62 protein-coding genes (1 of these 62 running past the window's edge) are annotated in these 53,897 nt (G+C 66.6%); 35 read left to right on the top strand and 27 right to left on the bottom strand.

Annotation, left to right across the window (positions count from 1 at the left end):
• Positions 1-230 carry the beginning of an ABC transporter ATP-binding protein gene (locus tag MJ601_RS14435; RefSeq protein ID WP_242127608.1) on the bottom strand. Its footprint begins 727 nt before the window's first position, so 230 of the gene's 957 nt are visible here — the first part of the coding sequence; its start codon is at positions 228-230; its stop codon lies off the left edge, out of view.
• A 22-nt stretch (positions 231-252) separates the two neighbouring features.
• Here MJ601_RS14435 and queG point away from each other — a divergent pair, with 22 nt between their 5' ends.
• Positions 253-1,302 carry a tRNA epoxyqueuosine(34) reductase QueG gene (gene queG / locus MJ601_RS14430; protein ID WP_242127606.1) on the top strand — a complete coding sequence of 350 codons (1,050 nt, stop codon included), beginning with the start codon at positions 253-255 and terminating at the stop codon, positions 1,300-1,302.
• Positions 1,303-1,421: 119 nt separating this feature from the next.
• Here queG and MJ601_RS14425 read toward each other — a convergent pair whose 3' ends face one another.
• The gene (locus MJ601_RS14425; RefSeq protein ID WP_242127605.1) at positions 1,422-1,787 is read right to left on the bottom strand and encodes a hypothetical protein; all 366 of its coding nucleotides are present in this window, start codon (positions 1,785-1,787) and stop codon (positions 1,422-1,424) included.
• Positions 1,784-2,461: an EI24 domain-containing protein gene (locus MJ601_RS14420; protein ID WP_242127602.1), complete on the bottom strand. Its 678-nt coding sequence runs from the start codon at positions 2,459-2,461 to the stop codon at positions 1,784-1,786. Before MJ601_RS14420 ends, MJ601_RS14425 begins: the two co-directional genes overlap by 4 nt.
• A 116-nt stretch (positions 2,462-2,577) precedes the next feature.
• Here MJ601_RS14420 and MJ601_RS14415 point away from each other — a divergent pair, with 116 nt between their 5' ends.
• Positions 2,578-3,579 (top strand): adenosine kinase, encoded by a 1,002-nt coding sequence (locus tag MJ601_RS14415; protein ID WP_242127601.1) that lies wholly within the window; start codon positions 2,578-2,580, stop codon positions 3,577-3,579.
• A 417-nt stretch (positions 3,580-3,996) separates the two neighbouring features.
• Here MJ601_RS14415 and MJ601_RS14410 read toward each other — a convergent pair whose 3' ends face one another.
• The 3 genes from MJ601_RS14410 to tsaD all read right to left on the bottom strand — a co-directional run bounded on the left by MJ601_RS14410 (position 3,997) and on the right by tsaD (position 7,585).
• A complete protein-coding gene (locus MJ601_RS14410; protein ID WP_242127599.1) occupies positions 3,997-5,493 on the bottom strand; it encodes a lipopolysaccharide biosynthesis protein in 1,497 nt (498 codons plus the stop codon).
• A gap of 75 nt (positions 5,494-5,568) precedes the next feature.
• On the bottom strand, positions 5,569-6,540 hold the full coding sequence (locus tag MJ601_RS14405) for an NAD(P)H-dependent glycerol-3-phosphate dehydrogenase (RefSeq protein WP_242127597.1): 972 nt from the start codon (positions 6,538-6,540) through the stop codon (positions 5,569-5,571).
• Between the two features lie 10 nt (positions 6,541-6,550).
• Complete coding sequence (gene tsaD / locus MJ601_RS14400) at positions 6,551-7,585, bottom strand: tRNA (adenosine(37)-N6)-threonylcarbamoyltransferase complex transferase subunit TsaD (RefSeq protein ID WP_242127595.1); 1,035 nt, start codon at positions 7,583-7,585, stop codon at positions 6,551-6,553.
• A gap of 44 nt (positions 7,586-7,629) precedes the next feature.
• On the opposite strand from tsaD, the gene hemC reads away from it, so the two are divergent.
• The 5 genes from hemC (at position 7,630) to MJ601_RS14375 (ending at position 11,496) form a co-directional block, all read left to right on the top strand.
• Positions 7,630-8,556 carry a hydroxymethylbilane synthase gene (gene hemC, locus MJ601_RS14395; protein WP_242127593.1) on the top strand — a complete coding sequence of 309 codons (927 nt, stop codon included), beginning with the start codon at positions 7,630-7,632 and terminating at the stop codon, positions 8,554-8,556.
• On the top strand, positions 8,553-9,221 hold the full coding sequence (locus MJ601_RS14390; RefSeq protein ID WP_242127591.1) for a uroporphyrinogen-III synthase: 669 nt from the start codon (positions 8,553-8,555) through the stop codon (positions 9,219-9,221). Before hemC ends, MJ601_RS14390 begins: the two co-directional genes overlap by 4 nt.
• Positions 9,222-9,249: 28 nt before the next feature.
• Positions 9,250-10,137 (top strand): hypothetical protein, encoded by an 888-nt coding sequence (locus tag MJ601_RS14385; RefSeq protein ID WP_242127589.1) that lies wholly within the window; start codon positions 9,250-9,252, stop codon positions 10,135-10,137.
• Positions 10,138-10,261: 124 nt separating this feature from the next.
• Positions 10,262-11,011, top strand: a complete 750-nt coding sequence (locus MJ601_RS14380) for an esterase/lipase family protein (protein ID WP_242127587.1) — start codon at positions 10,262-10,264, stop codon at positions 11,009-11,011.
• A 188-nt stretch (positions 11,012-11,199) separates the two neighbouring features.
• Positions 11,200-11,496, top strand: a complete 297-nt coding sequence (locus MJ601_RS14375; protein ID WP_242127585.1) for a hypothetical protein — start codon at positions 11,200-11,202, stop codon at positions 11,494-11,496.
• Positions 11,497-11,583: 87 nt separating this feature from the next.
• Here MJ601_RS14375 and MJ601_RS14370 read toward each other — a convergent pair whose 3' ends face one another.
• The 3 genes from MJ601_RS14370 to MJ601_RS14360 all read right to left on the bottom strand — a co-directional run bounded on the left by MJ601_RS14370 (position 11,584) and on the right by MJ601_RS14360 (position 15,021).
• A complete protein-coding gene (locus MJ601_RS14370; protein ID WP_242127583.1) occupies positions 11,584-11,829 on the bottom strand; it encodes a hypothetical protein in 246 nt (81 codons plus the stop codon).
• Between the two features lie 205 nt (positions 11,830-12,034).
• A complete protein-coding gene (gltX, locus tag MJ601_RS14365; RefSeq protein WP_242127581.1) occupies positions 12,035-13,363 on the bottom strand; it encodes a glutamate--tRNA ligase in 1,329 nt (442 codons plus the stop codon).
• Positions 13,360-15,021, bottom strand: coding sequence for an NAD+ synthase (locus MJ601_RS14360; protein ID WP_242127579.1), 1,662 nt, complete (start codon positions 15,019-15,021; stop codon positions 13,360-13,362). Before MJ601_RS14360 ends, gltX begins: the two co-directional genes overlap by 4 nt.
• Positions 15,022-15,140: 119 nt before the next feature.
• Between MJ601_RS14360 and MJ601_RS14355 the strand changes: the two genes are divergently transcribed.
• Positions 15,141-16,076, top strand: a complete 936-nt coding sequence (locus MJ601_RS14355; protein WP_242127577.1) for a ribose-phosphate pyrophosphokinase — start codon at positions 15,141-15,143, stop codon at positions 16,074-16,076.
• A gap of 83 nt (positions 16,077-16,159) precedes the next feature.
• Here MJ601_RS14355 and MJ601_RS14350 read toward each other — a convergent pair whose 3' ends face one another.
• Positions 16,160-16,396 (bottom strand): hypothetical protein, encoded by a 237-nt coding sequence (locus MJ601_RS14350; RefSeq protein ID WP_242127575.1) that lies wholly within the window; start codon positions 16,394-16,396, stop codon positions 16,160-16,162.
• Between the two features lie 51 nt (positions 16,397-16,447).
• Entirely contained in the window at positions 16,448-16,876 is a 429-nt protein-coding gene (locus MJ601_RS14345; RefSeq protein WP_242127573.1) for a VOC family protein, read from the bottom strand.
• Positions 16,877-16,954: 78 nt separating this feature from the next.
• Here MJ601_RS14345 and hisN point away from each other — a divergent pair, with 78 nt between their 5' ends.
• Entirely contained in the window at positions 16,955-17,761 is an 807-nt protein-coding gene (gene hisN, locus MJ601_RS14340; protein WP_242127571.1) for a histidinol-phosphatase, read from the top strand.
• A 12-nt stretch (positions 17,762-17,773) separates the two neighbouring features.
• Here the strand turns inward: hisN and MJ601_RS14335 are convergent, their stop codons facing one another.
• Genes MJ601_RS14335 through MJ601_RS14325 form a run of 3 tightly spaced genes read right to left on the bottom strand, consistent with a single transcriptional unit; the run spans position 17,774 to position 20,958 of the window.
• Positions 17,774-18,304 carry an O-acetyl-ADP-ribose deacetylase gene (locus MJ601_RS14335; protein WP_242127569.1) on the bottom strand — a complete coding sequence of 177 codons (531 nt, stop codon included), beginning with the start codon at positions 18,302-18,304 and terminating at the stop codon, positions 17,774-17,776.
• A gap of 4 nt (positions 18,305-18,308) precedes the next feature.
• Complete coding sequence (locus MJ601_RS14330; RefSeq protein ID WP_242127567.1) at positions 18,309-18,722, bottom strand: VOC family protein; 414 nt, start codon at positions 18,720-18,722, stop codon at positions 18,309-18,311.
• A 52-nt stretch (positions 18,723-18,774) separates the two neighbouring features.
• Complete coding sequence (locus MJ601_RS14325) at positions 18,775-20,958, bottom strand: AsmA family protein (protein WP_242127564.1); 2,184 nt, start codon at positions 20,956-20,958, stop codon at positions 18,775-18,777.
• 158 nt (positions 20,959-21,116) lie between these two features.
• On the opposite strand from MJ601_RS14325, the gene rpmI reads away from it, so the two are divergent.
• From rpmI to MJ601_RS14295, 6 genes are all read left to right on the top strand, one after another.
• Positions 21,117-21,320 (top strand): 50S ribosomal protein L35, encoded by a 204-nt coding sequence (gene rpmI, locus MJ601_RS14320; RefSeq protein WP_007689506.1) that lies wholly within the window; start codon positions 21,117-21,119, stop codon positions 21,318-21,320.
• Between the two features lie 13 nt (positions 21,321-21,333).
• A complete protein-coding gene (gene rplT / locus MJ601_RS14315; protein ID WP_007689504.1) occupies positions 21,334-21,696 on the top strand; it encodes a 50S ribosomal protein L20 in 363 nt (120 codons plus the stop codon).
• A gap of 90 nt (positions 21,697-21,786) precedes the next feature.
• Complete coding sequence (locus MJ601_RS14310) at positions 21,787-22,407, top strand: LysE family translocator (protein ID WP_242127562.1); 621 nt, start codon at positions 21,787-21,789, stop codon at positions 22,405-22,407.
• A 68-nt stretch (positions 22,408-22,475) separates the two neighbouring features.
• Positions 22,476-23,567, top strand: a complete 1,092-nt coding sequence (gene pheS / locus MJ601_RS14305; RefSeq protein WP_242127560.1) for a phenylalanine--tRNA ligase subunit alpha — start codon at positions 22,476-22,478, stop codon at positions 23,565-23,567.
• Complete coding sequence (gene pheT / locus MJ601_RS14300; RefSeq protein WP_242127558.1) at positions 23,564-25,978, top strand: phenylalanine--tRNA ligase subunit beta; 2,415 nt, start codon at positions 23,564-23,566, stop codon at positions 25,976-25,978. The genes pheS and pheT overlap by 4 nt, the downstream gene beginning before the upstream one ends.
• 10 nt (positions 25,979-25,988) lie before the next feature.
• Positions 25,989-26,705, top strand: a complete 717-nt coding sequence (locus MJ601_RS14295; protein WP_242127556.1) for a DUF4386 domain-containing protein — start codon at positions 25,989-25,991, stop codon at positions 26,703-26,705.
• On the opposite strand, the gene MJ601_RS14290 is transcribed toward MJ601_RS14295, so the two are convergent.
• Positions 26,650-27,177, bottom strand: a complete 528-nt coding sequence (locus MJ601_RS14290) for a hypothetical protein (protein WP_242127554.1) — start codon at positions 27,175-27,177, stop codon at positions 26,650-26,652. The two genes, MJ601_RS14295 and MJ601_RS14290, sit on opposite strands and share 56 nt — an antisense overlap.
• Positions 27,178-27,272: 95 nt before the next feature.
• Here MJ601_RS14290 and MJ601_RS14285 point away from each other — a divergent pair, with 95 nt between their 5' ends.
• Genes MJ601_RS14285 through MJ601_RS14270 form a run of 4 tightly spaced genes read left to right on the top strand, consistent with a single transcriptional unit; the run spans position 27,273 to position 31,829 of the window.
• Positions 27,273-28,157 (top strand): aldose 1-epimerase family protein, encoded by an 885-nt coding sequence (locus MJ601_RS14285; protein WP_242127552.1) that lies wholly within the window; start codon positions 27,273-27,275, stop codon positions 28,155-28,157.
• A 44-nt stretch (positions 28,158-28,201) separates the two neighbouring features.
• On the top strand, positions 28,202-29,779 hold the full coding sequence (locus MJ601_RS14280; protein ID WP_242127550.1) for a peptide chain release factor 3: 1,578 nt from the start codon (positions 28,202-28,204) through the stop codon (positions 29,777-29,779).
• 47 nt (positions 29,780-29,826) lie between these two features.
• Complete coding sequence (gene hisC / locus MJ601_RS14275) at positions 29,827-30,924, top strand: histidinol-phosphate transaminase (RefSeq protein WP_242127548.1); 1,098 nt, start codon at positions 29,827-29,829, stop codon at positions 30,922-30,924.
• Entirely contained in the window at positions 30,924-31,829 is a 906-nt protein-coding gene (locus tag MJ601_RS14270; RefSeq protein WP_242127545.1) for a prephenate/arogenate dehydrogenase family protein, read from the top strand. Before hisC ends, MJ601_RS14270 begins: the two co-directional genes overlap by 1 nt.
• Here the strand turns inward: MJ601_RS14270 and MJ601_RS14265 are convergent.
• From MJ601_RS14265 to ftsE, 4 genes are read right to left on the bottom strand one after another with little or no spacing between them, the layout of a single operon-like run.
• The gene (locus MJ601_RS14265; RefSeq protein ID WP_242127543.1) at positions 31,821-32,516 is read right to left on the bottom strand and encodes a lysophospholipid acyltransferase family protein; all 696 of its coding nucleotides are present in this window, start codon (positions 32,514-32,516) and stop codon (positions 31,821-31,823) included. The genes MJ601_RS14270 and MJ601_RS14265 overlap by 9 nt on opposite strands.
• 8 nt (positions 32,517-32,524) lie before the next feature.
• The gene (locus MJ601_RS14260) at positions 32,525-33,055 is read right to left on the bottom strand and encodes a YdcF family protein (RefSeq protein WP_242127541.1); all 531 of its coding nucleotides are present in this window, start codon (positions 33,053-33,055) and stop codon (positions 32,525-32,527) included.
• Entirely contained in the window at positions 33,052-33,966 is a 915-nt protein-coding gene (locus MJ601_RS14255) for a cell division protein FtsX (protein ID WP_242127540.1), read from the bottom strand. The genes MJ601_RS14260 and MJ601_RS14255 overlap by 4 nt, the downstream gene beginning before the upstream one ends.
• Positions 33,966-34,676, bottom strand: coding sequence for a cell division ATP-binding protein FtsE (gene ftsE / locus MJ601_RS14250; RefSeq protein WP_242127538.1), 711 nt, complete (start codon positions 34,674-34,676; stop codon positions 33,966-33,968). The genes MJ601_RS14255 and ftsE overlap by 1 nt, the downstream gene beginning before the upstream one ends.
• Positions 34,677-34,854: 178 nt before the next feature.
• Here ftsE and MJ601_RS14245 point away from each other — a divergent pair, with 178 nt between their 5' ends.
• Positions 34,855-35,691 (top strand): MJ0042-type zinc finger domain-containing protein, encoded by an 837-nt coding sequence (locus tag MJ601_RS14245; RefSeq protein WP_242127536.1) that lies wholly within the window; start codon positions 34,855-34,857, stop codon positions 35,689-35,691.
• Positions 35,692-35,747: 56 nt separating this feature from the next.
• On the opposite strand, the gene MJ601_RS14240 is transcribed toward MJ601_RS14245, so the two are convergent.
• Together MJ601_RS14240 and MJ601_RS14235 are read right to left on the bottom strand one after the other, a co-directional pair.
• Positions 35,748-36,650, bottom strand: a complete 903-nt coding sequence (locus MJ601_RS14240) for a pirin family protein (RefSeq protein ID WP_242127534.1) — start codon at positions 36,648-36,650, stop codon at positions 35,748-35,750.
• 12 nt (positions 36,651-36,662) lie between these two features.
• A complete protein-coding gene (locus tag MJ601_RS14235; protein WP_242127532.1) occupies positions 36,663-36,965 on the bottom strand; it encodes a BolA family protein in 303 nt (100 codons plus the stop codon).
• A 44-nt stretch (positions 36,966-37,009) separates the two neighbouring features.
• Here MJ601_RS14235 and MJ601_RS14230 point away from each other — a divergent pair, with 44 nt between their 5' ends.
• The 7 genes from MJ601_RS14230 to MJ601_RS14200 all read left to right on the top strand — a co-directional run bounded on the left by MJ601_RS14230 (position 37,010) and on the right by MJ601_RS14200 (position 43,843).
• Positions 37,010-37,627 (top strand): J domain-containing protein, encoded by a 618-nt coding sequence (locus MJ601_RS14230; protein WP_242127530.1) that lies wholly within the window; start codon positions 37,010-37,012, stop codon positions 37,625-37,627.
• A 67-nt stretch (positions 37,628-37,694) separates the two neighbouring features.
• Positions 37,695-38,987 carry an Hsp70 family protein gene (locus MJ601_RS14225; protein WP_242127528.1) on the top strand — a complete coding sequence of 431 codons (1,293 nt, stop codon included), beginning with the start codon at positions 37,695-37,697 and terminating at the stop codon, positions 38,985-38,987.
• An 88-nt stretch (positions 38,988-39,075) separates the two neighbouring features.
• Positions 39,076-40,083: a cobaltochelatase subunit CobS gene (gene cobS / locus MJ601_RS14220; RefSeq protein WP_242127526.1), complete on the top strand. Its 1,008-nt coding sequence runs from the start codon at positions 39,076-39,078 to the stop codon at positions 40,081-40,083.
• A 5-nt stretch (positions 40,084-40,088) separates the two neighbouring features.
• A complete protein-coding gene (locus tag MJ601_RS14215; protein ID WP_242127709.1) occupies positions 40,089-40,511 on the top strand; it encodes an OsmC family protein in 423 nt (140 codons plus the stop codon).
• The gene (locus MJ601_RS14210) at positions 40,508-41,287 is read left to right on the top strand and encodes a tyrosine-protein phosphatase (protein WP_242127523.1); all 780 of its coding nucleotides are present in this window, start codon (positions 40,508-40,510) and stop codon (positions 41,285-41,287) included. Before MJ601_RS14215 ends, MJ601_RS14210 begins: the two co-directional genes overlap by 4 nt.
• Positions 41,287-43,113, top strand: a complete 1,827-nt coding sequence (cobT, locus tag MJ601_RS14205) for a cobaltochelatase subunit CobT (RefSeq protein ID WP_242127521.1) — start codon at positions 41,287-41,289, stop codon at positions 43,111-43,113. The genes MJ601_RS14210 and cobT overlap by 1 nt, the downstream gene beginning before the upstream one ends.
• 259 nt (positions 43,114-43,372) lie before the next feature.
• Entirely contained in the window at positions 43,373-43,843 is a 471-nt protein-coding gene (locus tag MJ601_RS14200) for a GreA/GreB family elongation factor (RefSeq protein WP_242127519.1), read from the top strand.
• A 46-nt stretch (positions 43,844-43,889) separates the two neighbouring features.
• On the opposite strand, the gene MJ601_RS14195 is transcribed toward MJ601_RS14200, so the two are convergent.
• The 3 genes from MJ601_RS14195 to MJ601_RS14185 form a co-directional block, all read right to left on the bottom strand.
• Positions 43,890-44,381 carry a Dps family protein gene (locus MJ601_RS14195; RefSeq protein ID WP_242127517.1) on the bottom strand — a complete coding sequence of 164 codons (492 nt, stop codon included), beginning with the start codon at positions 44,379-44,381 and terminating at the stop codon, positions 43,890-43,892.
• A gap of 119 nt (positions 44,382-44,500) precedes the next feature.
• Positions 44,501-45,067, bottom strand: coding sequence for a TMEM165/GDT1 family protein (locus MJ601_RS14190; protein ID WP_242127515.1), 567 nt, complete (start codon positions 45,065-45,067; stop codon positions 44,501-44,503).
• A gap of 18 nt (positions 45,068-45,085) precedes the next feature.
• Entirely contained in the window at positions 45,086-45,415 is a 330-nt protein-coding gene (locus MJ601_RS14185; RefSeq protein WP_242127513.1) for a hypothetical protein, read from the bottom strand.
• 221 nt (positions 45,416-45,636) lie between these two features.
• Here MJ601_RS14185 and rpmG point away from each other — a divergent pair, with 221 nt between their 5' ends.
• Positions 45,637-45,804 carry a 50S ribosomal protein L33 gene (rpmG, locus tag MJ601_RS14180; RefSeq protein WP_007687342.1) on the top strand — a complete coding sequence of 56 codons (168 nt, stop codon included), beginning with the start codon at positions 45,637-45,639 and terminating at the stop codon, positions 45,802-45,804.
• A 171-nt stretch (positions 45,805-45,975) separates the two neighbouring features.
• On the opposite strand, the gene MJ601_RS14175 is transcribed toward rpmG, so the two are convergent.
• On the bottom strand, positions 45,976-46,338 hold the full coding sequence (locus tag MJ601_RS14175; protein WP_242127510.1) for a response regulator: 363 nt from the start codon (positions 46,336-46,338) through the stop codon (positions 45,976-45,978).
• Between the two features lie 76 nt (positions 46,339-46,414).
• Between MJ601_RS14175 and MJ601_RS14170 the strand changes: the two genes are divergently transcribed.
• The 5 genes from MJ601_RS14170 to MJ601_RS14150 are packed head-to-tail and all read left to right on the top strand — an operon-like array spanning position 46,415 to position 49,669.
• Positions 46,415-46,711 (top strand): DUF3572 domain-containing protein, encoded by a 297-nt coding sequence (locus tag MJ601_RS14170; protein ID WP_242127509.1) that lies wholly within the window; start codon positions 46,415-46,417, stop codon positions 46,709-46,711.
• Positions 46,708-47,364, top strand: coding sequence for an HAD family hydrolase (locus tag MJ601_RS14165; protein WP_242127505.1), 657 nt, complete (start codon positions 46,708-46,710; stop codon positions 47,362-47,364). The genes MJ601_RS14170 and MJ601_RS14165 overlap by 4 nt, the downstream gene beginning before the upstream one ends.
• Positions 47,361-47,822, top strand: a complete 462-nt coding sequence (locus MJ601_RS14160) for a RidA family protein (RefSeq protein ID WP_242127503.1) — start codon at positions 47,361-47,363, stop codon at positions 47,820-47,822. Before MJ601_RS14165 ends, MJ601_RS14160 begins: the two co-directional genes overlap by 4 nt.
• Positions 47,806-48,531, top strand: a complete 726-nt coding sequence (locus MJ601_RS14155; protein WP_242127501.1) for a glycerophosphodiester phosphodiesterase family protein — start codon at positions 47,806-47,808, stop codon at positions 48,529-48,531. Before MJ601_RS14160 ends, MJ601_RS14155 begins: the two co-directional genes overlap by 17 nt.
• Positions 48,524-49,669: a GNAT family N-acetyltransferase gene (locus MJ601_RS14150; RefSeq protein WP_242127499.1), complete on the top strand. Its 1,146-nt coding sequence runs from the start codon at positions 48,524-48,526 to the stop codon at positions 49,667-49,669. Before MJ601_RS14155 ends, MJ601_RS14150 begins: the two co-directional genes overlap by 8 nt.
• A gap of 112 nt (positions 49,670-49,781) precedes the next feature.
• On the opposite strand, the gene MJ601_RS14145 is transcribed toward MJ601_RS14150, so the two are convergent.
• A complete protein-coding gene (locus MJ601_RS14145) occupies positions 49,782-50,078 on the bottom strand; it encodes an SEL1-like repeat protein (protein ID WP_242127496.1) in 297 nt (98 codons plus the stop codon).
• A gap of 196 nt (positions 50,079-50,274) precedes the next feature.
• Between MJ601_RS14145 and MJ601_RS14140 the strand changes: the two genes are divergently transcribed.
• Entirely contained in the window at positions 50,275-51,549 is a 1,275-nt protein-coding gene (locus tag MJ601_RS14140; protein WP_242127707.1) for a multidrug effflux MFS transporter, read from the top strand.
• Positions 51,550-51,586: 37 nt separating this feature from the next.
• Here the strand turns inward: MJ601_RS14140 and MJ601_RS14135 are convergent, their stop codons facing one another.
• Positions 51,587-53,149, bottom strand: a complete 1,563-nt coding sequence (locus MJ601_RS14135) for an amino acid permease (protein WP_242127494.1) — start codon at positions 53,147-53,149, stop codon at positions 51,587-51,589.
• A gap of 155 nt (positions 53,150-53,304) precedes the next feature.
• Here MJ601_RS14135 and MJ601_RS14130 point away from each other — a divergent pair.
• The coding region (locus MJ601_RS14130; protein ID WP_242127493.1) for a purine nucleoside phosphorylase YfiH/LACC1 family protein at positions 53,305-53,897 on the top strand (593 nt) is incomplete at its 3' end.

Genomic DNA, 53,897 nt, shown 5'->3' with positions numbered 1-53,897 from the left:
CGCAGCGGGGCCGGATCGCCGAGCAGGGTGCGATGGCCCTCATCCGGATCGATGATGCCCAGCAGCGTGCGCAACAAGGTGGTCTTGCCCGCGCCATTGGGACCCAGAATGCCGTAGATCGACCCGGCCGGCACCGCGATGTCGACGCCGTCGACCGCGCGGAATTCGCCGAATGTCTTGACAACAGCATGGCCTTCGACGGCATAGGTCGGTTGAGGTGCCCCGTTCATCGGCCTCTGATAGTCGCATCACATGCCAACGCAAAACGAAACATTGGAACAGCGGCTGAAGGCCGAGGCGCGGCGGCTGGGCTTTGCCGCCTGCGCCATCGCACCCGCCGATGCCGCGCCGCGGGCGGGAGACCGGCTGCGGCAATGGCTGGACGCGGGCCATCATGGCGACATGCTGTGGATGGAGGAACGCGCCGGGCAGCGCGGGTCACCGCAGGCGCTGTGGCCGGAGGTGCGCAGCGTCATCATGCTGGGGATGAGCTATGCGCCGGGGCGCGATCCGCTGGCGCTGGCGGAGGCCGGGGACCGCGGGCGGATTTCGGTCTATGCGCAGGGCCGCGACTATCATGACGTGGTCAAGAAGGGGCTGAAGGCCCTCGCCCGCTGGCTGGTCGAGCAGCAGCCGGGCGCGCTCAAGGTCTTCGTCGATACAGCGCCGGTGATGGAGAAGCCGCTGGCCGAGGCGGCGGGGCTGGGCTGGCAGGGGAAGCACAGCAACCTGGTCAGCCGGGCGCATGGCAGCTGGCTGTTCCTGGGCGCCATCTACAGCGAGATCGCGCTCACCCCGGACGTGCCGGAGAAGGACCATTGCGGCAGCTGTTCCGCCTGTCAGACCGCCTGCCCGACCGATGCCTTTCCCGCGCCCTATGTGGTCGATGCGCGGCGGTGCATTTCCTACCTCACCATCGAGCATAAGGGGCCGATCCCGGAGGCGTTCCGGAAAGGGATCGGCAACCGCATCTATGGCTGCGACGATTGCCTGGCCGTGTGCCCCTGGAACAAATTTGCCGAGGCGGCGGCCGCCAATCGGGCCTTTGTTGGACGGGCCGAGTTGGCGGCGCCGGAACTGGGCGACCTGCTGGCGCTGGACGATGCCGGCTTTCGCGAGATTTTCTCAGGATCGCCGATCAAGCGGATCGGGCGGAACCGGATGGTCCGCAATGCCGCGATCGCCGCCGGAAACAGCGGCGACGCCCGGCTGGTCGAGCGGTTGCGGCCGCTGACTGGCGATGACGATCCAGTGGTGGCGGAAGCGGCGCGCTGGGCGCTGGATCAACTGGCCGCCCGATAGTATCCGGGTGACATAGGTGACACGATGGAGGCGCCGAAAAGGCGCCGTTTTCCGCCGTTTTTCCCGTTTGTCAAAGAGCCGCCCGGACCATGGCACGAACCGGGCGCTGTAGGACAGGCTTATTTGCCCTGGAGCATGGCGGCGCAACCCGCCGGGTCGACATCGGTGCCGGTGGGCGTGCGCGCGTCGACATGGGTGACGAGCGGCTCCTTCCCCTGCGGCGGGACGTAGAGATAGGCGTCGAGCACGCAGCGGCCATTGCCGAACTGCAGCTTGCGCACCGTGGTTTCGCGAATGTCGAGCCGGGGCTGGCCGAACATCTGCATGAGATGCTTCGCGTCCGATCCGATCAATGGGCCGGGGCGGGTGAAGGCGCTGGCGGGCGGACCGGCGGGCGGCGGGGCCATGTGGGTCGCGGGCGGCACGACGCCCCCGCAGGCCGCGAGCGGCAGGAACAGGAGAGCGGCCAGAGGCGCGCGGTTCATGGCTTTGTCCTTCGGGCACCGTGCAGCATGTGCACCGCCATAGCCGCGCTCCAGATCGGCGCAAGCAGGTTGACCGCCGGGATCAGGAACAGAAGCGCCGAGACGAGGCCCATGAGCCACCGGCTGCCGCGCGGGATCGGCGGCACGGCGGGATGGCGCGGCTCCACCATCTCGGCCAGATCCCGCCCGAGGAGAGTGGCGTTGACGATCAGGAACAGGCCGATGGTGCCGATGCCGGTCACCAGCAGCAGCATATAGGCGGGCAGTGCGAGCAGGTTCCAGCCGATCGCGCGCGCCAGCGAGCGCAGCGCCAGACGCAGGCTGCGGCCCCAGCCGACCGGGCGGGCGCTGGCGGCGGCCTGGGGATAATGGTCGCGTTCGATCGCGACAATAATGTCGTCGGCAAACAGGTTCATGATCGCCATGGCCGTCGCGCGAAACAGCAGCCAGGCGGCCGCGACGAGCGCGAGGATGGTGGCGGCCGCCTCCGCCCAACGCCCCCAGGCGGCCGCGCCCCAGCCGAAATGCAGCCGCACGCTGTGGAAACCGAACCAGAGCGCCCCGCCCAGGACGGCGAAGGCCAGCAGGCTCAACAGCAGCGTCTTGAACGCGAGGCGAAGGGCCGCGCCGTGGAAGATGGAGGGAAAGGCGCGAAAGGCGGCAGTCAGGACCATGGCGCCGTTCTTCCCCCAGCGGGCGCCGACCGTCAATCAGCGGCGTTGCGCGGGCCGCCGGGGATCGTTAGAGACGGCGGGATTTTTTTCCCGTTCCCTACCAAGAAGGAGTGTGCGTGACCGCTGCTGCCCCCACGCTGGACGTTGTTGCCATCGGCAACGCCATTGTCGATGTGCTTGCCCGGAGCGATGACGCCTTTCTGGCGGAACATGCGCTGACCAAGGGCGGGATGCAGCTGATCGACGCGGCCACGGCCGAGAGCCTCTATGCCGATATGGGCGCGGCCAAGGAGATCAGCGGCGGATCGGCCGCGAACACGCTGGCGGGGCTGGCGGCGCTGGGCAAGAGCTGCGGCTTCATCGGGCAGGTCAATGACGACCAGCTGGGCGCAGTGTTCGCTCATGACGTGCGGGCGCTGGGCATCCGTTACGAGACGCCGGTGATGCAGGGCGACGTGCCGACCGCGCGCTGCCTGATCCTGGTCACGCCCGATGCGCAGCGGACGATGAACACCTTCCTCGGCGCGTCGCAGTTCCTGCCCGAAGCCGCCCTGGACCTCGACCTGATCCGGTCGGCCAGCATCCTCTATCTGGAAGGCTATCTGTGGGATCCCGAACAGCCGCGCGCGGCGATGCGGGCAGCGATCGAGGCGGCGCGGGGCGCAGGGCGCAAGGTCGCCTTCACCCTGTCCGACAATTTCGTGATCGACCGGCATCGGGCCGACTTCGTGGAGCTGATCGATCGAGGGATGATCGACATTCTCTTTTCCAACGAGGGCGAGATCCGGTCGCTGGCGCAGATCGACGATTTCGACCGGGCGGTGGCGGCGATCGCCGCCAAGGTGCCGGTGCTGGTATCGACGCGCAGCGAAAAGGGCGCGATCGCGGTGGTGGGCGGCATCCACCATGAAGTGCATGCCGCGCCGGTTTCGGAGATCGTCGACACCACCGGCGCGGGCGACCTGTTCGCGGCCGGGTTCCTCGCGGGGCATCTGGAGGGGCTGGACATCGAACAATGCCTGAAGCTGGGCGCGGCAGCGGCGGCCGAGGTGATCTCGCACTGGGGCGCGCGGCCGGAAGAGGATCTGCAGGCGATCCGGGCGAAGACGCTGGGGTGAAACAAAAGGGCCGGGCGAAAGTCCGGCCTTTTCCTTTGGGACTAGAGCGATTTCCAGTCAGATGGCATCATCTGACGGTCAAGAAATCGCAACAAATCAAAAGAATGGAGCGGTCGATCTGATTCCATCAGATCGAAAACCGCTCCAGGTGTTTAGTCCCAGCATGTGTGGGGATTGAGGCGAGCCGAAGTCCAGCGCAGCTAAAATGGTGGATTTCGAGAACCGGCGCGGAGCGACCTGCAGGTCGTGAGCAGTGGAAGCGCAGAAAGCCGTCATTTGCAGCCCGCCTTGGGCTGAATCCGCACACATGCTGGAGCATTTTCGAAGCAGGTGGCCTCACCTGCTGGCTCGGATAATGCGGAAAACAGCGATAAATGGAGCATGATCCGATTCAACATGATCGGGTCATGCTCCAGCTCAGGCCGCCTTTGGCTTGCGGAACAGGGCGCGGTCCTCCGAGCCGAAGCCCCACCGCCAGATGACGAAGCCATAGACGCCCAGGATGGTGAAGACGCCGAAGACCAGCTCCACCCATTCGAGGCGGGGAGGAAGCGCGACGAAGGCGGCGCCGACGATGCAGGCGACGCCCGACGCACTGAGCAAGGGCCAGCGCCAGGCATTGACCTTCGCGCCCAGCAGGCGGGACAGCAGGCGGGCCTTGACCAGCGCGCTGACGCCCAGCGCGATGCTGAGGGCCAGGGCGGGCGCGGCGGCGATGGCTTCCGGCCGCAGGCCGAGATGGCGGGCGAGGAAGATCAGCGCGAAACTGAGCGCGGCCTGGAGCGCGATCATCAGCAGCGAGATCATCAGATTGCGGTGGCGGGCGATATAGACCAGCGCGGATTCGCTGACCACGGCGGTGGCGGCGACGACTTCGGCCAGCAACAGGAAGGCGAGCGCGCCGGTGCCGCCGACGAAATGCGGGCCGACCAGGCCCATGACCGCTTCGCCGGGGATGCCGAGGGCAAGGGCGATGCCGGCCTGCGCGGCGATGATCCAGAAGCCGACCTGGCTCACCTGCCTCGCGATGGCGGCGAGATTGCCCTCCGCAAGATTGCGGGTGATGACCGGGCCGAGGATCGGGTCGAAACTGGTCTTCAGCTTTTGCGGCAGGGACGCGACCTGCTGGGCGACATAATAGATGCCGACCACCGCCGGGCTGACGAACAGGCCGAGGATCGCCATGTCGAGACGGCGGGAGCCCCATTCGACGCCGTCGGCCGCCGCCAGCGGCAGGTTGCGGCGGGCGAGCCGCCAGAGCCTGCCGAAATCGGGGCGCCAGCCATAGGGTATGCCGTAATGGCGGGTCATCGGGATGATCGAGGCGACCAGCGCGGCGATCATCGAGACGACATAGGAGAGGATGAGACCGTCGCGCAGCGAATAATAAGCGAAGCCGAAGGCGCCGATGCTGATCGCCCAGGGTTCGATGATCGATCGGGCGCGGACGGTGGCGCCGATGTCGAAGCGATAGGCGCAGGCGGCCAGCGCCACGTCGGAGCCGGCGACGGCGATCACGATCAGCGCCAGCAGCCGGTCGAGGCCGTTGATGCCGCTGTTGGGGAACATGGCCTGCGGAAAGGCGACGAGGATCGCGCTGCCGATGAGGGAAGCGACCAGCGTCACCAGCATCGCGTCGGTCACGACATGGCTGTGCGGGCGTTCGGTCTGCGCAAGGGCGCCGGCGAGGCCGCGCTTCAGGCCCAATGTCGCGAGCTGGGCGACGAATTCCACCACCAGCACGGCATAGGCGAAGCGGCCGAGCGCGTCGGCGCCGTACCAGCGCCCGGCGATGAACAGGAACGGCAGGCGAGCGGCCAGACGAAGCAGGAAGCCGAACACATTGGTCCGGCCGCCCCTGGCTAGCGCTGCAATATCATCCTGCTGCGCGGGAGAGGCCCCTTCAACCGGCAACGAACTATGATCCCCCTGTGCTGTCAATTTCTGGCGTGCCGGATAGTAGCGATATCTTGTGAGCGCGCGATGAATTTATTCGGCGCGCAGCGGACGGGCGAGCAGCGCGTCCATCACCCGGCCCAGCGGGGCCGCATCTTCGAGCAGGGCGCAGACGGCCTCCACCACCGGCATTTCGACCTTCGCCGCGCGGGCGGCTTCGCGCAGGACGGGAGCGGTGAAGGCGCCTTCCGCCACGGTCCGTCGGTTGGAGAGGAGGTCCTTGGCCGACCGGCCTTCGCCCAGCCCCTTGCCGAGCGAGAAGTTGCGGCTGTTGGTGGAGGAGCAGGTGAGGACGAGGTCGCCAAGGCCCGAGAGGCCCGATAACGTTTCCGGGCGGGCGCCCCTGGCGAGGCCGAAGCGGGTCATTTCGGCAAAGCCCCGGCTGATGAGCGAGGCGCGGGCGTTGAGGCCGAGGCCCGCCCCCTCCGCTACCCCACAGGCGATGGCGAGGACATTCTTGACCGCGCCGCCGATCTCCGCGCCGACCACATCGTCGGAAAGATAGGGGCGGAAGGCGGGGCGGGCGATGCGGGCGGCGATCCTCGCGGCGAGGCCGGCGTCGGCGCAGGCGAGGGTGATCGCGGTGGGCAGGCCTTTGGCCACCTCATGCGCGAAGGTCGGTCCGGAAAGGACGGCGATGGGGGATGCGGGCTGCGCCTGCGCCGCGACTTCGGACATGAGCAGGCCGGTGCCCGCCTCTATCCCCTTCGAGCAGAGGATGAGGGGGGTGCCTGCCGGGACCTGCGCCACGACGCTGCGCAGATGCTGGGCGGGGCTGACGATCAGCAATATGTCGCGATCGGCCATGGCGGCCATGTCGCCGGTCGCCTCGATCGCGGCATGGAGCGGGATGCCGGGCAGATAGAGCGGGTTCTGGCGGACGCTGTTGACCGCCTCCACCACGTCCGGCTCCAGCGCCCAGAGGCGGACATGCCGGCCTTCGGCGGCGAGCGTCTGGGCAAGCGCGGTGCCCCAGGCACCCCCACCGATCACGCCGGCTTTCATATAGGGGCCTTCATGCTTTCACTCCTGCGCCGCGCGCCTTTTCCGCGCCGGGATCGAGCGGCCAGCGCGGGCGGGCCGGGACGGTGAGATCGTCGATCAGCCCGGCGGCGTAACGCTCGGCGCCCGCCCAGGCGATCATCGCGGCATTGTCCGTACAGAGCCAGAGCGGCGGGGCGACGAAGGGCAGGCCATGCTTCGCCGCGAGGGCTTCGAGCGCGGCCCGGATCGACTGGTTGGCCGCGACGCCGCCCGCGACGACGAGGGCGGTCATGCCCTGATGCTCGCCAAGCTGCCTTTCGGTGCGGTCGACCAGGCAGTCTATCACCGCCTGCTGGAAGCTGGCGGCGATGTCCTCCGTCGAATATCGGCCGGACTGGACGGCGCGCATCACCGCGCTTTTCAGGCCCGCGAAGGAGAAATGGGGTTCGGCCGTGCCGACGAGGGGGCGTGGCAGGGGGACGGCTTTGGGATTGCCCGTTGCGGCCGCCCTTTCGACCGCCGGGCCGCCGGGATAGCCCAGGCCCAGCAATTTGGCGGTCTTGTCGAAAGCCTCGCCGCTGGCATCGTCTATGGTGGTGGCGAGGCGCGCATAGTCGCCGGGACCGCGCACTTGCAATATCTGGCAATGGCCGCCCGACACCAGCAGCAGCAGATAGGGAAATTGCAGCGAAGGATCGGCGAGGCGCGGCGAGAGGGCGTGGCCTTCGAGATGATTGACCGCGATCAGCGGCTTGTTCGCCGCATGGGCGAGCGCCTTGCCGGTGACCAGGCCGACCATCACGCCGCCGATCAGGCCGGGACCGGCGGTGGCGGCGATCACGTCGACGTCGTTCAGGGTCAGGTCCGCATCCTTGAGCGCCGCCTCGATCAGGGGCGCGAGCGCCTCGACATGGGCGCGGGCGGCGATTTCGGGGACGACGCCGCCATAGGGACGATGCGCCTCCTCCTGCGCGGCGAGGCGGTGGGCGAGGATCCTGCCCTCCGCCGTCACCAGCGCCGCCGCGGTTTCGTCGCAGCTTGATTCCAGGCCGAGGATGATCGTCATTGCTGCTTCCATCTAATGTCCGTGGTCATTAGAGCAAGCGGCATATGAAAAAGCTTGATCGTCCGCTTCGCCTCGGCACCCGTGGTTCCCCGCTCGCGCTCGCGCAGGCGCATATGACGATGGCGGCGCTGCGCGCGCGCCATGGCTGGGATGAAGGCGCGATCGAGATCGTCGTGGTGCAGACCAGCGGCGACCGGATCCAGGACCGGGCGCTGGCCGAGATCGGCGGCAAGGCGCTGTGGACCAAGGAGCTGGACCGGGCCCTGATCGCCGGAGAGATCGATTTCGCGGTCCATTCGATGAAGGATGTCGAGACGATCCGGCCTTCCGAGATTCGCATCGCCGCGATGCTGCCGCGGGCCGATGTGCGCGACCGGCTGGTGGGGGCGGAGAGTTTCGCCGCCTTGCCGGAGAAGCCGGTGGTGGGGACCAGCTCGCCGCGCCGGGCGGCGCAGGTGAAGCGCTTGCGGCCGGATGCTGAGGTCGTGCTGTTTCGCGGCAATGTGGCGACGCGGCTCGGCAAGCTGGCGGCGGGGGAGGCGCATGCCACCCTGCTGGCGGCGGCGGGGCTGGACCGGCTGGGCCAGGGCGATGTGGGGGTGACGATCCCGGTGGAGACGATGCTGCCCGCGCCCTCGCAGGGGGCGGTGGGGATCGAGACGTTGAGCGGCAATGCGGCCATGCTGGAACTGCTGGGGACGATCAGCGACGCGGAGACGTTCGACTGCGTGATGGCGGAGCGCGCGGTGCTGGCGGGTCTGGGCGGCACCTGCCATTCGCCGATCGCGGCGCTGGCGCGGCTGGAGGATGGGCGGATTCACCTGCGCGCCGAGATTTTGAGCGCCGATGGGCAGGAACGGGTGGAGGACGAAGCCCGCATCGCGCGGGGCGATACGGTTGCGGCCGAAGCTTTGGGGCGTGCGTTGCTCGGCCGGGCGAGTCCGGCGCTGCGGGCGCTGTTCGAGGCGTGAGGCGCCTCGTCATCCTGCGGCCCGAGCCGGGCGCCGGCAGGACCGCCGCACGGGCGGCGGAGCTGGGGCTTGACCCGCAGGTCGATCCGCTGTTCGCGCCGCGTGCGATCGATTGGGTGGCGCCGCCTCCCGGCGATTTCGATGCCCTGTTGCTGACCAGCGCCCATGCGGCGCGGCTGGCCGGAGCGCGGCTGGCGGATTATCGCGGCTTGCCGGGCTATGCCGTGGGGCGGGCGACGGCGAGGGCACTGACCGGGGCGGGCTTTGCCCAGGTGGTGGCCGGGGACGGCGACGGAACCGCCATTGCCCGCAGGATTGCGGCCGACGGGCATCATAAGGTGCTGCATCTGGCCGGGCGGACGGTCGCGCCGATGGAGGCCGGTTCGCTCAGCATCGAACGCGTCGCCGTCTATGAAATGCTGCGCACGGACGATGACGGGCTGGCCGGCCGGCTGGAACCGGGCAGCGTCCTGCTGGTCCATTCGCCGCGCGCGGGCGCGATATTGGCGGAACGGGTGGACGTTGGCCGCCGCGGGGATCTGCACCTGATAGCGATCAGCCCCGCCGCACTGGCCGCCTGCGGCACCGGCTGGGCGAGCGCCCGGGCGCCCGATATGCCCGACGACGAGAGGATGCTGGCCCTTGCCGTCCGATTATGCGAATGATCCGCCTTCATATGAGGAAAGGCCTTTGATGAGCGACACGGACGGCGTGGCAGCTGCTCCCGTAGCCGATGCACCGGTGGCGGCCGCACCCGTGCAGCGGCGCGGCCCCTGGTTGATGCTGGTCCTGTTGCTGATGGCCTTTGCGATCGGGGTGGTGCTGACCATCCTCGCCATGCCGCGCATCCAGCTGTGGCTGGGCCAACCCAAGCCGCAGGCGGTGGCGGCCGATCCGTTGCTGGGCGGCGTGGCGCCGGGCGCGGCGATGCGGCCGCTGAGCGGCGATGCCGCGCAGATGCTGGACACGCGGGTGGTGCAGCTGGAGGAACGGCTCAACCGCATCACGGTCGAGGCGCAGGCGGCTTCGGGCAATGCGGCGCGGGCCGAGGGCCTGCTGGTCGCCTTCGCGGCGCGGCGGGCGCTCGATAGCGGGACGCCGCTCGGCTATATCGAGGGGCAGTTGCGGCTGCGTTTCGGGCAGGCCCAGCCGCGCGCGGTGGCCACGATCATCAATGCGGCGCGCGAGCCGGTGACCTTGGCGGATCTGCGGGCGGGCCTGACGGCCCTGGGCGATCAGGTGACGGTGCCGCCCGCCAATGCAAGCTGGTGGCAGGCGCTGGAGCATGAAGCGCGCGAGCTGATCTCCTTCCACAAGGAATCCACGCCCTCGCCCCGGCCGCAGGCGGCTCTGGACCGGGCGATCCGCTATCTGGACGGGTCGCGCGTGGGCGCGGCGCTGGCGGAAGTGGAGCAGATGCCCGGCCGGGCGGCGGCGGATCGCTGGATGCAATATGCGCGGCGCTATCTGGAGGCGCGGCGGGCGCTGGACCTGATCGAGACGGCGGCCATCCTGGAGCCGCGCCAGTTGCGCACGGTCGATGGCGGCGCGGTGGCGCAGACATCGCCCCTGGCGCCCTAAGATCCGGCCTCTAAGCCGCTGTCACAAACGACGAAGCGTTGAACTTCGTCGATGGAAGGCATGGACGGACGCCTGCCTGTCATGAGATTGTCATCTTGTTTCTTTCGAACAGGATGCCCGTCTCTTGCCGCCCTATGCCGACGCCATTGCCAGCTTCTGGAAGGCCCGCCTCGCCAGCGGTCCGCGCGCGGCTGAACGGCCGTCGCTCCAGCATCTGCTGGGCAATGCGGCATTGCCGTTCGATCTGGCGCGGACCAGGGCGCAGGCCGCGACGCTGGCGAAAGCGATACGGGGCGACGGGCGGAAGATATTGCTGCTGCCCGGATTGATGGCGTCGGAACAGCGGATGGAGCCTTTGCGCGATGTGCTGAACGCCGCCGGCTATGATGCGCATGGCTGGGGCATGGGGCGCAATTTCGGGCCGAAGCCGGAGACGCTGGAGCAGATCGACCGGCGGGTGGACGAGATCAGGCGCCGGAGCAGCGGGCAGGTCACGCTGGTGGGCTGGAGCCTGGGCGGCCTGTTCGCCCGCGAATATGCGAAGTTCGCCCCCCGCAAGGTCGGTGGCGTGGTGACGATGGGAACACCCTTTTCCGGCGATCCCCGCGCCAATCATGCCTGGCGGCTGTACCAGCTGGTTTCCGGCTTTCCGGTGGACCGGCCGCCCTTTGCCTGCGATCGCGAAGAGAAACCGCCCGTGCCGACCGTGGCGCTCTGGTCGCGGCGGGACGGGGTGATCCTGCCCGAATGCGCCAGGGGCCGCGCCGGGGAGCGCGACCGGGCGATCGAGGTGGACTGCACGCATATGGGCTTTGCCGCCGCGCCGGAGGGAATATTGGCGGTGGGCAAGGCGCTGGAGGCGCTGCGGGGCTGAACGATTTTGGCTGATTTGGATGGAAACCGAAAGACGGCTTCGCGGTGAAACGTTCAATTTGCAGAGGTTGGATATCCGAGTAGCGTCGGACCATGAGACAAGCTGATTTTCAGACTGATGGATGGTGCCTCGAAAGTGGGGAGGCCTATCAGGCCAGCGCGCCAGACACTTTTTGGATACCGGATCGAATGAGCCGTGAAAGCCTTCAACCCGGTGACTTGGTGAAGCTCATATTCCGCATCAGCATTGACGATCCAGATGAGCCTGTGGCGGTTGAGCGCATGTGGGTTCTTGTCCGGAAGCAAGTCGAGGGCGGCCAGTATCTTGGCATCCTAGACAATGATCCCAGCGCAGTTGCGGAAAACGACGAATTTTGGAGCGGGATCGAATTACCCTTCGCGCCTCACCACGTCATCGACATCGAACCAGGCGATCAAAATACTCGCGCCCTTGCTGACAAGGAACCGAAGAGGCGCTGGCTCTAATCCCATCCTGCTTTCGATGACGTGCACGGGTTTGCGGAATGGCGACCTTTGGCCCTAATTGGCGATGATACCACGCTTAGACGATCCTCACTTCGCTAGGGCCGCCACCCGGATCGCGATGGCAATGAAATTAGGCGCTGCAAGCAAAAGGGCGATTAGAGGGGCACCAAAGGCACCGGCGCCATCATATGGCCCACCGAGAACCCAATATGCACCTATGGTATAGACGAGAATCCACGGCAGCAACCACCGCGCAGAAATGAACGCGGTCACGGCTAACGGGCCAAAGGCAATTGCTGCAATTTTCAGCCAGAGCAGGGTTACAACCGACACTAGAGCGATTTCCAGTCAGATGGCATTATATGACGGCTAATAAATCGCGGCAAATCAAAAGAATAGAGCTAGGAAGCCTTATCAGCGTGGCGAAGGTGCAGTCCCGCATTCATCATGGAACTGAGCCTACCAGCAAGCCCAATGTCCGCAACCAGCCAGTTTCGAATGGGCAGTGAACGGCCATTTCTGGTGGAAAAGAGGCTTGTCAGAGGCTGAGGCGCTTCAGGGCCTCAGCCTTTCCGATCAGCGGCAGGAGATGACCCATGTCGGGGCCATGATCCAGTCCGGTGAGCGCGCGACGGAGAGGTTGGAACAGCGTCTTGCCCTTGCGGCCGGTTTCCGCCTTCAGCCTGTCGGTGAGGCTGCGCCAGACGGTGGCGTCGAAGCTGCTTTCCTGGAGCGCGGCGTGGGCGAGGAGAAGGAAATCGCGGTCTTCCTCCGCCGGTGCGGGCGGCTCGATCGGGCCGGTGACGATCCGCCACCATTCACCCGCGCCCGCGACGGTTTCCAGATTGGGGCGGATGGCTTCCCAGGCGGCTTCGTCCATGCCCCTGGGCAGGCGATCCGCGACGGCGCCATAGGGCAGGAGATGGACGATCTTCTGGTTGAGGGTGGCCAGTTCCGCCTCGTCGAAGCGCGCGGGCGCCCGGCCGAAATGGGCGAAGTCGAAGCTGTCGATCAGCGGCTGCATGTCCACGAACGGTTCGATCGGCATGGAACTGCCGAGGCGGGCGAGCAAGGACGCGATGGCGGCGGGTTCCAGCCCGGCCTCGCGGAAATGGGCGACGCCCAGCGAGCCGAGGCGCTTGGAGAGCTTGCCTTCGCTGCCGGTCAGCAGGGCTTCGTGCGCGAACTGCGGGAGCGCTGCGCCCAGGGCGGTGAACATCTGGATTTGCGTCGCGGTGTTGGACACATGATCCTCGCCGCGCAGGACATGGGTCACGCCCATGGCGATATCGTCGATCACCGAGGGGAGCATGTAGAGCCAGCTGCCGTCGGCGCGGCGGATGACCGGATCGGACAGCAGTTTCGGGTCGAAGCGCTGCTCGCCGCGGATGAGGTCGGTCCAGGCGATGGGCTGGTCATGGTCGAGCCGGAAGCGCCAATGGGGCTTGCGGCCTTCGGCCTCATAGGCGGCGATCCGGTCCGGGGTCAGGGAGAGGGCGGCGCGGTCATAGACCGGCGGCAGGCCGCGCCCCAGCAGCACCTTGCGGCGCAGCTCCAGTTCCTGCTGCGTTTCATAGGCCGGGTAGACATGGCCCGACGCCCTGAGCGCGTCGAACCTATCCTCGTAAAGCGCGAAGCGGTCGGACTGTCTTTCCTCGCCGTCCCAACGGAGGCCGAGCCATGTCAGGTCCGCCTTGATGCCTTCCGCATATTCGGGGCGCGAGCGTTCCAGATCGGTGTCGTCCAGGCGCAGCAGGAACTGGCCGCCGCTCTTCCTTGCCCACAGCCAGTTGTGGAGCGCGGCGCGGATATTGCCGACATGGAGGTTGCCGGTCGGCGAAGGGGCGAAGCGGGTGATGACGGTCATAGCGTCCGGAAGGCGTTGGTGATCGGATAGCGGCGGTCGCGGCCGAAATTGCGGATGCCGATCTTCACGCCGGGGGGCGACTGGCGGCGCTTATATTCGGCGATGTAGAGCAGCCGCTCGATGCGGGCGACGACGTCCTTGTCGAAGCCGCGCGCGACCAGTTGCTCGACCGACAGTTCCTCCTCGACCAGGCCGTAGAGTATGGGGTCCAGCACCTCATAGGGGGGCAGGCTGTCCTCATCCTTCTGATTGTCGCGCAGTTCGGCGCTGGGCGGCTTGGTGATGACGCGCTCAGGCATGACCGGGCCTTCGGGGCCGAAGGCTTCGCCCAGCGAGGGCATATTGTCGTTGCGCCAGCGGCACAGGTCGAACACCGTGGTCTTGTAGGCGTCCTTCAGCACCGAATAGCCGCCCGCCATGTCGCCATAGATAGTGGCGTAGCCGACCGACATCTCGCTCTTGTTGCCGGTGGTGAGCAGCATATGGCCGAATTTGTTGGAGAGGCCCATCAGCGTCACGCCGCGGATGCGGGACTGGATATTTTCCTCGGTGAGGTCGCGCTGGCGGCCGGTGAAGACGTCGGCCAGCATGGAATCGAAGGCGGCGACCGCCGGTTCGATCGGAATGGTGTCGTAGCGGACGCCGAGCAGCCGGGCGCATTCGACGGCATCGTCCAGGCTTTCCCGGCTGGTGAAGCGCGAGGGCATCATCACGCACCAGACCCGCTCCGCGCCCAGCGCATCGACGGCGACGGCGGCGGAAAGGGCGGAATCGATGCCGCCCGACAGGCCCAGGACCACGCCGGGAAAGCGGTTCTTGTTCACATAGTCGCGCAGGCCCAGCACCATGGCGTTGTAGATATCGGCCGGATGCTCATCGAGAGGATGGCGCTCGCCGGGGAGGCAGACCCATTGGCCGTCCCATTTCTCCCATGTCGTGAGTACCAGCGCTTCCTCCCAGTCGGGGAGCTGCTGGGCGAGGCTGAGGTCGCCGTTCATGACGAAGGAGGCGCCGTCGAACACCAGCTCGTCCTGCCCGCCGACGCGGTTCAGATAGACGAGCGGCAGGCCGGTTTCGCGCACGCGGGTGCCCGCGACGGCATTGACCCGGCGGTCGTCCTTGTCGACCTCGAACGGGGAACCGTTGGGGCTGATCAGGATCTCTGCGCCCTCGGCACGCAGGTGCGCGGTGACGAAGGGGAACCAGATATCCTCGCAGATGGGGACGCCGATCTTGACGCCGCGGAAGTCGATCGGCGCGGGCAGCGGGCCGGGGGCGAAGAGGCGCTTTTCGTCGAACGTCCCGTAATTGGGCAGTTCGCGCTTCTGCCGGATCGCGGTGACGGCGCCATTTTCCAGCAGGGCGACGACGTTGAACAGCACCCCCTGCGAGGCGACGACCGTGCCGACCAGCATGGCGGGGCCGCCATCCGCCGTGGCCTGGGCCATGCGGTCCAGCTCATGGTTGGCGCGATCGACCAGGGCGGGCTTCAGCACCAGATCCTCGGGCGGATAGCCGATCAGTTGCAGTTCGGGATAGACGATGAGGTCGGCACCGGCCGCCCGCGCGCGCCATTCCAGCATGGCGTCGGCATTGGCGGTGAGGTCGCCCATCGACTGCGTCATCTGGGCCAGGGCTATCACGAGTTTGTCGGTCATAGGGAGCGCCCCTAGAGCATTTTGCGGCAACGAGCAAAACCGCCTTTTCAGCGAAGGGTTGCAACGTTAAAGGGGCCGCGTTCCGACCAGCGTCATCAATTCGTCACGGGGGTTTGGCCATGAAGCTCATGACCGGCAATTCCAACAAGCCGCTTGCGGCCGCCATCGCCGACTATATCGAAATCCCCCTGACCGACGCGAGCGTCCGCCGCTTCGCCGACGAAGAGGTTTTCGTGGAAATTCATGAGAATGTCCGCGGCGAGGATGTGTTCGTGCTGCAATCGACCAGCTATCCGACGAACGACAATCTGATGGAATTGCTGATCATGATCGATGCGCTGAAGCGCGCGTCGGCCAAGCGAATCACGGCGGTCGTCCCCTATTTCGGCTATGCCCGGCAGGACCGGAAGCCTGGCCCCCGCACCCCCATCTCCGCCAAGCTGGTCGCGAACCTCATCACCACGGCGGGCGCCGACCGCGTGCTGTCGGTCGACCTGCATGCCGGGCAGATCCAGGGCTTCTTCGACATTCCGACCGACAATCTGTTCGGCGCTCCGGTGATGTCGGCGGATATCCAGGCGCGCTTCGGCGACAGGAATATCATGGTCGTGTCGCCCGACGTCGGCGGCGTGGTGCGCGCGCGGGCGCTGGCCAAGCGGCTGGACAATGCGCCGCTGGCCATTGTCGACAAGCGCCGCGAGCGCGCGGGCGAATCGGAAGTCATGAACATCATCGGCGACGTTTCGGGCCGCTTCTGCATCCTAATCGACGATATCGTCGATTCGGCGGGGACGCTCTGCAATGCCGCCGCTGCGCTGAAGGCGGCGGGCGCGCAGGATGTGGTCGCCTATGTCAGCCATGGCGTGCTGTCGGGCGGCGCGGTCGCCCGCGTCGAGGCATCGGAACTGCGCGAACTGGTCATCACCGACTCGATCCAGGGCACCGATGCCGTCAACGGCGCGAAGAGCATCCGCCACCTGCCCATCGCCCCGCTGCTGGGCGAGGCGATCAAGCGCATTGCGGACGAGAGTTCGGTTTCCAGCCTGTTCGACTGAGGCCGAGTGCTTCGACCGGGAAAAAGGCCGCCGATGTCCGTATCGGCGGCCTTTTTCGTGCGAAGTCGCGCGGCGCGACTTTGTCAGGCGGCGGGAAGCAGGACCATGGGGACGCAGAGGAACAGGATCAGCGCGACCACGATGCGCTGGCCGCGCGAAATGCCGAGCGGGCTTTCCCGCCAGACCATCGGGCAACTCAACAAAGCGAGCAGGATCAGCATGTTGGACAGCGTCACGGAGCCGCCGACCGGCATGTCCTGCCGGAGCGCCAAGGCGCCGAACAAGGCGATGAAACCCAGGATCCAACCGACCAACGCCACGCGCAACTCCCTGTCTGCACCCAGGAATAGACGGTTGAAGTTGCGGAAGTTTTAAACCGAACCCGCCCAGGGATCATAAGTGCCGAAGCTCCAGACATTGCCCTCCGGATCGAGCGCCTCATAGCCCCGGCCGGGATAGCCCGGATTGTCGTGCGGCTCGTTCACCACCACCGCGCCTTCGTTGCGGGCGTGGAGGCAATGGGCGTCGGCATCGGGAACGATCACATAGATGCAGGTGGTGACGCCGCCCAATTCCCTCGGCGTCGTCCAGTTGTAGAGCGATTCCCCCTGCCCGTCGCGGGTGCTGCCCAGCATCACCATGCCCTCGCCCAGCACCAGTTCGGCATGGTGGATGATATGGGGGTCGGCCGCATCCTCGTAACTGGCGCGCACTTCAAAGCCGAAGGCGTCGCACAGGAAGCGGATGGCCGCTGGCGCATCGGCATAGCGCAAGCCGGGGATGACGGGTGAACCGGGCATCTGTTCCCTCCTTCATTTTCGAGCGATCAGGACGGCTTAACCTAGCGCGGGCGCGGCTTTGCCGCTAGGCCGGAGGACATGACGACCCGCGACGACCTGGCCCTTGCCAACCGCCTTGCCGATGCCGCCGGGGCGGCGATCCGGCCCTTTTTCCGTGCCCGCTACGACATGGAGATCAAATCCGACAAATCGCCCGTGACCGAAGCGGACCGGGCCGCCGAAGCCGCGATTCGGGCGATATTGGAGAAGGAGAGGCCGCAGGACGGCATTTTCGGCGAGGAATATGGCTCTGTCCGCACCGATGCGGAGCGGGTGTGGATCCTCGACCCGATCGACGGGACGCGCAGCTTCATCGCCGGGCGGCCGATCTTCGGCACGCTGATCGCGCTGACGCAGGCGGGGTGGCCGACCATCGGCATCATCGACCAGCCGATCGCGCGGGAACGCTGGACAGGCATGTCGGGGCAGCCGACGACCTTCAACGGCAGGCCGGTGCGCACCCGATCCTGCCGGGAACTGGAGGGGGCCGGCATCGCCACCACCAGCCCGCATCTCTTCGCGGATGGCGACGTGCCCCATTATATGGCGCTGGTTGCGGCCGTGTCCGGCGGCGCGCCGCGGCAGGGTCCGGTCTATGGCGGGGACTGCTATAATTACGGCCTGCTGGCGTCGGGCTTCCTCGACATCGTCATCGAATCAGGGTTGAAAAGCTATGACTTCGCCGCGCTGGTGCCGGTGGTCGAGGGTGCGGGCGGGCTGATGTGCGACTGGAATGGCGAACCGCTGACGTCGGAGAGCGAAGGCCATGTGCTGGCGCTGGGCGATCCCGCGCGGCTGGAGGATGTTCTGGCAGCGCTCCAGGCCACCCACGACCATCATCATTAGGATGCTCATTATTCAGTCGGGCAACTTTTCCAGCGCCGCGCTGTAGAGGTTGCTGCTCGGTTCGTCGAAGCAGATGAACAGGATATGGTCGAAGTCGGTGGGGTTGGCCAGCAGCTCGGCATGCACGATCGCGGCGGCGATGCCGGCGGCCTCCTCCTTCGGAAAGGCATAGACGCCGGTCGAGATGGCCGGGAAGGCGATGCTGCGCAATCCATGCTCCCGCGCCAGAATGAGAGAGGCGCGGTAGCAGCTTGCCAGCAGGCGCCGCTCATGCTGGCGGCCGCCGCGCCAGACCGGGCCGACCGTATGGATCACGTAGGCGGCGGGCAGCCTGTAGCCCTGGGTGATGCGCGCTTCGCCGGTGGGGCAGCCCCCCAGAGTGCGGCATTCGGCCAGCAATTCCGGGCCGGCCGCGCGGTGGATCGCGCCGTCGACGCCGCCACCGCCCAACAGCGAGCCGTTGGCCGCGTTGACGATGGCCTCCGTCGCGCAGCGGGTGATGTCGCCGGTCAGGACATCCCATCGGGTGGCGCCCACGATCACAGGCCTATTCCGGGATCGGGCCGCCGATCGACCAGATATGACCGAAGGGATCGTTCAACTGCCCGTAACGTTCGCCCCAGAACTGGTTCGCGATCGGGAAGCGGACGGTCGCCCCCGCATCGGTCGCGCGTTTCCACCAGGCATCGGCATCGTCCACCGCCAGATGCAGGGTGACGCCTTTGGGCGCGTCGGCGGGGGCACCGCCGGACATTTCCGGAAAATGGTCGTTCAGCATCAACGATCCGCCGTTGATCCGCAGATGAGCGTGCATGATCCGCTGGCGCCCCTCCGCGACGTGGCGCATCAATTCGGTGGCGCCGAACGCACGCGAATAGAAGGCGATGGCTTCGCCTGCCCTGTCGTTGGCGATGGTGAGGTGAGGGACGACTCCGCCTGAAGGGCCTTGCGTTTCGCTCATCATTCGCCTCCTTCGCCGGTAAGTCCCGCATCATAGGCCTTTTGCAGGCGTATCAGAAGATACCCAGCCATTTCTTGCGCTGGCCCTGCTTCTCTCCGGCTCCCTTCTCCCCAGCATTGCCCTTGCCCGCTTCATCCCGGGCAGGGGTGCCATGGCCAACATCGTCGCGGGGCTTGCCGCCGCTGGTGCGCTGGGCGGCGGCCGTGGCTCCGGCAAGGACCGGGCCGCAGGCGGCGCTCTTTGCGTCGCCAATGTCGACGAAGGCCAACACCGCCGCCAGGGGGCTGGCGGCGATGCCCAGCGCCGCCCCCACGCCGCCGCGCGCAATCAACTGGGGACTGATGATGTCGAGACGGGGCCTGGCGAAAGTGCCGCCGAGGCCGACCGGCGACTGGCCCGAAAAAAGGCTGAACTTCTTGCCGTCCGCGCGGAAGGCGAGATCCAGGCTTTCATCGCGGAAGGAGAAGCCGCCCCGGCCCAGCAGCACATTCTTCTCCGTGTCGATGATGATCGGGTCCGCCGCCGCCACGCCGTTGCGGACGGTGAAGGCGATCAGGCCGCAATGGATCTGCACCGGCTTCTTGAGCTTGCCCGAGAACATCTTGGTGATGAACGTGCCGATATCCAGTTCGGAAAGCTGGATATTGCGGGTCCACATCGATCCGGCGGGCAGGATGACGGCGATGCGGCCGTTCGACGCGCTGAGGGAGTCGTGCAGCGTATCGCCGATGCCCGTCATCCGGACGCGTGCCTTGACGGTGCCGGTGGTGCCGGATTCCGCGACGCCCCAGCGGGCGAGCAGCTTGCCCATCGGCGTGGGCGAGAGGCGGATGTCATAGGTGGTGCGGACCGGGCGCCGCCGCGCGTCGATGCTGATATCCGAACCGACATGTCCGCCCGACATGTCGAAGGTCAGCGGCGAGAGGGTGAGCAGATTGCGATCGAGCGCCAGCGTCAGTCCGATGTTGGAAATGGGGACATGTTCGGCGCGGATGCGGCCGACGTCATAACGCACCTGCGCGTCGAAATTGCGCAGCGCCTCGACCCGGAGCGGGGCGTCGGGCAGGATGCGCGGGGCGCCGCCGACGGTGCCGATGGCGCCCGCAGCGCCCTTCGCCTCCAGCCTTTGCGGATCATAGCCGATGAAGGGACCGACATCGATGATGTCGAGCGTGCGGGTGGCGAGATCGGCCTTGAGCAGCAGGCGGTTGCGAGGCAGCGAGACGGTCAGCCGCCCGGCAAGGTCGCTGTCGCCGAAGCGGCCCTTTAAATGGGTGAAACGCCATTCGCCGTCCCGCTTTGTGAGCGCCGAGGTGAAGCGATAGGAACGCGTTGCAGGAATGGCCACGCCGAGGAAATCGAACAGCAGGGCAAGATTGGGGCCATGGGTGGTGAGGCGCAGGTCGGCGCCCTCGATCTCGGTCGCGCCGGGCAGCGTGCCGTCGACATCCAGCACGGTTGCGCCCGCCTGTGCCTGGAGGGCGAGGCTGTTCCTGCCGCCGCTCACCGTCTCATCGGGCGAGAGCAGCGCGCCGCGCAGGGTGAAAGGGCGGTCGCGCATCGCGCCGGTGCCGGAGAAGCGGACATGGCTGGCGAAGCGGGTGTCCTGCGCCTTCATCGTTTCGAAGCCGATGTCGGTGGCGAGCTGCATCCGGGGATCGCGATAGCGCAGGGTGGTGCCCGCCAGCAGCGCGCGGCGGATGAGCGGCAGGTTGAGCGGCTCGCCCCTCCTGTGGGGGTCGCCGAAGGTCCATGTGTTGCTCCTGCCGTCGCGGGACCATTCGAGATCGGTCGCGGCATTGCGCAGTTCGAGCCAGCGGACCTTGTATCTGTCGCCGGAGATCAAGCTGAGCGGCGCGATGCGGCTGTCGATCAGGTCGGCGCGGAAAAAGGCCCTGCGGCTGGCCCAGGGCGTGTTGGCGATCACCATTTTCTCGGCGCGGAACCGAATGGTGATGGGATCGAGAAAAAGCTGGAAATCGCCCCCGACCTGGACCGGGCGTTCGAGCCGGTGGGTCAGGATGCGTTCGAACGGATGTTTGAGGAAGCGGCCCTTGGTGACGAACAGGATCAGCCAGAGCGCGAACAGGATGCCGATGATCCAGAGCAGGATGCGGATGGGCAGCGGGATCCGGCGCCAATGGTGGCGGGCGCGGCCTGCAAAATGGCGCGCGCCGCTGGGGGACGGCACGTCGCTTGCCGGATGGTCCGGCCGGTGGGAATCGGCTTCGGCCATGGCGGTTCAACGCCAGGTGGCGCTTTTGGGTCCGAATCGCTTGCCTTTCGGCGCGGGTCCCACTATGGGCCGCCCTTCGCGATATTCAGGAAGGACCGCCCGGCTAACGAGGGCTGCCGTGGCTGTCCGTAATCGTCGCGCTGTAAAAGGAGACGAAAATGCCCAAGCTCAAGACCAAGAGCGGTGTGAAGAAGCGCTTCAAGTTCACCGCTTCCGGCAAGGTCAAGCACGGCGTCGCTGGCAAGCGTCACCGCCTGATCAGCCACAATGCAAAATATATCCGCCAGAACCGCGGCACCTCGGTCATGTCCGACGCCGACGTCGCTCATGTGCGCCTCTGGGCGCCCTATGGCCTGAAGTAAGGAGTAGGGACATATGGCACGCGTAAAACGTGGCACGACCACCAAGGCGAAGCATAAGCGGATTCTGGATCAGGCGAAGGGCTATTATGGCCGTCGCAAGAATACGATCCGCATCGCCCGCCAGGCCGTCGAAAAGGCCGGCCAGTACGCCTATCGCGACCGCAAGGTCAAGAAGCGCACCTTCCGTGGCCTGTGGATCCAGCGCATCAACGCTGGCGTCCGCGCCGAAGGCCTGACCTATTCGCAGTTCATGCACGGCCTGAAGCTGGCCGGCGTGGAGCTGGACCGCAAGGTTCTGGCCGACATTGCGATGCACGAAGGCGAGGCGTTTAGCGCCATCATCGCCCAAGCGAAGGCTGCGCTGCCCGCGGCCTGAGCCGGACCGGTCGCAAGATCGTCCAAAGGGGCGCCGGGGCAGATGCCTTCGGCGCCCTTTTTCGTTCCTACCTTTCGGAGGCCTGATCCCATGTCGCTGCATGTCTGGTGGTTGTACGTTACTGCGGTTTTCCTGATCTCGGCCACGCCGGGACCGAACATGCTGCATGTGATGACGCAGAGCATTCACCATGGGCCGCGACGGGCGGTCGCCACCATGGCGGGGCTGATGAGCGCGATCCTGCTCTGCCTGATCGCATCGGCGCTGGGCCTTGGGGCATTGCTGAAGGCTTCGCCGCGCCTGTTCGACCTGTTGCGCTATGCCGGGGTCGCCTATCTGATCTGGCTGGGCATCAAGGCCTGGCGCGCGCCCGTGGGTGATGCGGGCGAAGTCGGCGCGACGCGGGCGCGGTCGCTGCGGGCGCTCTATGGCACCGGGTTGCTGACCGGCCTTTCCAACCCCAAGCTCATCATCTTCGCCGCGGCGCTGTTTCCGCAGTTCATCGATGTGGACCGGCCCTTTGCAGCGCAGCTGGCGATATTGGTGGCCAGCTTCGTCGCCATCGAGTTCGGCTGGCAGTGCGTCTATGCGCTGGGCGGGGTGAAACTCGCCCGATGGCTGGCGCCCGCGAACCGGCAGCGGCTGTTCAACCGGGGGACGGGGTTGATGTTCGTTGCTTTTGGCGGGGCATTGCTGGGCGCGCGCGCCTGACCCTTTTCTTGGCGGCCCTGCCCGGCTAAGGCGCGGGCATATTTCCGCCATCTCCATCTGGAAGACGAATGACCGAGATTAGCGCATTGAAAGCCGGCCTGATCGCCGACATCGCCGCCGCCGATACGCTGGAGGCGCTGGAAGCGCTGCGCGTGGGCGCCATGGGCAAGAATGGGGTGGTGACGGGACTGCTCAAGACCCTGGGGCCGATGAGTCCGGAGGAGCGGCTGGAGAAAGGCCCGCCGATTCAGGATTTGCGGGAAAGCGTCACGGCCGCGCTGGCCGACAGGAAGGCGGCGCTGGAGCAGGCGGCGCTGGATGCGAAGCTCGCCGCCGAGAAGATCGACATGAGTTTGCCCGCCGATCCGGGAGCGCAAGGGTCGGTGCATCCGGTGAGCCAGGTGATGGACGAACTGGCCGAGATTTTCGCGGACCTGGGTTTCTCCGTCGCCACGGGGCCCGAGATCGAGGACGACTGGCATAATTTCACCGCGCTCAACATCCCGGAGACGCATCCGGCGCGGGCGATGCACGACACCTTCTATTTCCCCGATGCGGAATCGGGGAAAAAGATGCTGCTGCGCACCCACACCTCGCCGGTGCAGATCCGCACGATGATGAACGGGGAACCGCCGATCCGCATCATCGCGCCGGGGCGGGTCTATCGTTCGGACAGCGACGCGACGCATACGCCGATGTTCCATCAGATCGAGGGGCTGGTGATCGACAAGGGCATCACGCTGGGCCACCTCAAATGGACGCTGGAAACCTTCCTCAAGGCCTTTTTCGAGCGTGACGATATCGTGCTGCGGCTGCGGCCGAGCTATTTCCCCTTCACCGAGCCGTCGGTGGAGGTCGATGTCGGCTATACCCTCTCCAACGGCCAGCGGGTGATCGGCGGCGACGGCGATGCGCCGGGTGGCGGCTGGCTGGAGGTGCTGGGCAGCGGCATGGTCAACCGCCGCGTGATCGAGGCTTGCGGCCTCGACCCGGATGAATGGCAGGGCTTCGCCTTCGGCACCGGGGTCGACCGGCTCGCCATGCTGAAATATGGGATGAACGACTTGCGCGCTTTCTTCGACGGCGACCTGCGCTGGCTGAAACATTATGGCTTTTCGGCGCTGGATGTTCCCACTCTCAGCGGGGGGGTAGGCGCATGAAATTCACCCTGAGCTGGCTCAAGACGCATCTGGCGACCGATGCCGACCTGCCGACGATCCTGAAGGGCCTGACGAACATCGGGCTGGAGGTCGAGGGGGTCGAGAATCCGGCGGAGAAGCTGGCGCCCTTCCGCATCGCCAGGGTGCTGACGGCGGAGCCCCACCCGCAAGCCGACAAGTTGCAGGTGCTGACCGTGGATGCGGGCGAAGGCGCGTTGCAGGTCGTGTGCGGCGCCCCCAATGCGCGCGCGGGCCTGGTCGGCGTGTTCGGGACCGAGGGCGCGGTGGTGCCGGCGGGCGGCATGGTGCTGAAGAAGACCGCCATCCGCGGGGTCGAATCCAGCGGCATGATGTGCTCGTTCCGGGAACTGGAACTGGGCGAGGATCATGACGGGATCATCGAGCTGGATGCCGATGCGCCGGTGGGCCAGGTCTATGCCGAATGGGCCGGTCTCGACGATCCGGTCATCGATGTGTCGATCACGCCGAACCGGCAGGACTGCATGGGCGTGCGCGGCATTGCGCGCGATCTGGCAGCGGCGGGCCTCGGCACGCTGAACGCGATCGTCGTGCCGGCGATCCAGGGCGTCGGACCGGGGCCGGACGTGCGGATCGAGGATGCGGATGGCTGTCCCGCCTTCTTCGCGCGGACGGTGAAGGGCGTGAAGAACGGCGCTTCGCCCGCATGGATGGCAAAGCGGCTGAAGGCCATCGGGCAGAAGCCGATCAGCACGCTGGTCGACATCACCAACTATATCATGATCGACCTGGGGCGGCCGCTGCATGTCTATGACCTGGGCGTGCTGAAAGGGCCGCTGGTCGCGAGGCGCGGCAAGGCGGGCGAAGAGGTGTTGGCGCTCAACGGCAGGCGCTACACCGTCGATGAGACGATGACGGTCATTGCCGACGATGAAGCCGTGCACGACATTGGCGGCATCATGGGCGGCGAGCATTCGGGCGCCACGGACGTTACCACCGACGTGCTGATCGAATGCGCTTATTTCACGCCGGAGCGGATCGCGATGACGGGACAGAAGCTGGCCCTGACCAGCGATGCGCGCGGACGGTTCGAACGCGGGGTGGACCCGGCCTTCCTGGACGATGGCCTGTCGATCGCGACCTATCTGGTGACGGAATTGTGCGGCGGCACGGCGAGCGAGGCGACGCGGGCGGGAACGCCGCCGGTGGCGGACAAGGTCGTGACCTATGAGCCGTCGCAATGCCTGGCTCTGGCGGGCGTCGATGTGCCCGAGGAAGAGCAGAAGCGCATTCTCGAAAGTCTGGGCTTTGGCGTTCAGGGCCATGATTCCACCTTCGAATATCAGGATGGCGTGCCGGTGACGACGCCCGCCAACTGGACGGTGAGCGTGCCGAGCTGGCGCCGCGACGTCGATGGCTGGCCCGATATCGTCGAGGAAGTGGTGCGCATCGTCGGGCTGGATCAGGTGCCCTCCACTCCCCTGCCCCGCGCACCCGGCGTCGCCAGGCCGACCGCCACGCCCGAGCAGATGGTCGAGCGGCGCGTGCGCCGGACGGCGGCGGCGCGCGGGCTGGCCGAGGCGATCAACTGGTCCTTCGTTTCCGAGAAGGAAGCGGCATCGGTCGGCGGCGGGGACTGGACGCTGGCCAATCCGATTTCGGAGGATTTGAAGGTCATGCGGCCTTCGCTGCTGCCCGGCCTGCTGTCGGCCACGCGGCGGAACATGGATCGCGGCGCGGCATCGGTGCGGCTGTTCGAGCTGGGGCGGCGCTATTTCAGCGATAAGGAGCGGGCGACGGTCGGTTTCGTGCTGGCGGGCGAGAAGACGCCACGCGGCTGGCAGACGGGCAAGGCGCAGGCCTTCTCCGCCTTCGACGCCAAGGGCGAGGCAATAGCCCTGCTCGCGGCGGCGGGTGCGCCGGTGGCGAATGTGCAGAGCTTTGGCGAGGCTTCGGGTGCCTATCATCCCGGCCAGTCGGGCACGCTGCGGCTGGGGCCGAAGGTCGTGCTGGCCGAGTTCGGGGTGCTGCATCCTTCGTTGGCTAAGCAATTCGGCCTGACGGGGATCGTCGTTGCGGGCGAGATTTTCCTCGATGCGATCCCGGCTAGGCGCAAGAGCGGTTTCATGCGTCCGCCCTATGCGCCGCCCGCCTTGCAGGCCGTGAAGCGCGATTTCGCCTTCGTCATCGATGAATCGGTCGAGGCCGATGCGCTGGTTCGCGCCGTCAGGAATGCGGACAAGAAGGCGATTGTCGATGCCCGACTGTTCGACCTGTTCGTCGGGCCGGGCGTGGAGGAGGGCAAGAAGAGCCTGGCGGTCGAGATCACGCTGCAACCCGGCGACAAGAGCTTCTCCCAGGAGGAGCTGGACGCGATCAGCGCGGCGGTGGTAAAGGCGGCCGAAAAGCTCGGCGGGACGCTGCGGGGATGAGATTGGGGGCATGAGGCTGTTCGCCGGGATGGAAGGGAAAGCGCGGCTCGCCGGCCTCTTCATCCTCGGCGGGATGGCGGCGCGGGCCGTGGGCGACGCCGTGGTCCGCGCGGCCTTGGTCGTGCCCGGTTCCGGGCGGGAGACGGCGCGCAATATCGGCGACTTTCCCTGGGTCTATCGGGCCGGGGAAGCGGCCGATCTGGCGATGATCTGCGCCATGCTGGTGGCGACGGCGCTGCTCTATGCGCTGTTCGCGCCGGTGGGGCGGCATCTGGCGCGCGTGGCCGCGCTGATCTCCATCACGGGAATCGCAACCTTGGCGGCAAGCGGGGTGCTGGCGATGGCGCCGCTGGTGCTGCTGGACGGCGCGCCGCATGCGGGCATCAGCATGGCGGAGAGCCATTCGCTGGTCGAGTTGGCGCTGGTGCTGCGCGACCAGGTCCAGGGCGTAGCTCGCGTCTTTCTGGGTCTGTACCTGCTGTTGATCGGCTTGCTGGCCTTCCGGTCGGGGCGGATGCCGCGGGCGGTGGGGATCGGCCTGGCGCTGGGCGGGCTGATCCAGATGATCGCGCGAACGGTCGCGCTGATCGTGCCGGATATGGCCGGAGCGGTGGTGATCCAGGCGGATATCGTCTCGCTGCTGGCCGAGGCCGTCTTTGCGCTGTGGCTGGTTATTTTTGCGGCTCGTCCTCCTTCCTTTCCTGCGCGGTCGGAGGCGGACTCGTGATCTTGCAGCCCTTGTCCGCCGCGATGCCGCGCAGATAGCCGCGACGGGCGATCCCGGCGGTCACAGCCGCTTGCAGGCGGCGTTCGGCGGGAGCGGCGCCGCTGATCTCGCGCACCAGTCCCCGAAAGGGAATCAGCGAATTGACGATGGTCTTGCCGACTGCTTCGGCGATCTTGCCGGTGCGGTTCTCATTCGCCTTCTGACCGACGGTGAAGTCGGGGCCGAGAACGGCATTCAGTTCGTCGAGCGAGGCCTGGAGCGCCTTGCAGGTGCGCGAGGGCGGGCGCTTATAGGGATCTTCCACCGCCTGTTGCAGGACCGGCGGAATCTTGTCCTTGTCGATGCCGACGTCGCGGGCCGGTTGGGTGGCGATATTCCCCGCCTTTTCCAGCGTGTCGTCCTTCTTTTCCTGTTCCTGCGCCAGGGCGGTCGTGGAACAGAGCAGCAATATCGCCGGCCCAAGCCATTTCATGCCTTTTTTCTCCCTGCTTTCCCAACACTTCGAGCCGGGGCATGGTTCCCGGCCCGCTTCGCCGCTATGCGAAGAGGTGAAGGAGATTTCAGCGCATGGCGGACGAGTTCATCACCATCGGTTCGGGCGGCAGCATGAGCGCCAGCATCAACCCGCTGGGCGCGGAGCTGTGGTCGCTGACCGACGCCGAGGGACGCGAGTTGATGACCGATGCCGATCCGCGCTGGTGGACGGGCCACGCACCCCTGCTCTTTCCCTTCGTCGGGCGGTCGCGGGGGGATGCCTATCGGCTCGACGGGCGGGACTATCCGATGCCGCAGCATGGCTTTGCGCGGCGCAGGGTCTTCGAGGCCGTCGAGCAGAGCGGCGACGCCGTGACCTTCCGGCTGGAGGCGGATGAGGAGACGCGGGCGGTCTATCCCTTCGATTTCCGGCTGGACATGCGTTTCGCGGTGGAAGGGCGGACGCTGCGGATGACGGCGCTGGTGTCCAACCGGGGCGGGGAGGATATGCCCTGTTCCTTCGGCTATCATCCGGCCTTCGCCTGGCCGCTGCCCTATGGCGGTGCCGTGGAGGAGCATCGGGTGATCTTCGAGAAGGACGAGCCGGCGCCCATCCGCAAGGTCGGGCATGAGCCGGGGCTGATCGCGCTGGAGAGCGTGCAATCGCCCGTCGAGGGCGCGGTGCTGGCCCCCATCCATGCGATGTTCGAGGGCGACGCGCTGATCTGGGACCGGCTGGAGAGCCGCAGCCTGTTCTGGGGCGTGCCGGGGCGGACGGGGTTGAAGATCGACTTTCCCGACACGCCCTGGCTCGGGCTGTGGCAGAAGCCGGGGGCGCATTATCTGTGCGTCGAGCCCTGGGCGGGGATGGCCGATCCGGTCGGTTTCGAAGGCGATGTGTGGGCGAAGCAGGGCATATTGCGGCTCGCGCCGGGCGAGGAACGGGCGTTCCGGATGGACGTCAGCCTCACGGGCTGAGGCCCGGCTGGCGAATTCCCGGCGAATCGCTATATGGGCCGCCCATGAGCATTCCGTCACGCCGCACCTTTGCCATCATTTCCCACCCCGACGCGGGCAAGACCACGCTGACCGAAAAGCTGTTGCTGGAAGGCGGGGCGATTCATCTGGCGGGCGAGGTCAAGGCGCGCGGGGCGAACCGGCGCGCGCGATCGGACTGGATGAAGATCGAGCAGCAGCGCGGCATTTCCGTGACGTCCTCGGTCATGACCTTCGAGCGGACGCGCGATGGCGAGACCATCACCTTCAACCTGCTCGACACGCCGGGCCACGAGGATTTCAGCGAGGACACCTATCGCACGCTGACCGCCGTCGATTCCGCCGTCATGGTGATCGACGCGGCCAAGGGCATCGAGCCGCAGACCCGCAAGCTGTTCGAGGTGTGCCGCCTGCGCAACGTGCCGATCATCACCTTCGTCAACAAGGTGGACCGGGAGGGGCGCGAGACGTTCGGCCTGCTGGACGAGGTGGCCGACCAGTTGCAGCTCGACGTCTGCCCGATGAGCTGGCCGGTCGGCATGGGCGCCGATTTCGAGGGCATCTACGATTTCGCCACCAACCAGCTGATGCAGCCGGTCGGGCCGAGCAAGGAATTCGATGGCACGCGGCACCGGTTCAGCGGCATCGATGACCCGAAGCTGGCCGATCATCTGTCGCCCCGCGCGCTGGAGAAGCTGCGCGAGGAGGCGGAGCTGGCGCAGGGCGGCTATAGCGAGTTCGACCTGGGACGCTATCGGCATGGCGACCTGACCCCGGTCTATTTCGGGTCGGCATTGAAGCTGTTCGGCGTCACCGAGCTGATCGACGCGCTGGCCGCCCATGCGCCGCCGCCCCGCGCCCAGCCCGCCGAACCGGCGCCGATCGAGCCGGAGCAGAGCGAAGTCACCGGCTTCATCTTCAAGGTGCAGGCCAATATGGACCCGATGCACCGCGACCGCATCGCCTTCATGCGGCTGGTGTCGGGCAAGTTCCGGCGCGGCATGAAGCTGACGCCATCGGGCAGCGGCAAGGCGCTGGCCGTGCATTCGCCGATCCTGTTCTTCGCGCAGGACCGCGAACTGGCGGACGAGGCCTTCCCCGGCGACATTATCGGCATCCCCAATCATGGCGCGCTGCGCGTGGGCGACACGCTGTCGGAAAAGCCGGGGCTGCGCTTTACCGGACTGCCCAATTTCGCGCCGGAAATCCTGCGCCGCGTGGCGCTGAAGGACCCGACCAAGACCAAGCAGTTGCGCAAGGCGCTGGACGACCTCAGCGAAGAGGGCGTGATTCAGGTCTTCTATCCCGAGATCGGGTCGAACTGGATCGTCGGCGTGGTCGGGCAGTTGCAGCTCGAAGTGCTGATCTCGCGGCTGGAGGCGGAGTATAAAGTCGCCGCCGGGCTGGAACAGTCGCCCTTCGACACGGCGCGGTGGGTATCCGGGGATGAGGCGGCGGTCAGGGAACTGGCGTCGTTCAACGGCGCGAACATGGCCAAGGATCGCGACGGCAACCTGGTCTTCATGGCGAAGAGCGCCTGGGACATCGGCTATCAGCAGGAACGGCACCCCAAGGTCAAGTTCAGCGCGACCAAGGAACGCTGAGGGCATGGCGCTTTGCGTTTCGCGTCGATGACGCTAAAGCGCGGCGCATGACCAAACCTGCTCCCAAAGACTGGATTCTCGGTATTTCGCCCTATGTGCCCGGCAAGTCGGCCGCCGACGACGGCCGGCCGCTGGTGAAGCTGTCGGCCAATGAAAATCCGCTGGGCACCGGGGAGGCCGCGCGGGCCGCTCTGGTGGCGGCGACGGCGGACCTTGCCACCTACCCCGATCCCGGCGCCGCGAAGATGCGCGAGGCGATCGCGGCGGTGCATGGGCTGGACCCGGCGCGGGTGATCTATGGCACCGGGTCGGACGAGCTGCTGCATATCGCGGCGAGCGCCTATGCCGGGCCGGGGGACGAGGTGCTCTACGTCCGCTACGGCTTTTCGGTCTATGACATCGCCGCCCGGCGGGTGGGCGCAACGCCGGTCATAGCGCCGGACGCCGATTATGCGACCGATGTGGACGCGTTGCTCGCCGCGGTGACCGAGAAGACCAAGGTGGTCTTCCTCGCCAATCCGAACAACCCGACCGGCACCATGACGGCGCGGGCGGAGATTGCGCGGCTGCATGCCGGGTTGCGGCCCGACATCCTGTTCGTGCTGGATCAGGCCTATGCCGAATATCTGGACGCGGACGAGGATGATGGCGGGCTGGAACTGGCGAAGACCGCCGCCAATGTCTTCGTCACGCGGACCTTTTCCAAGATTTACGGGCTTGCGGCGGAGCGGATCGGCTGGGGCTATGCCAGTGCCGGGGTGATCGACGTGCTGCATCGCATCCGCGCGCCGTTCAACGTGACCACGGCCGGGCAGGCCGCGGCGATCGCGGCGGTGAAGGACAGTGGCTGGGTCGAGGCGAGCCGGGCGCATAACCGCCAGTGGCGCGAATGGCTGGCGGGGGAGGTGGCCTCGCTGTCCAACCATGGGCTGCGCGCCGTGCCGAGCAAGGCGAATTTCCTGCTGATCCTGTTCGACGGCCGGCTGACCGCCGAGGCAGCGATGAAGGGGCTGTGGGACGAGGGCTTCGCGACCCGCTGGCTGCCGGGCCAGGGCCTGCCCAATGGCCTGCGCATCACCATCGGCACCGAGGATCAGGTGCGCAAGGTCGCGGCCAAGCTGCGCGCCATGGCGGAAGCGGCCTGATGCTGCCCTTCGCCCGCGTCACCATCATTGGCCTCGGCCTGATCGGTTCCTCGCTGGCGCGGGCGATCCGCGAGACGATGCCGACCGTGCGGGTGACGGGCTATGACGCCGACGCACGGGTGCGGGAGATCGCGCGGGCCATCGACCTGGCCGACGATGTGACGGATACGGCGGGCGCGAGCGTGACCGACGCCGAGCTGGTCGTGCTGTGCGTGCCGGTCAGGGCCATGGGCGCGGCGGCGGCGGAGATTGCCGACGATCTGCCGGCCGAAGCCATCATCAGCGACGTGGGCTCGTGCAAGGCCGATGTGCTGGCGCAGTTGAATGCCGCGCTGCCGGGACGGGCGATCATTCCGGCGCATCCCGTCGCGGGGACCGAGAATAGCGGGCCGGAGGCCGGCTTTGCCTCGCTGTTCCAGGGGCGCTGGTGCATCGTGACGCCGCCCGCCGACGCCGATCCGATAGCGGTCGAGCGCGTGGCCGAGCTGTGGCGGCGCGTGGGCGCCGATGTCGAGACGATGGACCCGGCGCATCATGACCTGGTGCTGGCGGTGACGAGCCATCTGCCGCATCTGATCGCCTATACCATCGTCGGCACGGCCAGCGATCTGGAGGATGTGACCCAGTCGGAGGTCATCAAATATTCCGCCGGCGGCTTCCGCGACTTCACCCGCATCGCGGCGTCCGACCCGACCATGTGGCGCGACGTGTTCCTGGCCAACAAGGATGCGGTGCTGGAAATGCTCCAGCGCTTTTCCGAGGATCTGTCGGCGCTTCAGCGGGCGATCCGCTGGAATGACGGCGAGACGCTGTTCAACCTGTTCACCCGGACCCGGGCGATCCGCCGGTCGATCATCGAGCAGGGGCAGGACGATCCCAAGCCCGATTTCGGGCGGTCACACTGACCGGTTCAGCGCGTTGATGGCGGCGTGGACGCGGGCTTCGGCTTCGCGGCGGTCGAGGCCGGTCGGAATGACATCCCCCACCCGGTAGGTGATGGTGCCCGCGCGTTTCAGGAAGCGCCCGCGCGGGGACACCCGGCCGCTGTCCACCGCGATCGGCACCACCGGCAGGCCCAGCAGGGAATAAAGGCCCGCAAAGCCCGCGCGCAGCGGCGGCGATTCGCCATGGGGGACGCGGGTGCCCTCCGGAAAAAGGCAGATGGCGCGCCCCTGCGCCGTAGCGGCCCTGGCGGCGGTGCGCAGCGCACGCATGGCGGCGGCGCCCGCCGTGCGTTCGACCGGGATCAGGCCATAGCGGCGGGCGATACCGCCCCAGAGCGGAATATCGAACAGTTCACGCTTGGCGACGATGGCGGGACGGTCGAACAGGCAGAGCAGGTCGATCGTCTCGAACATCGATTCATGCTTGAGGATGTAGAGATAGGGACCATGGGGCAGTTCCCCCAGTACCCGTACCTTCTGCCCCAGCAGCCAGCGGGCTGCCGCCCGGTGAAAGCGGCTCCACCGGGTCGCGACCCAGGGGATGGAAGCGGGCGCGAACAGGCCGCCCAGCAACGCGGCGATCACGAAGCAGGCGGACCCGGCGTAGAAGACCAGAAGGAAGGCGAGGGAGCGCAGGGCCGTCAGCATGGAAACCGTCAGATACCGATCAGTGCCGCCGCCCGTCGCAGCAGATATTTATTATATTCGCGCACCAATATGCGGAGGCTGGGGCGGCTAGGCACGGCGTCGTAGACCAGCGTGACCCGTTCCGGCAAGGCCTGACGCAGTTCCAGCGCGGAGCGGCGCATGTGCCAGTCGGTGGTGATCAGCCGCACGGTCCTGAAGTCGCGCCGTTCCAGCCAGTGCGCCGTTTCGATGGCGTTGGAGCGGGTGTCGATGGCTTCGCGGCCCAGGGTGATGCAGCAGGTGAAGAGCCGTTCGGGCGTCTTATATTGCGCGGCCAGTTCCGCCGGGCGGACCGAGCGGTCGACGCCGGAGATCAGCATCCGCTTGGCCGCGCCCTCGCGCAGCAGCGACAGGCCCCGGTCGATCCGCCCCGCCCCGCCGGTCAGCACGACGATGGCGTCGGTCTGGCGACCATCCAGCGGCTGCGGCAGGAAGATCGCGAACCAGGCGAAGCCCAGCATCCAGCCCAGCAGGGTGACGGCGATGAAGCGGACGATCACAGGAGCCGCCCCAGCGATCGCAGCACCGTCCAGCGCGCGGCCAGTGTCGCCAGCAGGACGCAGCCGACCGGCAGCGCGGCGAGGATCGCCCAGTCCGTCCAGGGAAGGTGGATGGCGGTGAGCAGTTCGGAGCCGGTCGCCAGCAGCCTTGCGCCCAGCAGCACGATCACCAGCAGCGCGACGGTGAAGCCCAGTGCGCCGCCGAACAGCGCGTCGAGGCCGATGCGGCGCTGGAACAGCCGGGCGATCTGCACATCGGTCGCGCCCATCAGGTGCAGCACGTCGATGGTGCCGCGATGGCTGTCATGCGCGGCGCGGGCGGCCAGCACCACCACCGCCCCCGTCGCCAGCGACATCAAGAGCACGATGCCGGCCGCCAGCCAGCCGAGGGTCGAGAGCAAACCGGCCAAGGGCGCCAGGAAGGCGGCATGGGGTTCGATGCGGACCTTGGGCGAGACGGCGCGGAGCTGGTGGCGCAGGCGGTCGACCTTCGCGCCGGTTTCGCCGGGGGTGAGTTCGATATCGATCAGCGCCGGGATCGGCAGGTCGCCGCTGACCGCATCCTGCCCCAGCCAGGGGCGGATCTGGTCGGCCAGCGCCGCGGGCGCCACCGGATGCACGGCGCGGACATAGGCGGTGGTGCGCAGGGCCTGCGCGACGCTGGCGCTCAGACGGTCGCGCTGATCGGCATTGGCCTCCACGATCTGCACCGTGGCGCGACCGGCGAGGTCAGCGCCCATCGCCTGCACCGCCGCGCCCAGGCCCAGCCCGGCCGCGGCGGACAGCACGGTCAGGAACATCATGATCGCGATGATCCACGGCATCGGCCCGGCCACCCTGCCCTCCGGCAGCAGGCGGTGGCGCGCGGCGGCGGCGGCGCGGCGGTCTGCGGCGCGGTCGAAGGGGGACATCAGCCGGCCCCCGGCGGTCTGGGCGGATAGCGCAGCGATCCGGTGGGGTCGGACAGGCGGCCCTTGTCGAGCTTCATCATCTGCGCGCTTCCCACCTGCGCGATCAGCGGCAGATCGTGGGTGGCGACGACGATGGTGGTGCCCAGGCGGTTGAGCGCTTCGAACAGGGTGAGGAGGCGGCGGGCCATGTCGGCGTCGACGTTGCCGGTCGGCTCGTCCGCCACCAGGATTTCCGGGCGGCCGATCACGGCGCGGGCGATGGCGACGCGCTGCTGTTCCCCGCCGGACAGGGTCGCCGGGCGCGCCTGCCCCCGGTCGCCCAGCCCGACCCAGTTCAGCATTTCGCTGACCGGGGCGTCGATTTCCGCCTCCTCCATGCCCGCGACCCGCAGCGGCAGGGCGATATTGTCGTAGACCGACAGGTGGGGAACGAGGCGGAAATCCTGGAACACCACGCCGATGCGGCGCCGGAAGCCGGGCAGTCGCTTGCGGGGAAGCGTCACCACATCCTCCCCGAACAGGCGGATGACGCCGCGGCTGGGCCGCTGGGCGAGGTAGAGCAGCTTCAGCAGCGAGGTCTTGCCCGCGCCGGATGCGCCGGTCAGGAAATAGAAGCCGCCGCTGGCCAGGGAGAAGCTGACGTCGGAGAGCGTCTCGCTATCCAGACCATAGCGCAGGCCGACATTTTCGAACTGGACGATGGCCGACATGCGTGTTTTTGGCGCCTTGGCGCTCCCTGCTTCCCCGACTTGCCTGCCATGGCACAGCGGACGGGCGGCCGTAAAGCCCATCCGCTCGCCTGGCCCGGCCTGATTCCGCGAGTCGCGCCTTCCCATGGGGATGTTGAAGCCGCTTGCCCTCGAATCCAACTCATGCCTATGAAGCGACATGATCCTGGTGTGTCCCAACTGCGCCACGCGCTATATCGTGCCGGACAGCGCCGTCGGCCCGAACGGCCGCCAGGTTCGCTGCGCCGCCTGCAAACATAGCTGGTTCCAGGAAGGCGCCGCGCTTGCGCCGCGCGAGGAGATGCTGGCCACGGCGGGCGCGCCGGAAGTGGCCGCGCCGCCCCCCCCTCCGCCGCCGCCCTCACCTCCGCCTGCGCCGCCGCCGCCCCCGGTCGAGGAGGTGGCTGCGCCTGCCGTGGAGCGGCCGATCGAGCGGGAAGCAGAGCCGGTCGCCATTGCCGCGCCGGTCGCTGGCGCCGCGACGGCGGATTACCGGTTCGACGATATTTACGGCCGTGCCGCGGCGGAAGAGAAGGAGGATTGGGCGGAGGCCGCGCCGGCTCCGGTCAAGCCGCGCCGCAACCGGCTGAAAATGCTGACCTATGCCGCTGTGCTCTTCTGCCTGGCGGTGGGGGCAGCGGGCGGGGCGCTCTGGTATTTCGGGACGCCGAGCTGGGCGGTCAATCTGGGACTGGTGCCCGAAGAGGGCGATCCGGACCTGCTCTTCTACCTTTCCAAGCCCGCCGAGCGGCGCAAGCTGCCGACCGGCGAGGAATATTTCGCCTTCGGCGCGCGGATCGTCAACAGCGGGAAGCAGACGCTGCCGGTGCCGCCGGTGCTGGTGCAGCTGCGCGACCGGCAGAACCGGCTGGTGTTCAGCTGGACGACCAAGGCCGATCGCACCAGCCTGAAACCGGGCGAAGAAGCATCGATCAACGAAAGCCGGATCGACATTCCGAAAAATGCCGAGAATCTGTCGCTGACCTTCGTGCAGTGATCTTCGAGCATGGCATGCGCTCGCGATGGCGGGAACGCGTCATTGCATGAGGCCGGTCAGGGATAGCTGACCGTTTTCGGCCGCCCCTGAGGGATCGGGATGAATTCCTGATCGTCGCCGGGGATCAGCGGGAAGCGCATGGCGTCCCAATCCTCCCGCGCCTGCATGATGCGATCGGTCGAGGAGGAGACGAAATTCCACCAGACATGGCGCGGGCTTTGGAAAGCCTCCCCGCCGCAGAGCATGACGCGGCCGCCGTCGACGCTCATCAGCGTGGCGCGGATGCCGGGGCGCAGGACGTAGAGCGTCTGGGGCTGGAGCAGCATGCCGTCCAGTGCGGCGTCGCCGCCAGAAACATAGAGGGCGCGTTCCTCGGCGTCCGGGTCGATCGGGATGGTGCCGCCGGGGGATAGCTGGATATCGGCGTAGATGGTGTCGGCATAGGTGGTGACCGGGGAAGTCTCGCCCCAGAGGCTGCCCATGATCACCCGCGCGCGGGCGTGGCCGCCATCGATGACCGGCAGGCCGCCTTCGCCGACATGCTCGAAGGCGGGGTCCATTTCCTCGTCCCGGTCCGGCAGCGCCAGCCAGGTCTGGATGGCGGAGAGTTTGGACAGTTTCGCCCGATCCGCGTCCGGCGAGCGTTCGCTATGGACGATCCCCCTGCCCGCCGTCATCAGGTTGACCGCGCCCGGTTCGATCAGCTGCTCGGTGCCGAGGGAATCGCGATGGAGGAAGCTGCCCTCATACATGTAGGTGACGGTGGCGAGGTTGATATGCGGGTGCGGGCGCACGTCCACCCCCTGCCCCGGCGCGATGCGGGCGGGACCGGCCTGATCGAAGAAGATGAAGGGGCCGACCATGGTCCGCTCCTTCGCCGGGAGCGAGCGATGGACGCGGAAATCGCCCAGATCGTGGCTGGTGGGCGTGATCGTCTGGATGATCGGGGTGTCGCGCATATCTCCTCCCCCCTATTCGCCGGGCGCGCGGGCCTTGATGGCGAGGGCGTGGACCTTTTCGCGCAGCAGGTCGGCGAGCGCGGCATTGACCAGCCGCTGGCGGGCCACCCGGTTCTGGCCGGCGAAGCGGGCCGACACGATCTCCACGGTGAAATGGCTTTCGCCCGATCCGTCATGCCCGGCATGGCCGCGATGCATCTCGCTGTCGTCGGTCACGGCGAGCCGTTCGGGGGAAAGGGCGGCGCGCAGCCGGGCTTCGATTTCGGTGGCGATTGGTCCCTGATGGGATGGCGGGCCTTTTGCAACATCGGTCATGGCGCCTATATAGGCCTTTTGCCCGTAAGTTCATCAGGACAATCTTGGCCAGCGATCCTTTCTCGACCCGGCGTTTCAACCGTTTCCATGGCCGTGTGGAAAGCGACCGGCCCTGCGCGGTTCCCGGCTGCGAGGAGCCGGGCGAGTTTCGCGCGCCGCCGCTGGAGGGGGGAGCGAACCATCAGGAAGGCCCGCGCTGGCGCTGGTTGTGCCTGGACCATGTGCGCGCGTTCAACCAGGGCTATAATTTCTTCAGCGGCATGAGCCCGGAGGAGATTGCCGCCGCCCAGCGCCCCTATGCCGGATGGGAGCGGGAGACGCGGGCCTTTTCCTCCAACGCCGCCAGCCCGCCGCCCAAATGGTCCGACTTCCAGGACCCGCTGGACGCCATCGGCGCCAGGTTCAGGGAAAGGATGGCGAAGGCGCGGGCCGACAATCAAATGCGGCAGGACGGGAAGTTCGTCTCCGGCGAGGAGCGCAAGGCTTTGTCCGTGATGGGGCTGCCGATCGATGCCGACCGCAAGGCGCTGCGGCAGCGCTATACCGAATTGCTGCGGCGCTATCACCCCGACCATAATGGCGGCGACCGGAGCCATGAAACCTCCCTGCAGGGCGTGATCGAGGCCTATCAGTTGCTGAGGAAGGCGCCGGTCTTCGCCTGATGCGAAGGGTTGCGGCGGCGAGATCATGCTGCCATAGGCGCCGCCCCCCTCATTCCCGGAGACCGTTATGACAACCGCGCCCCGCGCCCTGGGCCTGGATTTCGGCACGACCAACAGCGTGGCCGCGCTCGCCGACGGCAGCGGGTCGCAACTGGTGGAATTTTCCGGCGCACAGGCGAGCGGGGCGGTGTTCCGATCGGCGCTCTGCTTCTGGCATGACGGCGCGGCGAAGGGCGGCATGGCGCATGAGGCAGGCCCCTGGGCGATCGCGGAATATCTGGAATTTCCGGAGGACAGCCGTTTCCTGCAAAGCTTCAAGTCGGTGGCGGCCAGCCCGATCTTCGAGAGCGCGAGCGTGTTCGAGAAGCGCTTCCGGTTCGAGGAGCTGGGGCAGATGTTCCTGGGGAAGATGGTGAGCCATGCGGGGGGCTGGCTGGACCGGCGGCCGGAGCGGGTCGTGGTCGGGCGGCCGGTGGAATATGCGGGGGCGCGGCCGGACGAGGCGCTGGCCCGGCGGCGCTATGACGCCATGTTCGCGGGCTTCGGAACCGAAATCCACTATGTCTACGAACCTTTGGGCGCGGCGTTCAGCTATGCCAGCCGCCTCACCGGGGCGGCGACGATATTGGTGGCGGACTTTGGCGGGGGTACCAGCGACTTTTCCATCGTGCGGGTCGAGGCGCCGGGGGCGGCGCGGCGCTGCGTGCCGCTGGGGTCGGCGGGCATCGGCCTGGCCGGGGACCGGTTCGACTATCGGATCGTCGATCATCTGGTGCTGCCGATGCTGGGCAAGGGCGGAAGCTACCAGAGCTTCGGCAAGGAACTGGAGATACCGCGCAGCTATTTCGCCGATTTCGCCGACTGGTCCCGGCTGGCGCTGATGCGCAACCGGCGGACGATGGACGAACTGGCGCGGCTGCAGAAGGCGGCCAATGATCCGGCGGCGATCGGCCGGATGATCACGGTGATCGAGAAGGAACTGGGCTACAAGCTGTACGATGCCGTGGGGTCTTTGAAACGGCGGCTTTCCGAGGCCGAGCGCGCGACCTTCCGTTTCGAGGGCGGCGGGCTTGCCATCGAAGCCGACGTGACGAGAGGCGATTTCGAGGGCTGGATCGCGCCCGACATCGCCCGGATCGAGGCGACGGTGGACAAGGCGCTCGCCAGGGCGGGGGTCGGCCCCCAAAGCATCGACCGGGTGTTCCTGACCGGGGGAACATCGCTGATCCCGGCGATCCGGGCGATCTTCGAGCGGCGCTTCGGCGCGGAGCAGATCGCCAGCGGCGGCGAGCTGACCTCCATCGCCCATGGGCTGGCGCTGATCGGACAGGAGGCCAATTTGGCCGAATGGGCCGCTTGATCGGCCGGGCCGAAAGCCTCACTCTATCGACATGCCCGTTCCCGACGGTTAGGGCATTGCCGACAAGACCGCTCGAAGAGACCCGAAGATGACCGACATCCCCAACGTCCAACCCGATACCCGTGCCGAAACGCTGTTGGCCGCGCCCGACCGTGAAGTGGACGCGCGCGAAGTCTTCGGTGTCGATGTCGACATGAAGATCCCGGCCTTTTCGGAAGCCGACGAGCGGGTGCCCGACCTGGATCCCGCCTATGTGTTCGATCCGGACACCACGCTCGCGATCCTGGCGGGCTTCGCCTATAATCGCCGCGTGATGGTGCAGGGCTATCACGGCACCGGCAAGTCGAGCCATATCGAGCAGGTCGCGGCCCGGCTGCGCTGGCCGTGCATCCGCATCAACCTGGACGCGCATATCAGCCGCATCGACCTGGTCGGGCGCGACGCCATCGTCCTGAAGGACGGGCAGCAGGTCACGGAATTCCGCGAGGGCCTGCTCCCCTGGGCGTTGCAGCGGCCGGTAGCGCTGGTGTTCGACGAATATGATGCGGGCCGTCCGGACGTGATGTTCGTGATCCAGCGCGTGCTGGAGACCGACGGCAAGATGACCTTGCTCGACCAGAACCGGGTCATCCGGCCGAACCCCTGGTTCCGCCTGTTCGCGACCGCCAACACCGTGGGGCTGGGCGACACGACCGGCCTCTATCATGGCACGCAGCAGATCAACCAGGGCCAGATGGACCGCTGGAACCTGGTGGTCGCGCTCAATTACCTGCCCGCCGCGACCGAGGCGCAGGTGGTGCTGGCCAAGTCGGGCGAATATGACCATGAGGGCGGCCGCAAGGAGGTCGAGAATATGATCAAGGTGGCGGAGTTGACCCGCCAGGGCTTCGTCAACGGCGATATCTCGACCGTGATGTCCCCGCGTACCGTGATCAGCTGGGCGCAGAATGCGCTCATCTTCAAGAATATCGGCTTCGCCTTCCGCCTGTCCTTCCTCAACAAATGCGATGAGGCCGAGCGGGCGCTGGTGGCCGAATATTATCAGCGCGTGTTCGGCAAGGACCTGCCCGAAAGCGTCGCCCACCGGGTGGCGTGAGCGGCATGATCGTCGTCGAGCGGATCGATCCGGAGGGGGGCACCGCCCACCGGATCAGCATAAGAGGGCATGAGCTGATCGCGGACATGTCCGCACCGGACGGCCATGATGCCGGGCCGGACCCGCATGACCTGTATGATTCGGCCCTGGGCGCGTGCAAGGCCATGACCATGCTCTGGTATGCGCAGCGCAACGATATTCCGGTCGAGGGCATCCATGTCGGCGTGGTTCGCGACGCGAGCCAGGAGCGCAAGGGCATCTACAGGCTGACGACGCGCATCGCGCTGACCGGGCCGCTGACCGGGGAGCAGCATGACAGGCTGATCGCCGTGGCCGCCAAATGCCCGGTGCACAAGCTGATGAGCGAGGTGGAAACGCAGATCGAGACCATCGCCGTGCCTTATGTCGGGGAGGGCGAGCGGCCATGAGCGAGGCCTTCGCCCGCACCGAAAGCGGTATCCTGCCGCTTGGCAGCGCCTTCAACCTGCGCGATTTCGGCGGCCATGCGACCGTCGACGGGCGCCGCGTGAAGCGGGGGATGCTCTATCGTTCGGGGACGATGTCGCTGCTGACCGAGGATGATGCGGATCATCTGCGTTCGCTGGGCATCCGGGCGATCTGCGATTTCCGCCGCGGCAATGAGCGGACGGCGGAACCGACGCTCTGGCACGGAACGGAGGTCGACTATTTCTGCCGCGACTATGGCGAAAGCAGCGGCCTGCTGGGCGAAGTGCTGAAACAGGGCGGGTCGGCGGAAGAAACGCGCCAGCTCATGGTCGAGTTGTATCGCGCGATCCCGGTCGACCATGCCGAATCCTATCGCGCGATGTTCGGGCGGATCGCGGACGGGCGGGTGCCGTTGCTGATCAACTGTTCGGCGGGCAAGGACCGTACCGGCGTCGGCGCGGCGCTGGTGCTGGCGGCGCTGGGCGTGCCGCGGCAGACGATCGTCGAGGATTATCTGGCGACCAATGACCATGCCGATTGGGACTGGCTGCTGGCGCGGCGCGATACGCTGATGTCGCGGGCGCGGCTGACCCGGCCCGACGTGCTGGAGCCGCTGCTGCGGGCGGAGGCGGAATATCTGGATGCCCTGTTCGCGACGCTGGATGAGGTCCATGGCGGTCTGGAGGCCTATCTGAACGATAGGCTGGGCGTGGACGCCGCCGCGCTGGACGCCGTTCGCGAGGCGCTGCTGGACTGATGGCCGACCGTTCGCCCCTTGATGCCTTCAAGGATGTGCTGTCCGGCGCGGCGCGGTCGATCGCGCGCGATGCGGAGGTGGAGGTGAACTTCACCGCCGATACGCCGCACATGGCGGGCAAGGCGATCAAGGTGCCGACGCCGGGGCGCAACCTGCCCGCCGAGCAGGTGGCGCTGGCGCGCGGCTTTGCCGACGCCAATGCGCTGAAGCTGCGCCATCATAATGCCAGGGTGCATGGGGCGGCCGCTCCCTCCGACACGGTGGCGCGGGCGGTCTATGACGCGGTCGAGCAGGCGCGGGTCGAGGCCATCGGGTCGCGGGCGATGGAGGGGGTTCGGGCGAACCTCAACCATGCGCTGGACCTGCGGCTGAAGTCCGATCCGATCCGGCGGGCGCGTTCGGCGGACGAAGTGCCGCTGTCCACGGCGCTGGCGCTCAAGGTGCGCGAGCGGCTGACCGGGCAGGCCGCGCCCCGCGACGTGCTGCCGGGTCTGGCGATGGTCGACCGGTGGATCGAGGACAAGGCCGGGGCCGACCTCGACGCGCTGTCGATGGCGATCGACGACCAGCGCGCCTTCCAGAAGCTGACATCGGCCATGCTGGAGCATCTCCAGCTCGTCGATGCCGAAGTGCCGCCTGAAACCGACGATTCGGAGGCCGAGGAGGAAGGCGAGGACGAGGAGCAGCAGCAGGAGGAAGGCGACAACGGCGAGGACCAGGCCGGCGACAGCGACGCCTTCGCCGAAGCCCGCGCCGAGGATCAGGGCGGCGACACCGAGGACGGCGAGACCGAATATAGCGACGAGTTCGATGCCGACAGCGAGGAAGGCGCGGACGATATGGGCGAGGAGGGCATGATGCCGGTCCGCCCGAACCGGCCGATGTCGGACCTGCCGCCGGGCTTCGATTACAAGGCCTATACGCTGCTGCATGACGAGGTCGTGACCGCCGAGGATCTGTGCGACGAGGATGAACTGCTGCGGCTGCGCGGCTTCCTCGACCAGCAGCTTGTCAGCCTGCAGGGGGCGGTGACGAAGCTGGCCAACCGCCTGCAGCGGCGGCTGATGGCGCAGCAGTCGCGGTCGTGGGACTTCGATCAGGAAGAGGGGCTGCTGGACGCGGCGCGGCTGGCGCGGATCGTGATCGATCCGACACGCTCGCTATCCTACAAGATCGAGCGGGACACCGAGTTCCGCGATACGGTCGTGACGCTGCTGATCGACAATTCGGGCTCGATGCGCGGGCGGCCGATCTCCATCGCTGCGATCAGCGCCGATATCATGGCGCGCACGCTGGAGCGGTGCGGGGTCAAGACAGAGATATTGGGCTTCACCACCCGCGCCTGGAAGGGCGGGCAGAGCCGCGAGGACTGGCTGGCGGCGGGACGGCCGCCCATGCCGGGGCGGCTCAACGACCTGCGGCACATCATCTACAAGAAGGCCGACGAACCCTGGCGTCGGGCACGCAAGAATCTGGGCCTGATGATGCGCGAGGGGCTGCTGAAGGAAAATATCGACGGCGAGGCGCTGCTCTGGGCGCACAACCGGCTGATCGCGCGTCATGAGGAGCGCCGCATCCTGATGGTGATTTCCGACGGCGCGCCGGTCGACGATAGCACCCTGTCGGTGAACAGCGGCACCTATCTGGAGCGGCATTTGCGGCAGGTGATCGAATGGATCGAGAATCGCTCGCCCGTGCAGCTCGTCGCCATCGGCATCGGCCATGACGTCACGCGCTATTATCGCCGCGCGGTGACCATCATGGATGCCGAGCAGCTCGGCGGGACGATGGTGGAGCAGCTCGCCGGGCTGTTCGACGAAGATTGAGGGCATGGGAGGCTTCAACCCGGAGCGGGCTGCAAATCGCGGCTTTCTGCGCTTTCGGTGCTCACGACCTGTAAGGTCGCTCCGCGCCGGTTCTCGAAATCCGATATTTTCGCTCCACCCTGGGCTGCATCCCCCCATGCCCTAGATGCCCTGCTCGTTCGGGCTTCCGTGACGTCGAGGCCCGGACCTTCCCTTGAAAAGAAGATCGGCAGTCTCGACCTCGGGTCAGCGCGAAGGGGCGTTTTGACAGGAGAGTGCAATGAGTGTCGCCTTTCGTCGCGAGAGTGACGAGGAGCATCTGGAACCCACTTTCGAGATTCCCTTGCCGCCAGGCCCCAATTGGGTGACGGCGCGCGGCCTGCGGCTGACGCGGGAGAAGGTGGAGGCGCTGGAAGCGGTCGAAACCGGGGGAATGGCCGAGGAGGATGCGAAGAAGCACAAGCGGGAACTGCGTTACTGGCGCACCCGCCTGGCGACGGCGGAATTGCGGCCGGTGCCGGATGGGGAGGCGGTCGCCTTCGGCAGCAGCGTGACCTATCGGCTGAACGGCCAGGAAAAGCGGATCGCCATCGTCGGCGACGATGAGGCGGACCCGGCGGAGGGGCGCATCGCCTTTTCCGCGCCGCTGGCCCGTGCGATGATGGATGCCGAGGAAGGCGAGGCCGTGGATTTCGGCGGCAAGGCGGGGGCGATCACCATCTTGGCGATCGAACCGATCGCCGGGGAATGAGAATAGAGCAAAGCCCTCCAGTTCCGGCTGGAAGGCTTTGGTCCCGTCAGGCGTTCCGGCCGGCTTCGAAGAGGAACCAGGCGCGTTCCTCGGCCTGGTCGGTCCAGTCGTCGATAATGCCCTCGGTCGCGTTGTCGCCCGCCTCCGTCGCCGCAGCCTTGGCGGCGCGCAGCGATTCGACCAGCTTCAGATTATCCTCGCGCAGCTCGTTCAGCATGTCGCCGGGGCTGACATAGTCGGCGTCATTGTCCTTCACCGTCTGATGACGGCCGATGTCGCCGACCGAGCGCAGCGTGGTGTTGCCGGTCTTGCGCACGCGCTCGGCAATGGCGTCGGTGGTGGCCAGGATCTGCGTCGCCTGATCGTCGAACATCAGGTGATAGTCGCGGAAATGCGGGCCGGAAACGTGCCAGTGGAAATTCTTGGTCTTGAAATAGAGGGCGTAGCTGTCCGCCAGCACGCCGTTCAGCGCCTGCGCGACCGACTTGGTCGCATTGCTGCGCAGGTCCGTAGGGGTCTTGAGGTCGGGGGCCGTCATGCTTTGCTCCTGTGCAGGGGATATGTTTCGGACATATAATGATTAGTCGCCGATAAGGTGCCATGGCCAGACAGGAATTTCGCGCCGAAATTGTCGTTCAGACTGATGGAAGGCGTCGATCAGGCGAGATGCAGCGCCGATATGGCCGCGCCCATGGCGGCAAGGAGGATCAGCGTCGCGCCCCCAAGCCGGATCGCGCGCAGCGGCAGCGCCTTGAAGAACCGCTCGCGCAGCAGCACCACGGGTAGCCAGGCCGCGAACATGCCGATCGCTCCCCCGGTCGCGGCAAGTATCGGGTCAGCGGTGCGGACCGCGATGCCGAGGACCAGAAATTGCGTGCCGTCGCCGAAACCGAGGATGAAGAGACCCAGCATCGTGGTGAGAAAGGGTCCGATCCGCCAGTTGTCGAGCGGATCGGGCGGCTTGACCGGCCAGACCATGCCGCCTGCAAGAAACAGCAGCGCCAGTGCGAGAAACAGCAGCCGGGCGTCGCTGCCGAGCATCGGCGCCAGAAAAGCGCCTGTCATGGCGCCCAGCGCGGCATTGGCGGCGGCGGCCGCCGCCAGTCCCGCGATCACCGCGCCACGGCGCTCGAACCGCCTGGCGAGCGCCAGGGCCAGCCATTGGCCCTTGTCCCCCATTTCCCCCAACAGGCAGCCGAGCAGCCCGATCAGCAAGGCATCCATCGGCCGCCGTCGGAGGGTTCAGGCGGAAAGATGAGGCCCAAGGCCCGCCGGCTTGGGGGCCAGGGGCATGGGTATGATATCGGCTTCGGGCATCTCCACCGCGATCGCATCGCGCATCAGGTCGAGATAGGAGAGGACCACCGGTCCCGCCCCCTGCAACGACAGCGCCGATTGCAGCGTGCCCGCCAGACATTCCACCGTATCGATGTGAAAGGCCCGCGCGATATGCCGGATCTGGTCGATTTCGTCGCGCAACCGGGGCACCGCCACATGCCCCCGTGCCCCGGCGAGCCCGTCGACGCGGCGCAGAAGATCGGCAAGAATGGCCAATATCGGATCATGTCGCATGGAGAAGACTCCCCCGTCCTGTGGCTCCGACTCCGATCATGCACCGCAGCCGGTTAAGGCCGCGTAAAGTGTAGCATGAGCCGGTGGATTAGGCCACGAGCCTTGACATCGCACCGAATCTGCCCCAAGGGGCACCGCTGAAACGGGGCGGTCCCTTCCTCGATACGAGATTTGGGGGCCGCTTTTCTTTTTCACGATATTCACGACCAGGGACTAAGGCCATGGCCAAGCCAGCAACCGTCAAGATTCGCCTCGTCAGCTCGGCTGACACCGGCTTCTTCTATGTCACCAAGAAGAATCCGCGCACCAAGACCGAGAAGCTGAGCTTCCGGAAATATGACCCCGTCGTGCGCAAGCATGTCGAGTTCAAGGAAGCCAAGATCAAGTGATCTGACGGCGGCCAAGGCCGCCCGACGGCATTTGGGGTTTGCAGGGGCTTCGCCCCGGACGAACGAAGAGGCCCGTCCCCCAGAGGGAACGGGCCTTTCCTTGTTACCTTGCCCGCACAGGGGCTGCCGGTCGGTAGCGTCCCGCCGCATGAACGGGGCGGCCGACGACAATTACAAAAGCCTGTTCACCTGCTCCATGAAGCGGAGCACCGAAATCGGCTTGGACACATAGGCCTGCGCGCCCGCGCCCCTGATCCGCTCCTCATCGCCCTGCCCCGCATAGGCGGTCACCGCCATGACCGGCACGGATGACAGCTGCGCGTCGTGTTTCAGCGAGATGATGAGGTCGAGACCGCTGATATGGGGCAGGTGGATGTCGGTGATCACGAGGTCCGGGTGGAACTCGCGCGCCTGTGGCAGCAGGTCGCGGCCGTCGCGCAAGGGCAGCACCTCATGCCCATGGGCGCGGAGCAGGTCGCAAAAAAGTTTGAGATTAAGTTCGTTGTCCTCGACAACGAGCACGCGCTTTGCCACCAGTCACCCGCGTCCGAAAAAATGCATATGAAATGGAAAGCGCGCCCTCTAAAGCCGCCCCCTGCTGAGATCAACCATGCGCCCCGATATTAACCATGGCAAGCAACATAGCCCAAGCGAGGGCCAAGAGCCAACCGTCCTCGCCCTGATGGCGCTCGCCTGGACATTGGCGGACGACCGGCGGGCCGACCGGCTGCTGACGCTGACCGGTCTGGATGCCGATACGCTGCGCGCGGGGGTGGGCGATCCGGCGATGCTGGCCGCGGTCCTCGGCTTCCTGGCCGAACATGAACCCGATCTTGTCGCCTGCGCGCAGGCCATAGAGAGCACGCCGCAAGCGCTGGTCGCTGCAAAGGAGAAGCTGCACGGATGAGCCGCCCGCTGATCATCACCGATTGCGATGAAGTGTTGCTGCACATGGTCGTCCCCTTCCGCGAGTGGCTGGACGAAAGCCATGACGTGCATTTCGACATGGGCGAGCGTGGCTTTTCCGAAGCGCTGCGGCACAAGGATAGCGGCCTGCCGCTGGAGCGGGCGCTGGTCTGGGAATTGCTGACCGGCTTCTTCGACAGCCAGATGCACCGCCAGACGCCGATCGCGGGCGCGGTGGAGGCGCTGGGGCGATTGCAGCGGATCGCCGACATCGTCGTCCTTACCAACATCACCGAACGGCACCACCGGCAGCGGACCGAGCAGCTCGCCACCCATGGCCTCGACCTGCCGGTCCACTGGAACCAGGGCGGAAAGGGCCGTCCGCTGGCCGCGATCCTGGCGGAACGGCAGCCGAGCGTCGCGCTGTTCATCGACGATCTGGCCGAACATCATGGCTCGGTCGCCAACCATGCGCCCGGCGTCTGGCGCCTGCATATGGTGGGCGAGCCGGAAATCGCCGCCGATATTCCCGCCGCGCCGATGGCCCATGCCCGGATCGACGATTGGGCGACGGCGGAAAAATGGATCGCCGCCCGCTTGGCGGAAGGCCCGGCACCGGATAATTTCCCGACCACCCATGGAGTATCTGCATGAGCATCGAAGCCCGCCTGAGCGAACTGGGCATCACCCTGCCGGAAGCCGCCGCGCCGGTCGCGGCCTATGTCGCCGCGGTGGAGGCGAACGGCCTGCTGCATATTTCCGGGCAGATTTCCCTGTCGGACGGCACGCTGATGACCGGCCGGCTGGGCGAGGACCGCGACCTCGACTATGGTGTCCGGGCGGCGCGGGCCTGCGGCCTCAACCTGATCGCGCAGATGAAGGCGGCGCTGGGCAGCCTCGACCGGGTGGAACGGATCGTGAAGCTGGGCGCCTTCATCAGCAGCACGCCCGAATTCACCGACCAGCCCAAGGTCGCCAATGGCGCGTCCGAACTGATGGTGGAAATTTTCGGCGACGCCGGGAAGCATGCCCGCAGTGCCGTCGGCGTGCCGGTGCTGCCGCTGGGGGCGGTGGTCGAAATCGACGCTGTCGTCCTTGTCCGCCCGGCCTGACGTTCTTCGGGCGCTGACCGCCCGCCCCTTCGCCCATCGCGGGCTGCATGGGGCCAAGGTCAGCGAAAACGGCATGGCGGCCTTCGCCGCCGCCATCGCCGGTCATTTCGGCATCGAATGCGACGTGCGCCTGAGCCGCGACGGCGTGGTGATGGTCTTCCACGATGCCTCGCTCCAGCGCATGACGGGCGCAACCGGCGCGATCGGCGACCATGATGCGGCGGCGATCGATAAATGGATGCTGCCCGACGGCGGCTGCGTGCCCCGCCTGCGCGACCTGCTCCATCTGTGCGGGACGGACATTCCGCTGCTGATCGAGATCAAGGTGGACGGACGGCCTGTCGCGCCCATCTGCATCGCGGTGGCAGACGCGCTGGCGCGGCGGCCCATGACGCTGGCAGCAGTCATGTCCTTCCATCCCATGGCCATGCGCTGGTTCGCGCGCCACCGGCCCGATCTGGTGCGCGGGCTGGTCGTCACGGAACGGAACCGGCGCGGCTGGCGCGGAAGATGGGGCCGCGCCCTTGCACTTTGGTGGGCGAAACCCGATTTTGTCGCCTGTGACATTCGCGACCTGCCTTCATCCCTGTCCGTCCGCATGCGCCAACGGGGCCTGCCCGTGCTGACATGGACCGTGCGCAGCGAGGCGGAACAGGAACGCGCCGCGCTGCATGCCGACCAGATCATCTTCGAGCCGCCGCATGACTGAATGCGTCGCGCGTATCACCAACGGCGTGACGGACCTGCCGAAGGACCAGTGGGATGCCCGCGCCGGCACCGGCAATCCCTTCATGAGCTGGGATTTTCTGGCCGCGCTGGAACGGTCGGGCAGCGTCGGCGGCAACAGCGGGTGGCAGCCCCTGCCGCTGGTGATCGACGGGGAGGACGGACGGATTGCCGCCGCCGCGCCGCTTTACGGCAAATCCCACAGCCAGGGCGAATATGTATTCGACCATGGCTGGGCCGATGCCTGGGAGCGGGCGGGCGGGCGCTATTATCCCAAGATCCAGCTCGCGGCGCCCTTCACCCCCGTGCCGGGGCCAAGGCTGCTGCTGCGCGACGAAAGGCTTGCCCCGGCACTGATCGCGGGGATCGAGTCGGTGGTGGAGCAGAGCAATCTCTCCTCCGCCCATGCGACCTTCATCGCGCCCGATCAGGTGCCGCTGTTCGAGGCGGCGGGCTGGCTGATCCGGGAGGACAGCCAGTTTCACTGGACCAATCGCGGCTATGGCGATTTCAGCGATTTCCTCGCCGATCTGTCGAGCGCCAAGCGCAAGAATATCCGCAAGGAACGCGAACGGGCGGTCGAGGGGCTGGAGATCGTCCATCTGACCGGCGAGGCGCTGACCGAGGCGCATTGGGACGCCTTCTGGACATTCTATCAGGACACCGGATCGCGCAAATGGGGCCGCCCCTATCTGACCCGCGCCTTCTTCTCGATGCTGGGCGAAAGCATGGGGGACCGGGTCCTGCTGGTGCTGGCGCTCCGGTCCGGGCGGCCGGTCGCGGGCGCGCTGAACCTGATCGGGGCGGATACGCTCTACGGCCGCTATTGGGGCTGCACCGAGGAGGTGCCCCATCTGCATTTCGAGCTCTGCTATTATCAGGCGATCGATATCGCCATCGCCCGCGGTCTCAGGCGCGTGGAGGCAGGCGCACAGGGCGGGCACAAGCTGGCGCGGGGCTATGCGCCCGAACCGACCTATTCGGCCCATTTCATCCCCAATGCGAGCTTTCGCCGGGCCGTCGCCGATTTCCTGGAGGATGAGCGACAGGGTGTGCAGCGAGATCGCCTCTGGCTGCAAGGACGGACCCCGTTCCGGAAAGGGGAAACGGGCCGGCTTTAGGGCATCGAGCGCAAAGACAGGAACCGGCTTTGCGCTTGAAACGATGCGAGTCCAGAAAAATGAGCGCGCCGATCTGCGTCCGATTCAACGCAGCGCGCTCTGGAGCACCGGTTCAGGCCGCGCGGAGTTGGCTGGCCGCAATCAGCGCACGCGCCTGGCGTTGGGCTTCGGCGATTTCGCGCGCCGTCATTTCCTCGGCGACCTCGGCACGCATGGCCTGCCCCTCTTCGCTGCCCTTCAACGCGGCGAGATTGAACCATTTATGCGCCTCGATCAGATCGACGGGAATATCGCCCGTGCCGCAGCTATAGGCGACCCCCAGTTCAAAACATATTTCCGCCGATTGATGCGCCGCATTGGGAAAACGGCTTTCCATCAGAAACTGCGCGCTCTTCAGACTGTTCGCCATAACCGAACCCCCCGTGGATTTCGACATGATGGTTTTCGACAGGCGTCACGCTGCACCGGCGGTCGATAAAAAATGGTTAACGCCAATTTTTCCAAACAGAGGCCGGCGGCGGAAGTCTGCCGGTCATGAGGGTTAACGGAAATAGCGGGCAGTAAAGGACTGGCGCATGGGCGCGATTGTCCCCATAGCCCACGCCATGACAGATCGCCCCGAAACCGCCGCAATGCCCCCGGAAAAGGACATAGCTTTCCGCGAGTTCGTGCTGCTCTGCGCCTGCCTGATGGCGATGAACGCGCTGTCGATCGATCCGATGCTGCCGGCGCTGCCCGCCATCGGTCGCGACCTGGCGATTCCGCATCCCAACGACCGGCAATTGATCATCAGCATCTATTTTCTGGGATTGGGCGTCGGCTCGCTGCTGTTCGGCGTGCTGTCCGACCGATTCGGGCGCAAGCGGGTGCTGGGCAGCGCGATGGCGATGTTCATCCTCTCCTCCATCGCCTGCGCCGGGGCGCACAGCTTCGTCATGCTGCTGATCGGGCGGGCCTGCGCGGGCTTCTTCGCCGGGGCGAGCCGCGTGGTCACCGTGGGCATCGTTCGCGACCGGTTCCGGGGCGATGCGATGGCGCGGGTCATGTCGCTGATCTTCGCCGTGTTCATGCTGATCCCGGTGATGGCACCCTCTTTCGGTCAGGCGATCTTGTGGATCGCGCCATGGCGATGGATTTTCTGGGCACTGGCGATCCTTGCAACGCTGGTCCTGTCATGGATGCTGGTGCGGATGCCCGAGACATTGCTGCCCGAAAACCGCATGCGGATGAGTGCGGGCACGATCCTGCGCACCGTCGGCACAGTGGTCCGCACGCGCAGTTCGATCGGCTATATGGTGGCGAGCGGCGTGGTCATGGGCGGACTGATCGGCTTCATCCTGTCGGTGCAGCAGATTTTCTTCGACATTTTCGGGGCGCAGAAGATCTTTCCCTTCGCCTTTGCCGCCATTGCGGGCAGCATGGGGATCGGCAGCCTGCTCAACAGCCGCCTCGTGTCCCGTTTCGGCGCGCGACGATTGAGCCAGACGGCCCTGATCGTGCTGGTCGCGGTCAACTGCACCCATCTGGCGGTCATTCTGACCGGGCATGAGACGATCGTCAGCTTCATGATCCTTCAGGCGGCGACGATGATGACGGTGGCGTTCACCGCGTCCAATTTCAGCGCCATTTCGATGGAACACTTTGCGAAGGGGGCAGGCGTCGCCTCCTCCTTCCAGTCCTTCCTGACCACCGCCCTGTCGAGCGCTTTGGGGAGCATCGTCGGCCGGGCCTTCGATGGATCGACGCTGCCGCTTACCATGGGGCTGGCCGTATATGGCGCAATATCGTTTCTGATCGTCACCTGGGCCGAACGCGGGAAATTGTTCACCCGCCCCCATCATGGCGCTCTGCGCGACGCCGAATTCGAAGCGATGCATTAAAAAAGGGGCGGTATGATCCGCCCCCTTTCCATGACGATCAGGCGTCCTGCCCGCCCGGCGTATGCGCGCCCGGCAGCGGGGGCACCGGCTGCGGCGGGATGCCCGTCTGCTCTTCCGGCACATCGACAATGCCGCGGCCGACATGGCTGCGGCTGCGGCTATAGGCGAAATAGACCAGCAGGCCGACCGCCGCCCAACCCACGAACATCAGCTTGGTTTCGACACCCAGGCTCCAGAACAGATAGAGGCATCCCGCGATCGCGATCGGCGCCGTGACGTTGATGGCGGGGGTACGGAACGGACGCGCCCGGCCCGCATCGGTCCTGCGCAGCACCATCACCGCGATCGACACGGCGGCAAAGGCGAACAGCGTGCCGGAGTTCGAGATGTCGGCCAAAATCCCGACCGGGAAGAAGGCGGCGAAGAGGGCGACGAAGATGCCGGTCAGGATGGTGATGACATGCGGCGTCTTGTAGGTCGGATGGACCCTGGAGAACATGGCGGGCAGCAGGCCGTCACGGCTCATGACGAAGAAGATGCGGGTCTGGCCGAACATCATCATCAGGATGACGGACGGCAGCGCCAGCCCGGCGGCGAGACCGAGCAGATTGCCGATCTGCGGCCAGCCGATTTCACGCAATGTCCAGGCCAGCGCTTCCTTCGAGCAGGTGACGGCTTCCGTGCCCGCTGCCGCGAGCGCCGCGCATTGCTGCGACAGGGCGGCCGATCCGGGCGCCAGCGCTTCTCCGGCGGGACCATATACCGGTTGGGCGCCCACCGTGCCGATGACCCCAGCCGCAACCAGCATGTAGAAGATGGTACAGATGCCGAGCGAGCCGATCAGGCCGATCGGCATGTTGCGTTGCGGATTCTTGGTTTCCTCAGCGGCGGTCGACACAGCGTCGAACCCGACATAGGCGAAGAAGATGGAAGCGGCCGCCGCCGAAATGCCCGAAAAGCCCAGCGGGGCGAAAGGCGTAAAGCCTTTCATGTTCATGACCGGCACCGACAGCAGGATGAACAGCGAGAGTGCGGACACCTTGATCGCCACCAGGACGGCGTTGACGGTCGCGCTTTCCTTTGTGCCGATGACCAGCAGCCACGTAACCAGCGCCGCGATCAGCATGGCAGGCAGGTTGACCATGCCGCCATCGAACGGCCCGCGGGTCAACAGATTGGGTATGTCGATATGGAAGGTATGTTCCAGCAATCCCACGACATAGCCGGACCAGCCGACCGACACCGCCCCTGCGGCAACGGCATATTCCAGGATCAGCGCCCAGCCGACCATCCAGGCGATCAGTTCGCCCATCACCGCATAGCTGTAGGTGTAGGCGGAGCCCGACACCGGCACCATCGCGGCCATTTCCGCATAGCAGAGCGCCGCCACGGCGCAGACGAAGCCGGCAATGACGAAGGACAGCATCATGCCCGGCCCGGCCTTCTGCGCAGCTTCGGCCGTCAGCACGAAAATGCCGGTGCCGATGACGGCGCCGATACCCAACATGGTGAGTTGGAACGCGCCCAGTGAGCGATGCAGCGATTTCTTCTCCGCCGTCGCCAATATGGCGTCGAGAGGCTTTACGCGCCCGAATATCATGAAGACCTCTATTCCCTTAGCCCGGCACGTCACCGGACGTACCCCTTTTGCTTATGGGAGGAGGAGACTATCGCCTAATCTCGTGCGCGCAAGTATGTTGCGCATTTGAGACATGGTGCAAAAGCGCATCCGATGGAAGCCCGAAGGAGTGAGGGATGATTGAATTGCTGCGTGCACCCGCGCTGGGCGATGTTCTGCATGGCTTTGCGGGTCGGCAAGGCGGTGTTTCTACGGGAATTCATGCCGGGTTGAACGTGGGCCTGGGTTCGGAAGATGATCGTGACGCGGTGATGCGCAACCGCGATCTCGCTCGCGATGCGCTGCTGCCCGGTGCGGCATTGGTGACGGTTCATCAGGTTCATTCCCCTGATGTGGTGACGGTGACAGGCCCGATTGCGGAAAGGGATCGTCCCGCGGCGGATGCGATGGTGACGAATCGGCCGGGGTTGGTTCTTGGCATTTTGACCGCGGATTGCGTTCCGGTCTTGTTTGCCGACAGGGATGCAGGCGTGATCGGCGCGGCGCATGCGGGATGGAAGGGCGCGCTGGGCGGCGTGACCGATCAGACCGTGGCGGCGATGGAAGCCCTGGGCGCTGTCCGCGACCGGATTGTCTGTGCGATCGGGCCTTGTATCGGGCGATCCTCCTATGAGGTGACGCTGGACTTTGCAGCGCGGTTCGAAGCGGCGGATGCGCAGAATGAACGCTTCTTCACGCCGGGACGGGAGGGGCACTGCCAGTTCGATAT

This window comes from Sphingobium trunci (assembly GCF_022664535.1).
Taxonomy (GTDB): domain Bacteria; phylum Pseudomonadota; class Alphaproteobacteria; order Sphingomonadales; family Sphingomonadaceae; genus Sphingobium.
This window is presented reverse-complemented; position numbering and strand designations above follow the sequence as displayed.

Bases quoted from the DNA above. Each gene is read 5' to 3' on its own strand.
- queG (WP_242127606.1), top strand. From the start codon at position 253: ATGCCAACGCAAAACGAAACATTGGAACAGCGGCTGAAGGCCGAGGCG.
- MJ601_RS14425 (WP_242127605.1), bottom strand. From the start codon at position 1,787: ATGAACCGCGCGCCTCTGGCCGCTCTCCTGTTCCTGCCGCTCGCGGCC.
- MJ601_RS14420 (WP_242127602.1), bottom strand. From the start codon at position 2,461: ATGGTCCTGACTGCCGCCTTTCGCGCCTTTCCCTCCATCTTCCACGGC.
- MJ601_RS14405 (WP_242127597.1), bottom strand. From the start codon at position 6,540: ATGAAAGCCGGCGTGATCGGTGGGGGTGCCTGGGGCACCGCGCTTGCC.
- tsaD (WP_242127595.1), bottom strand. From the start codon at position 7,585: ATGACGATCATCCTCGGCCTGGAATCAAGCTGCGACGAAACCGCGGCG.
- hemC (WP_242127593.1), top strand. From the start codon at position 7,630: ATGAAAAAGCTTGATCGTCCGCTTCGCCTCGGCACCCGTGGTTCCCCG.
- MJ601_RS14385 (WP_242127589.1), top strand. From the start codon at position 9,250: ATGAGCGACACGGACGGCGTGGCAGCTGCTCCCGTAGCCGATGCACCG.
- MJ601_RS14375 (WP_242127585.1), top strand. From the start codon at position 11,200: ATGAGCCGTGAAAGCCTTCAACCCGGTGACTTGGTGAAGCTCATATTC.
- gltX (WP_242127581.1), bottom strand. From the start codon at position 13,363: ATGACCGTCATCACCCGCTTCGCCCCTTCGCCGACCGGCAACCTCCAT.
- MJ601_RS14360 (WP_242127579.1), bottom strand. From the start codon at position 15,021: ATGACCGACAAACTCGTGATAGCCCTGGCCCAGATGACGCAGTCGATG.
- MJ601_RS14355 (WP_242127577.1), top strand. From the start codon at position 15,141: ATGAAGCTCATGACCGGCAATTCCAACAAGCCGCTTGCGGCCGCCATC.
- MJ601_RS14345 (WP_242127573.1), bottom strand. From the start codon at position 16,876: ATGCCCGGTTCACCCGTCATCCCCGGCTTGCGCTATGCCGATGCGCCA.
- hisN (WP_242127571.1), top strand. From the start codon at position 16,955: ATGACGACCCGCGACGACCTGGCCCTTGCCAACCGCCTTGCCGATGCC.
- MJ601_RS14330 (WP_242127567.1), bottom strand. From the start codon at position 18,722: ATGAGCGAAACGCAAGGCCCTTCAGGCGGAGTCGTCCCTCACCTCACC.
- MJ601_RS14325 (WP_242127564.1), bottom strand. From the start codon at position 20,958: ATGGCCGAAGCCGATTCCCACCGGCCGGACCATCCGGCAAGCGACGTG.
- rpmI (WP_007689506.1), top strand. From the start codon at position 21,117: ATGCCCAAGCTCAAGACCAAGAGCGGTGTGAAGAAGCGCTTCAAGTTC.
- rplT (WP_007689504.1), top strand. From the start codon at position 21,334: ATGGCACGCGTAAAACGTGGCACGACCACCAAGGCGAAGCATAAGCGG.
- MJ601_RS14310 (WP_242127562.1), top strand. From the start codon at position 21,787: ATGTCGCTGCATGTCTGGTGGTTGTACGTTACTGCGGTTTTCCTGATC.
- pheS (WP_242127560.1), top strand. From the start codon at position 22,476: ATGACCGAGATTAGCGCATTGAAAGCCGGCCTGATCGCCGACATCGCC.
- pheT (WP_242127558.1), top strand. From the start codon at position 23,564: ATGAAATTCACCCTGAGCTGGCTCAAGACGCATCTGGCGACCGATGCC.
- MJ601_RS14295 (WP_242127556.1), top strand. From the start codon at position 25,989: ATGAGGCTGTTCGCCGGGATGGAAGGGAAAGCGCGGCTCGCCGGCCTC.
- MJ601_RS14290 (WP_242127554.1), bottom strand. From the start codon at position 27,177: ATGAAATGGCTTGGGCCGGCGATATTGCTGCTCTGTTCCACGACCGCC.
- MJ601_RS14285 (WP_242127552.1), top strand. From the start codon at position 27,273: ATGGCGGACGAGTTCATCACCATCGGTTCGGGCGGCAGCATGAGCGCC.
- MJ601_RS14280 (WP_242127550.1), top strand. From the start codon at position 28,202: ATGAGCATTCCGTCACGCCGCACCTTTGCCATCATTTCCCACCCCGAC.
- hisC (WP_242127548.1), top strand. From the start codon at position 29,827: ATGACCAAACCTGCTCCCAAAGACTGGATTCTCGGTATTTCGCCCTAT.
- MJ601_RS14270 (WP_242127545.1), top strand. From the start codon at position 30,924: ATGCTGCCCTTCGCCCGCGTCACCATCATTGGCCTCGGCCTGATCGGT.
- MJ601_RS14265 (WP_242127543.1), bottom strand. From the start codon at position 32,516: ATGCTGACGGCCCTGCGCTCCCTCGCCTTCCTTCTGGTCTTCTACGCC.
- MJ601_RS14255 (WP_242127540.1), bottom strand. From the start codon at position 33,966: ATGTCCCCCTTCGACCGCGCCGCAGACCGCCGCGCCGCCGCCGCCGCG.
- ftsE (WP_242127538.1), bottom strand. From the start codon at position 34,676: ATGTCGGCCATCGTCCAGTTCGAAAATGTCGGCCTGCGCTATGGTCTG.
- MJ601_RS14245 (WP_242127536.1), top strand. From the start codon at position 34,855: ATGATCCTGGTGTGTCCCAACTGCGCCACGCGCTATATCGTGCCGGAC.
- MJ601_RS14240 (WP_242127534.1), bottom strand. From the start codon at position 36,650: ATGCGCGACACCCCGATCATCCAGACGATCACGCCCACCAGCCACGAT.
- MJ601_RS14235 (WP_242127532.1), bottom strand. From the start codon at position 36,965: ATGACCGATGTTGCAAAAGGCCCGCCATCCCATCAGGGACCAATCGCC.
- MJ601_RS14225 (WP_242127528.1), top strand. From the start codon at position 37,695: ATGACAACCGCGCCCCGCGCCCTGGGCCTGGATTTCGGCACGACCAAC.
- cobS (WP_242127526.1), top strand. From the start codon at position 39,076: ATGACCGACATCCCCAACGTCCAACCCGATACCCGTGCCGAAACGCTG.
- MJ601_RS14215 (WP_242127709.1), top strand. From the start codon at position 40,089: ATGATCGTCGTCGAGCGGATCGATCCGGAGGGGGGCACCGCCCACCGG.
- MJ601_RS14210 (WP_242127523.1), top strand. From the start codon at position 40,508: ATGAGCGAGGCCTTCGCCCGCACCGAAAGCGGTATCCTGCCGCTTGGC.
- cobT (WP_242127521.1), top strand. From the start codon at position 41,287: ATGGCCGACCGTTCGCCCCTTGATGCCTTCAAGGATGTGCTGTCCGGC.
- MJ601_RS14200 (WP_242127519.1), top strand. From the start codon at position 43,373: ATGAGTGTCGCCTTTCGTCGCGAGAGTGACGAGGAGCATCTGGAACCC.
- MJ601_RS14195 (WP_242127517.1), bottom strand. From the start codon at position 44,381: ATGACGGCCCCCGACCTCAAGACCCCTACGGACCTGCGCAGCAATGCG.
- MJ601_RS14190 (WP_242127515.1), bottom strand. From the start codon at position 45,067: ATGGATGCCTTGCTGATCGGGCTGCTCGGCTGCCTGTTGGGGGAAATG.
- MJ601_RS14185 (WP_242127513.1), bottom strand. From the start codon at position 45,415: ATGCGACATGATCCGATATTGGCCATTCTTGCCGATCTTCTGCGCCGC.
- rpmG (WP_007687342.1), top strand. From the start codon at position 45,637: ATGGCCAAGCCAGCAACCGTCAAGATTCGCCTCGTCAGCTCGGCTGAC.
- MJ601_RS14170 (WP_242127509.1), top strand. From the start codon at position 46,415: ATGCGCCCCGATATTAACCATGGCAAGCAACATAGCCCAAGCGAGGGC.
- MJ601_RS14165 (WP_242127505.1), top strand. From the start codon at position 46,708: ATGAGCCGCCCGCTGATCATCACCGATTGCGATGAAGTGTTGCTGCAC.
- MJ601_RS14160 (WP_242127503.1), top strand. From the start codon at position 47,361: ATGAGCATCGAAGCCCGCCTGAGCGAACTGGGCATCACCCTGCCGGAA.
- MJ601_RS14150 (WP_242127499.1), top strand. From the start codon at position 48,524: ATGACTGAATGCGTCGCGCGTATCACCAACGGCGTGACGGACCTGCCG.
- MJ601_RS14145 (WP_242127496.1), bottom strand. From the start codon at position 50,078: ATGGCGAACAGTCTGAAGAGCGCGCAGTTTCTGATGGAAAGCCGTTTT.
- MJ601_RS14140 (WP_242127707.1), top strand. From the start codon at position 50,275: ATGACAGATCGCCCCGAAACCGCCGCAATGCCCCCGGAAAAGGACATA.
- MJ601_RS14135 (WP_242127494.1), bottom strand. From the start codon at position 53,149: ATGATATTCGGGCGCGTAAAGCCTCTCGACGCCATATTGGCGACGGCG.